The sequence below is a fragment of the Candidatus Kryptoniota bacterium genome (assembly GCA_036567965.1).
GTDB lineage: Bacteria > Bacteroidota > Ignavibacteria > Kryptoniales > JAKASW01 > JAKASW01.
The window spans coordinates 115,343-171,605 of record DATCTN010000025.1; the positions used below are offsets into that span (position 1 = coordinate 115,343).

The window sequence follows — 56,263 nt, forward strand, 5'->3', positions numbered from 1 at the left end:
TGTCCTTTAAGCCGGACTGGGTCCAGCTTGTTCCGTTGTTGGTCGAGAGAAATGCTCCGCCGCCGGTGGCGGCAAAGAGGTCGCTGCCGCTCACGGCAAAACCATTGACATATGGGCTTGTTATGCCAGTATTTGCAGTGGTCCAACTTGCGCCGTCGTCGGTGGAGAGAAAGACACCTGCGTCATTTGACGCTGCAAGGAGGCTGGTCCCATTCAGAACAAGAGCGGCAACTTCGGGATACAGGCCAATCTGTGTGAGCTGTGTCCAGCTGCTGCCATTGTTGGTAGAGAGGAAGACACCGCCACCGATAGTCCCTGCAAAGAGATTCGTGCCGGAAACAGCAATAGCTTGAACATCAGTGTTCGTCAAGCCTGCTGTGGCTGGAGTCCAACTTGCACCGTTGTTGGTGGAAAGATAGACACCGCCGCCCCAGGTACCGGCAAAGAGATTCGTGCCCGATACGATAAGGGCTTTGACATCAGCATTCGTCAATCCTGCGGTGACATTTGTCCACGTTGTGCCGCTGTTCGTGGAAAGAAAGGCGCCGCCGTAAGTCCCGGCAAGGAGATTCGTGCCCGATACCAAAAGAGTATACACCTCTTTATTCGCTAATCCTGTCGTATCGGCAGTCCAGCTTGTGCCGTTATTGGTGGAAATATAGACGCCGCCCCAAGTCCCGGCAAAGAGATTCGTGCCCGATACCGCAAGAGCGTGGACATTTTTGTTCGTCAATCCCGTTGTGTCTGGAGTCCACGTAGCGCCATTGTTGGTAGAGAGAAAGACCCCGGCGCCCCAGGTCCCGGCAAAGAGATTCGTGCCCGACAACGCAATTGCATCGACAATCTTATAAGACATCCCTGCAGTGTCTAAGGTCCAGCTTGTGCCGTTGTCGGTAGAAAGATAGACGCCGCCATCGGTCCCAGCAAAAAGGTTCGTGCCCGATACGGCAAGAGTATAGATATTTTTATACCTCAAACCCGCAGTGTCTGCAATCCAGGTTATGCCGTTGTCGGTAGAAAGATAGACGCCGCTGCCCCAAGTCCCCACAAAGAGATTTGTGCCGGAGACTGCAAAGGCTCCAATGTCGCCTCCATATGGACCGTTCGTTCGAACCCATTGAGCATGCAATTGATTCACACCCATGATTAGGCAGAATCCCGCCAACAGAAATCTTAAAAGGTTTCTCATTGTTTCTCCTTTCGTGAAGTGATTAAAGGCAATTGAAACTACCTATTACAAATTTGCATTACCTTCTCAACTACCTGAGGAGCAACTTGTCGATCGAATGCCGATTAATTCCTGAATGTTCTTTGGCAGCTACTGTGTGTAGGAATGCGAATACTTACAGTCGTATATAATTCCCTGACGGCAGAAGGTAACCCCCGTTTAGCCAATAGTCAAGCTGGGGTTACTCCTTGGGTGAATTTGCAGCTTCGTCGTATGCTGGACATCGACGTCAGGAAGACCACATAACTGTCTTGTTCGTCCGACTCGATCTGTTTGGGGCACAGCATGTCTGCATACTCCTTGAACCTTCCGCCTGACATTCAAGACTGACAGCGGTAAGTTCATAAGTTTCTGTCACGGCAACGGGGCTGAAAAATGACGCTGAATCCCGCGATGTTTATCCGTAGGAAGGTGAAAACAACTTAACGCCAGATTATCCCGCTCGCTATTGTCGCAAGCAGGTGCTAAAGAAAATTCGTGGGGATCAGAGCGAACCGCCTCCGAACCCACCACCGGGGAACCAGACCGCCTTTTCATTCGCTATCACGGTGCTGTATGAGTGCAGCATCCCGTAGTTGAGGCAATGCACTGCAAACCAATCGAGGTTCTCGATGCGGGAAAGTTCTTCCTTTATCTCATCAAGCATCAGGACGCTGTCCTTGCGTTCGGAATGAATCTTTCGTATTACAAAATTCTGATCTTCATCGGTCAGGAAGGAATAAAGCGGAACAAGCGAATGACGATCGACCATATCTATCAGGTCTTCGGGATAAATATCCTGACTCGACTCAGTTTCTACTACGACCGTGCTGAGCTGTCCGAACAAACCCCTATGCTCATCATTGCTGAAAGACTTGGGATAGGTCGTGATGACAGGAACACTGATCTTAAAGAGGACCTTTACCGACTCGATGCTTGTGATCTTGGCGGAATAAGTACAAATATAGCGCGTCATACACTTTTCTTTTGATACCGGTGTTATTTTTTCGACGAAGAAAGGATACTCGAAATCTATTCTCACCATAGTGGCATTAAGCTCCCTTATGTAGTCCCCTATATTTTGTTTCAACGCCTTCGTACCTATCGTTCCACGATGGCGGTGCAGGATCTGGATTACCCTATCTATCCAGCCGGCCTCGAACTCCTGCATAATCCTTGCGCTCACAGAAAGATTGGCGACTGTCGGCTGACCATCAGGAAACGATTTGGACAGCACTTTAATTGGAAGTGGAAGATCTCTTATGCCGACATCAGCGAGAAATCTCTTTTCTTCAGACATGTTCTTCACCTTTTCGATTAATGGTGTGAATCGTTTTTTCGGCCAGCACTTGCCAGCGGTCGTATTCGAAGCACAACACTCTGACTCTCGATTCCGGACTCGACAACACGGTCGGCCGTTCCTCCATTCCGTTGCCTCCACTGCACATCACGCCTAAGAACTCAAGCCTGTTACATAGTTCTCTGATGAACTTCATATACATCCCTATCTGCACACTGCTGAATATTATGGCATCGAGACCGCCGAGAACGGAGACGAAAGCGCCGACAGACTTCAAAACCTGGTAAGTGTACAGCTCGCGGGCAAAATCGTACGACTTTCCTTGATGTCCTCCAACCACATCTTCCATCCGCACACTTTTTCCGACAAGGGCTCTGAACCCGCTCTCCTCTGAGAGAAGATGGTTTGTTTCATGCAGGGAGAATCCCGATGACAATAGATAGAAGACTACCGTCGGGTCCATGTCTCCACAGCCGCCCTCTGATATTATTCCTTCGATTGGTGTAAACCCGATAGAAGTTTCGATTGCATTTCCATCGAGGATCGCCGCGACGTTCGTGGTTCCTCCGAGGATCACGCTTACTATCCTTTTCAGATCTGCGTCTGATTTCTTGTTTAATTGAGCCAACGACCATTCATGTTCCAAACCATAACCGCCGTATCGTCTAAGCTCCCTCTCCCTCAGCTCTGCCGGGACGGCATAGGTTGATGATTCAGCCGGCATTTTGCTGAACAAACCCGTTTCGCAGAGAACGACGTGGGGAACCGAAGGAAGGCTTTGTGAGGTATGCTTTGCGGCCTTAAATGTCAACTCGTTGTACTCAGGCAATATTCCAATAGATGCTTCCAGATCTGCAAGAACCCGGCTTGCCACAATCTCTCCTGAGTTTGTCATCCTTTTCCAGCCATTATAAAGCACGTAGCCTACGGCCTCGATCTCATACTTGTCTTTCAGGTCACTCAAGACAGAAGACATGGACGTGTCATCCGGGTCGCAGGAGCCTTGGTCCAAGACGCCTGCATTACAGTATGCCCACCGCAGCTTCGGAGGAGCTGGATCAAACAGCAATACGGTTTTCATTTTTCAACAGCTTCTCCCCCTCCTCGTAGATAACCGCTTCCTCATCGTTGGGAACAACCCAGACCCCCACTGAAGAGCTTCCAGAGTTGATCGAGGTAATCTCGTCGCCGGATGCCCCGACATTCAGGTATTCATCAATGTCGATCCCACACCACTCCATTTCTCTGCAAACCATCTGCCGCACGTACCAGTTATGCAGCCCGATGTCATCTGTAAAGACAAGGAGATCGATTCCGCCGAGCTCCGCGATAAAGCTACCGATGAATTTTTTTATCCTGTGCACATACATTTTTATTGCAAGATCTGTTTCTTCGTTTCCGTTCTGATTGTAACGATTGATAATATCCCTTATGTCGCTGGAGAAGCCGGATATCCCAAGCAGACCGCTCTCCTTGTTAAACAGGTCCATGAGGAGTTCCGGCCTATAACCATACGTGATCATGAGATAGGTAGCCATCATCGGATCGATGTCTCCGCATCGTGTGCTCATCACCAGGCCGGGCAACGGAGAAAATCCCATTGACGTATCCAGAGAATGTCCTCTCCGAATGGCCGCGACACTCGATCCTCCGGTTCCCAAATGGCAAGCAACTATTCTCGAATTTTCCAGAGAGCTTTCCAGGTAATCTTGCAAGCTTTTTAACACATAAGAATAGGAGAGTCCGTGAAAACCGTACTTCTTGAATCCAAACCTTCTGACAATGGTCTTCGGCAATGGATAAGTACTGGCGTAGGATGGAATGGTCTTATGGAATGCGGTGTCGAACACCACATAATGCTTCACCTGGGGCAAAATCCTGCGCGATACGAGGATCACATCAAGCGCGACTTTGTTGTGAAGTGGCGCCAGCGCCACGCACTGTTCAAGAAGTCGAAGTGTCCTCTCGTCAACAAGTGTTGTCTCTGAAAATGATCTTCCGCCATGGACGAAGCGGTGGCCGATGTAATCGACATCAACATCGTGATCCTTCAAGAAATCCAACACGAGGCTTGCGGCGGCAGCGTGCGAGTCTAACGGAACAACCTTCTTTATCTCTTCACCACCGAAATCGAATGTCAGATAAGATGGTTCTGTACCCTTGACATGCACCCTGTGTGCCTTGCCTGCCAGGAGTACTTCCCGTTTTCCTGGAGATCTTACTTTGAAAAGCTTGTAAGTAAGGGAGGAGCTACCGCAATTGAAAACTAGTATATTCAAATCCCAAATGCACCTTTTCAATATCGAGCCTGGATAGAAGAAAATCAATGCGGCATGAGGCATACTTCGTCATCCGGCCGTTGCTTCTGCTACTCATATCTTGCATCCAACTGTCGCGGGGCCTTTCCGTTTTTCGTGCTCCGATGTGAATTTACCGATACAACTTTTTTGCCAAGATAAAGTTGCGTCGAACATGGGGGTAAAATCATGAGCTTCTTGGCGCAGTGATGAGACTCGGCCGAAGTGATAAGCATGCTTCTGATTTCGAATTTGTACCATGATAGGCTTCTTCAAGCGAGAGCGTTGTCTCTGCCTCAAAATCTTCTCCTTTGATTGCGTAAGTCTTCCTTCTTCGTCTCTGGCCGCGCTCTTGCCCAAAAAGGAATTCAAAGAGATCGGCTGTGCCTTCATCCGCAAACATCGCATCGAAATCTTCACGGCTCATCCGATGTGTTTTGGCGCCTTGATCACTCGCATATCTCGACCAGTCGAATCCTCCTGGTTGTGCTCCAGCTTCCTGATAGTGCTTCCAATCTTCGCCGAATTGATCGTACTTCTTCCGCTTTTCCGGATCGCTAAGGACTTCATTTGCTTCGTTCACTTCTTTGAACTTCTCCTCGGCGACTTTATCTCCCTTGGTTCTGTCCGGATGGTACTTAAGAGCAAGCTTTCGGTATACGCTCTTGATTTCCTCTGGTGTTGCATTTTTTGTGACACCTAACACTTTGTAATAGTCTTTGTAATTCATCTGCCTCTAACCTATGATCTATTTTTCATCAATACAGTTAAAGAGAACAGACAGGACTGACCTACCCTCCAATCATATATATCAATGTAAAGCAAGTGACCAGGGGTAATTCAAGAAGCGATCCCTATACAATCTGGATCATTCTTTGAGGCAAGAGAATGATAGCCGGCCTCTGATCAGCTTTGCTCCCCGATCGGAACGATGACCCGAGCTGCCAAGGAAGCCAATGCGTCTATTAACTAACCATAAGGTCCGGGAATGGTCTCGATCACTGTCGAGACCTGGAAGATTCAGTCATGTTGTTGAACAATAAGTAGAATACTCGTGGTTCTTTATCAGAATGGTTCACAACCTTCCGTTGCAATCACGAAAGATGGTTAATGTCTCCTATCTCGCCTGGTGCGATTGTTACTCCAGGTTGAGGATCTCCGTCTCGAGAATTCTTATGGGTCTGCATTCCACGCGCGGAGTGTGTTAGACTTGCCCTTCAGTCAAAGGGGAACACGTTGATTTTTGTATTTCCAGGAAGGGTATTTGAAGATTGGCCTCGTGCCGTAAAACAACACTCGCTTTCCTTGAGCTATAGATACCCCGCTTCCATCTGCAATTACCAGCCTTCCTTGAGCTTGAAACACGCCATTGATGCGAATGCTGTCTCCCGATTTGAATACGAGTTGAAACACGGGCATTGTGTCAGCGCTTACAATCTCAAGTGCGGTACCGCTGTAATTCCCATCCCAAAGATTGGGCAAATTATAAACCACATTTCGCCTGATACGGATTGGTGGCAAGTCAGATCCCGAAAAAATATCCGCATCGAGGTACAGTTTTCCCCTGTCCACGTAGATTGCAAACGGAAATTCTGAGCGGGATGTTGAGAGCGAATCATGTGTTGCCTGCTCCAATTGCTTCTTCGTGTAAGTAAACGAGACCCCTTCTCCGCCGCCGAAAATCACGGTAAGTTCGTCCGAATTGAACGGGTATCCCGAAGAGAAATGAGAGAGTTGCGTCATGTTCTGTTTAGGGAGAAGTGGTCCGAATACTTGAGGCCGAGTCAAATAGACCAAAATTATCATGACGCCGATGACCGGAACGATAAAATACTTGTATTGGTAAATAATTCTATTGAGAATTTCAAAATGCGTCCCGACGGCAATCGATAAGATTGCGAAAAAGAATAATACGACGCCGAATGTTCCCTGAATCAACTCACCCGCAAGAAGAAGTACGATCCCGCTTGCTCCGACCAAAACACCGGGCAGATTGCGTGGCTTTCTATGGGCAACATAGACATCACTGTGGTACTTTTTGGATCTAAGGATTTTTCTAAAATCGTGAGGATGATACTCGAGAGGTTGGCGGTTTCTGTATTGGACCGGTTTCATCGACTAAAAGTAATCATTGAGCTTACAGTTCCCTATCAAATCAAGGATGATACACTCCGGAGAAACGATAGTCATTCTTCATTCGTACCAGGAGAGGACGCTGAATGTTCCTGTGACTGGATAATAAGGAGGTCCGACACTCGAAAATCTCGGATCGAATCTATAATCCGGATCGTACCCGTACGTACCTGTTGGGTCAGAGGTCACGCCGAGATAACTGTTCGAAATGGATCCGTAAACATGGACTGAACCTAAATTCGTGTAGGATGTTCTCGCATCGTAGTAGCACTGGAAAGTTCCGTTCTGGGCATAAATTGCCGCTTCAATTAGCGGATTTACAGGAGGATACGAAGGGCTGATGCCCAGGTATGCGTTGTTGCTTTCCACAAGAACGTTGTTCTGTGCCACGATGCCAATTAAGTCTGAACTGCCGGGATTCGTCCTTGGATCAGAACTGCACGACACATTTCCGCTTATATATATGTTGCCAAAGCCGGTGAAGGAGCTTCCTCCGGCGGCGACAGTCATCTGGCCGTTCACGGTGCCCTGAACATGGAGGTTACCATTATTGACGAAGATGACTCCATTTGGAGCGAATGAGGATAATGAAATTGTCGTGTCGACCGGATGCATGTTTGTATGAAAAGTCACCGTCGCGTTCGAGTTGAGTGTCATGTACACATCGAACGGTGCCGGGCTGCTTGGGTTGTTGATCACTTTTCCTCCGGCAGTGGCAGCAGCCTGAACATTCGAAACTCCCGAAGCAGGCATCGAAATACTCACACCGGATAGATACGGACCGTAGATGATAGGTGTTCCTCCGCCGGTAATATCGTTCTTGCTCGTGACTTTTCCGTAAAAGACCGGCGTCCCTTCAACATTGAACGTCCCTTCGCTATGGAAGCTTCCCCAGATTGTGTCGCCCGAGTCCCATGAAAGATTGTTCATTGTCCCCGTGTACAAACCAAATGTCGAGAAATAGTTCGGTCCGAACTCTACTTTGACAGTATCTGTGACGCTGCCGTTAGTGCCAGCCGGGGGATATGTACCCGTGGCAGTCAAAAGCAGGTGATACGACCCCACGGAATCGACACGGACGTTGTACGTTCCTCCCGACACGCTGCCGGAAAGTTGAAAGCTCTTACTGCTAGGTTGATTCAAGAACACACGGCTCCCGCCAAGGTTGGCTGCCGAGATCGCTATCGAATGCGCGGTAGTCTCATCATAATATTGGAGGAAATTGTCGACGGAATTCGACGAGACCCGACTCCAATACTTGCCAGTCAACGCAAACAGAATGGTGTACCCGAGAATTACCAGTAATGTTCCTCTTCCGACCATAGTATATTCTTATCGCTCCAGATTTCTTGAGACCATTCTTGTTTGTCTCCATGTTGCAAAATTGCTGCTGTAATCGGCGTTGAACGCAGCGATCGGTTCCACACGGATGTTTAAAACTATGAACTGCACCTGGTTCGGTGCGCCGAATGGAGTCGTGATCTGATTCCCGAATGCCCCATAATACTGTATCTGGAATTCAGTCATTCCGAGATTTGAAGGCATAGGGGGACCGCTGTTAATCTGTCTATACAGCAATCTCGCTCTGGGATTTGGACATCCGGGAATGGCCGTATTAACCAGCCAGTATTTTACAGTATCGACGTTGCCCAAATTCGAGACGTCAGATAGAAACCAGATCGTACTCGTGTCTCCTTTCTGAATAAAGGTGCTGACCGCAGAGCTGGGAAGTTTCACAGCATTCTTGCAGTACCCGATTTTTCGGAAGTCGTACTGAAGGTATTCGACCAGCTCCACCAAATTCTGCTGCACGGTCAGCCCTGCCTGTGAGTCAAAGGTGGTCTGTATGGACTTCTGGTTTAATTGAAGTGCAGTGAGAAGCAACATTCCGCTGACCAGAAATGAACCCGCGAGATCGATGAGTGTCGTTGTTCCCATCAGGCAATTTCAGAAAGGCCAATAACTGAATACGGACTGCATCTTGACTGTATCAGGGCTCGAAGAGTTCCAGACCCAGATATCCAGTCTCTTGTTCCATGTCTGGGTGTTGGCATTACCCATTAGATTATTTTGGTTGACATAGCAGACTCTCGTGTAGACGTAGTAAACGCCGGTCGCGAGAGAATCAATCTCAAGTCGTCCTTGGTTGTTGAGACCGTTAAAATCATCAAAGTCATCCAGGTCTGTTGAGTCGCCATCTTCTTGTCCCAATGAGTTTGCAGGAGTAAGTTGACTCAATGCAGTGACCGAGCTCGTATCAGTGACTTCGTCAAAGGGTAATCCCTGGGCTTCTTCCATGATTGAAGACGCAAGAGAAATCTCCTCGATTCCTATGTTCGAATGAAGAAGTATCGCGCTTGTGTTGTTGATGTTTCTATTGACGGTAAGAATCACGCCTCCGAGTATTGCGATAGCACCGATTGTGACCAACATCTGACCGGTCCCCATGAGGCTCCCTTAATTAAAGTCTCTCAAATGTACAGCCACCAATAATCCACGACGCTGAAAATATTGCCGTCAACATCATCAAACCATATTCATCTTGCATGGTAAGATCAGTTAACGCTCACTACCAATCAAGAGCAATGACACAATAGCTTTTCGAAGGGTATATAAAAAAACCCTCTCTCTTTCGATTCGCCTTAATGGATTCACCCAAACACCTTGCGTTCCCCTGGTGAGCTAACACAAACAGATCTTATGAGGTTGGCGATGCCGCGTCCACGGGACACCAACTTCCCGAGATCATTGCTTAAAAAACTGGTTCCTATTGATATGGCGTTTGCCAGTCGCGGTCAAAGTTACGACACGGTGGGAGAAAACCGCATTAGCACTTGTATAGGGGTTAAGAATGGCAATTGAAAAATTCCCCGTTGAAGCTATCGTGGTGTACCCGCTCGCGGTAAATTGCACTATCCTTACTTCGCACGAATATGCATTAATACCGACAGGTATGGTCCATTCATACGTGCCCGCTCCGATGGAGGTGGAAGCTATGTAGTTCCAAGAGTACCCAGCGTCTGTTGAATACTGCAAAGTCACAGTGCTCGTGGAGTCTTTTTTGACTTTCCACGATATCTCTTGGTTGGCTCCTGCTGTCAGGAATGAATTGTTATTCGGTGAAGTCATCTGTGCTTGAGCCACTTGATCGTGTGAAGCTGCAAGAGCAAACACCGCCAAGAAAGCTGCGATCGCCACAAACCTTCTATTCATGACTCTTCCTCACAAGAATTTCTTCTTGGACGCCCTTCGTTTTTTGGATTATGATTGGACGCTGTTCAGGTCTGTGGTAACTGCTGAAGTCTCTCAGGCTCTCCGCAAATTCGTATCAGCCTCAATTGCACTCTCACCTTCAAACCGAAATAAGATAACTGCCTTCGATGGTAAAAAAAAGTGCGCCGTATCACGCTTTCCACTTTTTTCAGATTCAATGTCTAACCACTAAGTCGAATATCGTCCCTCGAACCTGATACTGAAATTCACTCGCTGAGACCACCCTGTACTAGACAATTTCATCAATTTTCCCAAAAAAGTGAGCGAGAATTTGCCGGCCGTAAGTCAAAGGCGCTGGCCTTGAAGGAGTCTAAGTGCAATGCCTGTGTGAGGTTATGGGAATTGGAATCGAAGTCGGATGGGAATCTTGGAACTCAATCCAACAAACGATTTAAATACGTTTGAGAGGTGGGAAGGTATCAAGAAGAATTAGTCGAATTCGTTCGAGAAAAGCCTGGCTTTGGGGACCATATTGCTCCTCGTGACTTGCCCCGGATTCATGTACCAATGTGAACTTAGTATTCCGGTTGGGCATTGGCAGCTCGAAGATCGATCTCGCGCGTCCTCGCCTTCAACAGAGTGAATGGAAGAGCCAGAGAGCCATGACAAGTCCTCAAGATGTTAACCCGGAAGTTCGCACATCGGGTAGGCTTTGCTCCCGGTCGGAACGATGACTCGAACTTATTGAGTTTCAAGATCACGGTAGCTATCCGCAAAATGGCACGAGGAATGGTTTTCCTGAGCATAGGTCACAACCAATCCGGACTTCAGGCTGCCTCAAATCCCTCCCTATGAAAACCCGGTCCCGGCAGTTAAGAATTAAAAGTCCTGCCGGATAATGTCGGGACTTCTACTGAGACAGTTAAGTTGTCATCCCCTATTTCATCAACACAAGCTTCTTTATCGACTCAAATCTCTTTCCATCATTGCCGACGGCATCGATTCTGTAGAAGTAAACTCCGCTCGCATACGAGCCGAGGTTTATGTTCTGGTTGTATCTTCCGGCATTCAACGTTCCAAAATTATCTCCGAGAACTCTCTGTCCGAGGACATTGTAAATATCCAGAGTCACCGTTGATTGTTGCTTCAGGTCGAACCGTATCGTCGTACTCGGATTGAATGGATTAGGGTAGTTTTGATAGAGAGCGTACGTCTTCGGTACATCGACAGTCACCGTGAGAGTCGTCAGATCTTTTGTCATGCCGCTTGTGGAGACGCTTTGGATCTTGTATTGATAAGTGGAACCTGAAACTACGCGATTGTCCGTGAAGTTGTAAGTCCTCCCTGTGCTGCTCGTCCCGAGTCCCTTTAAGCTGTTGTTGCTCGCATAACTTGCGATAAGCTTGAATGCCGATGTCCCTGGGTCCTCACGCATGATGTTGAACCCGGCATTATCCACTTCGGATTGTGTCTTCCATTTCAGTGTAATGGAGCCGACATCAGCAGTAGCCAGAAAGTCCGTCGCCTGAACCGGAAGGGAATGGTCAGGCGGCGGCAACAGATAAGGATAGCCGTTATTAGTTACGCCATTTATTCCCCACGTGCTGACGAAGTCCCATCCGGAATTTGTGAAAGTTGATTCTGTTTTCATCTCGTCCGTGCTGTCGCCCGTGCCGGCGGGGCTGCTTAAATGACCGGATGTCTGTATATCCCAGAAACAACTGTTTACCGAAGAAGCGGAATTGAAGCCCAACAGTCCTCCGACATTTGTGCTGCCACTGACACTGCCGGTGCTGTAGCAGTTGGTGACCGAAGAATTGTAATTGTAGCCAACCAATCCGCCTACATACCAACTCCCGCTGACGCTTCCGGTGCTGTAGCAGTCGCTAATCGGACAATTGGAGTAATTGTAGCCGATTAATCCCCCCGCCTCATACTGGCTTCCGCTGACGCTTCCAGTGCTGTAGCAATTGCTTACGGCACAACTTGAATAATTGTAGCCCACCAATCCTCCGGCATCCTCGAGGCTGACGGTGACGCTTCCACTGCTGTGGCAGTTGCTTATCGTTGATCTGTTAATGTTGTAACCGACTAATCCGCCCACTCCGATATTTCCGACGACATTTCCTACAGCGTAGGAATTGGTGATAGAAGAACCAAATTGACTAATCCCAACAAGTCCTCCCACATCGCTGTTCGAAGCATCATTGACGCTATCCGTACTGTAGCTATTGCTGACTATGGATGAATCATCAAAGCCCACGAGTCCTCCGACGTACCCGCCGGATGCTCCGATAACATTTCCCGACGTGGAGCAGCTGTCAATCGATGATTGAACACTGTACCCGACGAGCCCGCCTACCTCGCTTCCTCCTGCCACATGTTCATTGATGAGCGCGAGATTCTTCACCCTGCCATTAACGAGATCCCCGAACATTCCTACTTCACTCGCACCGCCGCTGGAGATAAACAAGCCGGTTATGGTGTGTCCCTTTCCGTTGTACGTCCCGGTGAAATACGTTCCGCCATTGCCTATCGGTGAAAAGCCTGCTCCCGAGTTCCAGTATATTGTAGACGACGCGTCAATGTTCGCCGTCTGCACAAAGCACGTATCCCATGCACTGGAATTCTGCGTGATCCAGTACAAGTTCTGAAGTGAGTCGATTTGAAACGGGTCGTTAGACGTTCCGCTGCCGGAAGGCTGGACGGCGATAAAGGAAGTGGTCGTGAAGTTCAATTCGTTTCCTTGAGCGGGGCCGTATGAATTCGATGCGATCACACGGTAATAGTAGGTCTGGCTTGACGCAAGGGGGGAAATACTTGCGGACACTGACGCACCTCCCCATCCGTTCACAGGACTTTGTGAAGCTGTAACCGTATCCGGATAATTCCCGGAGACGGTTCCGTAAATGAATTTGACGGTCGTCGTACCTTTATGCGAGCTCACCGCTCCATTCAACGTGGCGGATCCCCAGCTAACGCTTGTGCTCGTATCCGTCGTGGCTGCCGGCGCAGCCGGCACATACTGAGACTGCCAGAGCAATCCCGGATATCCATTATTGATGTTCGAGTCGGCTGCCCACACATTTGTAAAATCCCAGCCGCCGTTCGTGAAGGTTGATTGTGTTTTCATAGCTGAAGTGTTCTCGCCCGTGCCGTTGCCATTGCTCGGCTGGCCGGAAGTCTGTGTGTCCCAGAATGAGTTTGATATAGCTCCATCAAGGCTGAGCCCCGCGAGTCCGCCGACGTCCGAACTGCCGACAACGCTTCCTCTGCTGTAGCACTTAATAATCCCGGCTAGATAATTGTCCCCGACCAGTCCGCCCACATAGCTCCCGGTAGCGACGACAGAATCTGAACTGTAGCTATTACTTGCCGATGAAGCGCCGTCATCGCTAACATTATAGCCCACCAGCCCGCCGACATAGTTTCTTCCTACCACGCTGCCGGTGCTGTAGCACTCACTGATTGTCCCATCGAATCCGTTTTGCCCGGTGATTCCTCCGGCATAGTCCGCGCCGCTATCAATGCATGTGCAGTAGCAATTGCTTATCGAACCGAAGTTCGAGTTCGACCCGACGAACCCGCCTGAGTAGTTGCCGGTGCAAACGACATTTCCAGAGCTGTGGCTATTTGTAATCTTCGCGCTTTGAAGATTCTGTCCTACCAATCCTCCTGCCTGACTGCTTCCGTCTACGGACCCAGTGCTGTAACTGCTGTCGATGAACGAGGTCACATTGGAGTTTACCCCAAGGTTCTCTCCCACGAGTCCGCCGATATCGTTCGCGCCGCTCACATTTCCCGTGCTATAACACTTTTCTATTTGACCATAATACTCATTTGCGCCGACAAGCCCGCCGGCATAATCACTGTTCCCCCTGACATTCCCGGTGGCATAACAATTCCTTATGGAAGAGCTGGTGCCGTAGTCACCACCGAACCCGCTGCCGCTGCTGTAATTATCACCAACGAGTCCACCGACATCATTGCCGCTGGCGTTCACAGAAGCAGTGCTGTGGGAATTACTTAGCACGCCGCCTCCGGTTCCTCCGACGAGTCCGCCGACATTACCGCCGTTTCCGTGAATGATTCCGGTAGTGTAGCAATCATCAATCGTCGATAGGCTAGTATAACCTATAAGTCCGCCGATATGATCAGCGCCGGTTATATTGACATTGATAAGTCCGAGATTCTTTATCTCTGCGTTGGATATGCTTCCAAACAGCCCCAAAATTCCGGTACTGCCCTGGGAAATGAACAGACCTGTTGTCGTGTGTCCTCCTCCATCGTAATGCCCGGTAAAGGAATAACCACTTCCAGGATAAGCGATTGGAGTAAACCCAGCTCCTGAATTCCAGCTAGTATCAGAAGATGCATCTATGTCCGCGGTCTGCAGGAAATACGAACCCCAGGAACTCGAGTTTTGGACTATCCAAACGAGATTGGCAAGCGAATCTATCTGGTAAGGATCGCTCGACGACGTGCCGCTACCGGATGGGTGCACTGCTGTCTGTGCTCGTGCCGTCGGCAAAAATGTATTTGCGGCACAAATCAGGACAAACAACGAAGCAGCTGCAAATGTGTTAGTACACCTTTCCATCCATCCTCCCTCATTTATTGTTCGCTAATCATGTAAGTGCATTCATACTAAATGCAATGCGGACACGATTGTCATTCGCTGTAACGGTTTCCGTTGAGATGATCATGACATTCCGTCCTTCTGATTCCTGGTTGACTACAAGTTTGGTTACAGAACGAAGCAGCAACCTCTCCCTCGTCAAGACATACAACCATATTCAACAGGAGATAAAGTGAGGATTGAACGCACGCCCAACTGTGAACAGTAAGACTAATCTATATTAAAATCGCGGCGGTTTCTCAAAGTATTCCTATTACGTACATTAACATTATATGGTGAGGCGGGTTCCCGAATGACGCTATCAGCACAAATCCAATACTACCTTCGGGTGCGAACTTGATCGTAGAGAAGGGTCCATATCATCAAAAAGCAATAAGAAACCAGTGGTCTGCAGGGGAATGTGCCGTCAACTGATCTTCTCTTAGAGCTACTCTTCAAAGAATAGAGGGAAGATCATTTGTGATCTGAAGCCACAATCGGGGTGATCGGAGCTGAGTACGAAGATAAAATCGGGTCGATTTTTGGGGGCAAGTCGGTATGCAAAGTGGCTCTGGATCTTTTTGATTTGGGATTTCTTGAGCTATCTAGCCACCAACAGGAGCTATTCACGAGCCCGTTGTTTCTTTAGAATGTCCCCCATAACTTCTGTAGAGGCGCGAAACATTAGGGCACATGGGAATAGTGGCACGCGGAGAAATTCTTAAATGAGCCATAAACAAACGTCTGCTTGCACAAGGCATTCTGTCCACTCGAATGTTATGCGGATACATGCCAGGATAATTCGCGATAATTATAGTTGGACAGCCAATACCAGACGACATCAATGCAGCGTGGGAACTGTCTCATAGGAGGAAAACATGAAAAAGATACTTGCTATTCTCTTGTTATCAAGTGTTTGTGTGCAAGCTCAGTGGAGACCGCTTTCTACAGGTTACAATTTAAGTCTATATTCAGTTCAGTTTTTTGACACATTGAGTGGAATAATTACAGGAGATGATGGGTTATTGCTACGAACAACGGATGGTGGACAGAACTGGAATGCGAATCTTGATTACTATAACTACTATCCCGCCTTATTCTCAATTAGTCTATATAATAATTCTTCAGGCTGGATTTCCGGAAGATATGGGACTCTACTGCAAACAACAGATAAAGGACAAACCTGGACTCCAAAAGATGGCTTTTCTTCATCCGTGGGTGGTTATTGGCTATCACATGTTGCTTTCTTAAACGATACGGTGGGTTGGATGTGTGGTGGAACGGATGCTTTGTTCAGAACAAAATTTGGGGATGGCTATTGGACGAAGGAATACGTTAGCCGTGCACCCTATGCGCTTGGCCATTTGTACACGAAAGACTTTGCTTCAGGTTACCTTACAGGAGACGCTGGCATCGCGGTGAAGACCACAGATCATGGCTATAGCTGGACAACTTTGAACACGGGCGTAAGCGCTACGCTAGAGAATGTAACCTTCGTAAATGATCTGACGGGTTGGATCGTAGGAGACTCCACTACGATTTTGAAAACAACCGATGGCGGCACTTCCTGGTCCAGGTATGATACGGAATTACAATATCATTTCAATTGGGTCACGTTTGTTGATGATTCCGTCGGTTGGATTGTCGGAAGTAATGGCGCGATCATGAAAACAACAAATGCAGGCGCAACATGGGATAAAGTTCCAAGTGGGACTTTGGTCAATTTAAGATCAATTTTCTTCAAGGATAAAAATCATGGCTATATTGTAGGCGACAGCGGAAAGGTTTTGTTGTATGACACAACGTTTACGACATCCGTTGGCTCAGAACGACATGCCGTCCAACCAATCTCTTTTGAGGTCTCTCAGAATTACCCAAATCCATTTAATCCGACAACAACAATAAGTTTTTCGATACCACGAGACGAATTCGTTGAATTGAAAGTATTTGACGTTTTGGGCAAAGAGGTGGGAACATTGACAAATCAAAAATACAATGCCGGGGCACATTCAATCCAATTTAACGCATCAAATCTGGCGAGTGGGACATATCTTTATCGTCTTACAGCAGGAGAAAATGTTGCTACTCGTAAGATCGTATTGATAAAATGATATCGGGTGTCTAACCTCAATAATCAATAAGTCAACACGGCAATCGTATTTTGACAATGTGAATTTGCAAAAGGATAGCTCTTCGGGATAAAGATATTCCGTACGGCTGCCTCTAAGGCTCCGACCGCTGTCATCTGTTTCATACCACACCCGAAACATTCCAGCATAGGTGTGTATACGACTGCCCTCCCCCGATTGATGTCCCAGTGTGAAGTCAGTAGTCCCCTCAAGGATAGACAGTGCAAAGGTAAAGGAGTGGTTATGACAAGCGTCAGGAGCCACGTTAGCCAACAGTCTCGACTAATGTGCTTGGCTCCCCGATGGGAACGATGAGCCGACCAGAGTGCTTAACCATGATCGGTCCCGTCCACAATACATTCGGGCAGGAGGAATATTGTATGCAGACGAAACGTTTGTCTTTCCGTGCTTCCCAAGATCACGCACCTAGAATCGGTACGAATGTTCCATCTTATTTCGCGTATCGAGAGAACATGAGAGACATCGATTCAATCAAAACTTCACAGTAACATCTTGCTTATCAGCGTCCGCTGCCTTGAACAATTCTGCGGGCATGTAATTGAGCATTCTCGCGATGAACAGGTACGGCAACTGTGCTATACGAATATTGAACGTATTCACGGAATCATTATAGAATTCCCGTCTGTCGGCAATTTGACTTTCTATCTCAGTAATCCTGCCCTGAAATTGGATGAACATCTGATCGGCTTTCAACTCGGGATAATTTTCAGATACAGCAAAAAGTGATTTCAGCGTTGATGTCATCATATTGTCGGCTTGCGCTTTTTCCGGTATTGTTTTCGCCTGAGCGTACGCCGCCCGTGCCTGAGTGACTTGTATTTGTACATCCTTTTCAAAGTTCATATATCCCTTTACGGACTCCAATAACTTTGTCAGTTCATCGTGGCGTTGTTTCAGGAGGACATCGATATTGCTCCAGGCTTTCCCGATGTTATTCTTCAGCAGAACAAGACCATTATAGATCGACACAAGATAGCCGGCGAACACGATGACGACGAGAAGAAGAATTACAATGATTAAGATTCCCATATGGATATCCTCATAATAGGTTTATTAGATAAAGTATTCCCAAAAATCCCGTAACGAAAATCACTATGCCATACGAAAGCCCGGCGAGCATTTCCCATTTCTCTTGATAGATCGCATACTTTTCTCGGCTGTCCGAGATAACGAATCGTGCGGTTTCCGTCCCTCCCTGGATCAGAAGTTGTTCTGTTGGTCCGTCCTTTCTGATCCCCGCCGATCCGAGAATGAACACCGGATCATTCGGCGCCAAGAACTGTTCGACATAACGTCTGTCGCCGGGTCTGGGAGAAAAATTCTCTGACACGGCATCGTCGGCATCTTTCGAAGAGCCATCCTGATTCAACATTCCGAGCTCTCTATCTGAAATCTCAACTTCAGCACCTTCCGGGTCAACCATAATCTGTCCGGTTTCGTCTTTAACCCAAAAAGGAATCTTGAATGTTGGTCCAGGTACCGTCTTCCATCCGCCCGAGTTGTCAGAGTCTGAATCGTCATCCGCGGAATATATTTCCAATTCACTCCGGCAGTACACGCACGGCGACTTAGAATACGGAGTCGTGAGAACATTTTGCGAAAGAATCGTACCGCTTATTTCCACCGGTCCAATAGCCACCGATCGAATCTTTGAGCGCGGAATGTTGCGCATAAACTCCAGCTCATTCATCTTTGCAAAACCAAATTGAAAAAGGATAGAACCAATGACAACAAGAAAATACGGTGCAATTGAAAATGTAATGGAGGTGATGAACCACAAAACGAAATGATTTGAGGCAAGCATCAATAGAAGGATAATGAGCAAGAGAACGAGACCGAAGACAAAACTGCCACCCGAATTCACAACGTCGGAAAACTTGTCTTCTAAGCCGCTGTATGCAAAGAATCGTTTGTAGAGGTACCACGATAGCAATAGGCAGATAACGAACACTGAGATGTACAGTATAGATGAATCCATTTGGCGGAGTCCTATATGTACCTATTATTTCTTACTAATTCGATGATTGGAATATATATAAAAGTGATATGCCCCCTGCTGTGCACAAATGATAAGTTAGTATTCCGGCGGGGCATTGGCAACTCGAAGATCGATCTCGCGGGCCCTCGGCCTTCAATTGAATTAAGGGAATCGTCAGCGAGCCATGACAAGACCTGAAGATGTTTACTTGTAGGATCGCACTTCACTTTGATCTTGCTCCGCGATCGGAACGATGACTCGATCTTGTTGACGTTCAAAATCGAGGTTGTAATACAAAAATTGGCAGGAGGAAGGATTTTTCTAAACACGGCGCCGCCCTAAGCCTGATGAGGGCTTCCGTATTTCTTGCCCTTATTTGTCCGTAGTGCTCTGAATGGCAACAACCACCCATTTGCCACGGGATTGCTACAATCGATCAGGCTCTGGACATCCGGTGGTGATGATTATGGCGGTGGACCAGGTACCTATCGGGTATACTCAGAGATAACATGCCACCGATCAAGAGAGCCAACGTGATCATCTCGCGTCTCCATTTCCCACGGGTGTAATTTCGGCTCCAATACCCTGACACGGCCACTACACCGAATAAAAGCCATACGGAAGAGAGTGTCAACCAAAGTACATGGTAATTGCTCATTCACAACCCCCTCTTGATTTGATTTTACCCGTAAAGCATACGTTAACTTAGACTCAAAATAATGTAACTGCTGACCGCTCTATTGTCAAGATTTCGGACCTTTTCCTTACTAAGACCAGGTATACGGATTTGATTTCAGTCTGGTCTGATGGATTGTTGTTGCAGTGGTCGCCTGCACTGAAATACTTAATGCGGGGTTAACTGATGTCATGCGGAGCATTACACCAAAGGGAGGGGATCAAGAAAAGTGTTATACTCCATCACAGATGCAAGTTCAAACCCGTTCGCTTTGCAAAACATGATTTCTTTAGATGACTTTGGAGAGATGAGCCAACCCAGCAATCAGCTTGGACAAAGTTTATGATTGACAGATGAATTCTGACAAACTTGCCCCCATGTTTTGTACTAATGTGAAGTTAGTAATCCGGTCGGGTACTGGCAGTTCGAAGTTCGCGCGCGCGGCTTTGGCTTTCAACTGAGCGACGGGAAATAGTCTTCCCGACAAGAGCAAGGAAGTGACTACTCACACCAACATGACAAGAATTGAAGATTTTAACCGGGAAGTTCGCACATCGGGTGGGCTTTGCTCCCCGATCGGAACGATGACTCGAACTGTTTTACTCTCAAGAAAAAAGTCAAGTTGACGAGGGTGGCGCGACGAATGTTTTGCTTGGTCGAGATTGCTAACTTAACATCGGAACACTTATCGGGGGCAGGTCAGGTTGATATCCGCGTCAGTTCATGCACCAGCCGAGTTGGTTTCACCTGTGCTCCTATCTCCCAGCCCGACAAAAAGTGATTGGACAACCAGAACGATTGCAGCAGCCGTTGAGTGAGATCGGCAAAATGATTCGTTGAGATGGTGTTCGATGAGATCACCTTCGCAACGCAGCCTTTGAAAGAAGAAAATCGGGGATACTGGCATCAAGCGTTACACCATCGATTAGAAACTCTGTCCCCTCTCCCTCTTTCATCACATCTTTATATAAAACCGACTTCGCCAACCAATGGTCCTGAACTTTCATTACCTCCCGTACATCAACGGTCTTTAGCAGTTTTCCACTTTTGGCGTACAGGTTTTCCCTGAGAACAATAAATCGTGCTTTGTCGACCCATATCCGACGATGGTCGTAAGCGATATCTTCCTTTATCGCCTTCAGGTCGAGGACCCAACATAGCCTACCTGTCACCGTATCTTCTGAAGAAATCGTTGCCGAGTACATGTTCGGGAGATGCGGATCATCCATCATGTCTTCGTACGACAGGTCGGAACCCATCAAGGACTGTCGGAGCAAATGTCCGGAAATCATGATCGTGCGGTCGGTCGAAGGGGAATATTCCCACAGCATATCTTTGAGCTTCAACATTTTCGTCCCCTGCTCACGGGCCGGGGCAACGAATTCCGTAAACGATTCGTCCGTGCCCCGCTGCCAAGATTTTGACTCCACGGTCCGCATTTCCCGGAGCCCGTGGATGACCATGCGTGATTCCACTATCTTGGTTTCTGAAAACATGTTCTTATCGACTCTGTTGAGTATCTCGTCTCCTGAAAGAGCCTGTAAATAGTTGACAGGCAGCAGGAGGGAGAGAATTAGCCACATCATGGTGATCATGTTTCAAGCTCCTTGAACAATTGCGATGTTTGTCGTCTGTAGATCCCGATGCCGGACATCGCGGTGCCCAGAAATGTAGCAAGCAGGCCGGGGAAGAAGCCGATCACAAAGGTAAGACCCGTGATTTGCGCCCGCACGACGTTCGGCAGCATCATCGTGCTGTCTTTCATGATCGCACCGATGTTGAAACCGTGTACCTGCAAATAGAATGCGATCGCAAGCCCGAAAAGCGTACCCACAATCGATCCGATGCAACCGATTGCCAAGGATTCCGTGAGCATAGAAAGATACACATGCGTCTTGTCCTCACCCATGGCGAGGCGGAGGCCGATTTCGCCATACCGGCGCAAGCTTCCCGTTAAGCCCGCATTCCACAAAACGATCGACATGGCAACCAAGAATACGCCGACGATGACTGCAGAAAATATATCGACATAGTCGATGTAGTCTGAAAGTCCGCTGAGCGTTCGCAGCGTTCCCATGACCGGCGCGAAAGAAACAGCGTTCGATGGCGTACTGTCCGAACTGACCATGTGGCGAGCATTGAACTGCGCTGTCACCGCATTTGCCCGGTCCTCGTGATACAAATCGTCCGCAAAGAATCCCAGTATTTCTCCTGCCCCTCCTTGCATATCCAGCGCTTGCTGTATGTCGGAGATGTCGGCAATTACCATTCCCTTATCCATCGCGGCAATACCAAACCGAACCGTCCCGACAACGACGAAGTTTGTCACACTCATACTTCCATACATCGTCGAGCTGATCAAGGTCGCCGTGTCTCCCGGCTGGACACCCAACTTTTCCGCCAATTCTTCGCCGGCAAGTATTTCTCCGTGACTTCTCGGGACCCGCCCACGGACAATGGCGTCTTTCATATTGAGGATTTTCCATTCAGCGCTCCCCGCCGACAGCAAATCTACCGCCAAGCCGCTGACTGGGCCCTGGGCTTTGGTTTCGTGGTGTTCATCGGGGATATCGAGCAATCCACCGAATTTGATCCGCGGAACCCAGACAAGATCGGGGTAATCGTGTCTTAGCTCGGTGATGAGCGTATCGATTCCGAGGAGCGCCAACTCGTTGGATGCTTGGTCTGCCTCCTTTGCGTACGCCCTGGTCATTACATCGACGTACCCGGTGTTGAAGTGGGCGGTCGACTGAATCATACTCGAAATTGCACCGTTGATCCACGCCTGCAGGAAGACGACCAGCATCACCCCGGCAAGAACGGTCAGGAACGGAAAGAGCGATCTTGACCTGTCCCGCAAGAGTCCTTTGAGGAGAAACTTAATCATGACATTTTCCCCCTCAGTGCATCGGTGGGTTTCAGGTGCGCTATCTTTCTTGTCGGAAGGAAACTGACGATGGTTGTCACAGTGCAGACCAGGATTGTCGTACCAATCACCAGCGCCGGAGAATAGGCGGGGAATAGCTTTTCCCCGATAGCAAAACCCAAGCTGTCCGCAGCATTTGGGAGTTCGAAACCCCTATTGGCCGCAATCGCGAGAAGAGGTATCCCGTACACCGCAGCGACGACAGCTGCCAGAATGCTGTGAAATGCTCCTTCGAATGTAAACAATTCAATGACGTTCGTCCTTGTCATCCCAAGGGCCATGAGCGTTCCCATCTCCTTCCGGCGCCGCCAGATTGAAAGAACCTGCGTGTCAAATATTGCCAGCATAGCCAGAAACAGAAGGAGAAGATACATGATACTTGCGCCAATGCTTTTCATTTTTACGAGCGAATGTATGCTTTTCAAAAGGAATGAGAGATCCTTGAAGTTCCAGTCGGCGACATTGTCCACCGGTACGACATTCTTTTTTAAGACGACAATCGTTGCTTGGTTCTCTGTGCGAGTGAAATTCCGGAGCTGTTCCAATGGGATCCATATCTGTTCGTTGTCGATGTCCTGCACAGTCGTTTTGAACACCTTCTTGATCGTTACATCGCGCGCATCGAACGTGCCGTGGATGTCCCGCCACTGCACCGTCACCACATCCCCTTCGTGTATTCCGGCGCTCTTCGCCATCCTAGTCCCAATCACACCAGGAATTTCCTGAGATGTGTCCTTTAATAGCTCAGAAGGAATTGACAGGATCTTCTGATCCGGATCGATTCCCTTCAGGAGAATAGAGCGGAATCGGCCCTGAGGATAGATGGTCCCTCTTCGAATAAGGATAGGTGTTGCCTTTGCCTCTGATATGAGCGACTGAAGCTGAGGTGGCAGCACTTCGTGAGCGTCGTCCAACGAGAGCGGGTCATACGGATCGTACGACTTCTGCCAATACTGTCCACCTGCGTAGAGGTCGTCGATAGTTGCACGTTCCACCTGGTCGTTCAGTCCGTCATAGAATCCCTGCACGAAGATGATGGCAACAAATGAGAACGAGAGAGCGATAACATTAAGCCATGTCCGTAGACCAGCACTAAGGATATTTCGAATTGCCAGTTTCAACGTAAGCATAGTCTACCTCACGATTGCGATTCTTCTGCGAGACGTTCGTCCTTTGCGACCTTTCCGTCTACCAGAGTCACCTTCCGCCTGAGATACCCGATGACTTTTTCATCGTGTGTCGCGAAGACGAACGTTGTTTTGAGGTTCTGATTCAGCTGCAACATCGTTTTCATAATATGGTGGGAATTTGCCGCATCAAGGTTCGCGGTTGGTTCATCGGCCAACACGAGCTCGGGTTTCTTCACCATCGCCCTCGCAATCGCAACTCTCTGACTCTGTCCACCTGAAAGTTGCGACGGTCTGGAATCCGCCCTATCTCCAAGGCCGACCCATTCCAGCGCCTCTTCGACAAGTTGCTTTCGTCGGGATGCGTCAACCCTCTGTAACAGGAGTGGAAACTCGACATTTTCATAGACGGTGTAGACAGGAAGGAGGTTGAACGTCTGGAAGATGAATCCGATGTGTTCGTTTCTGAGACGAGCCGCTTCTTTGTGCGACAAGGATTCCACGTTGCGCCCCAGGACGACAGCGCTCCCGTGAGATGGAGCATCAAGAGCACCCAAAATATTGAGTAGTGTGGTCTTGCCTGAACCGCTCGGACCCACGAGACCCACGAACTCTCCCCGAATTATAGAAAGGGTGATGTGGTCGAGCGCAGTAAGATTCGTCTGACTGAGCGCATAGATTTTGTCAAGATTTTCGGTCGTTATCAGTGTCGCATTCTGCATACGCTGCTCCATCTTATGTCCGCAAAGAAATATGAAAATCCATCTAATGATTGAACACGGCCATCACTTGAAACCCCGTTCCCGCAAACGCGTTTGTGCCCCCTTGATTCCGATAGATCTGAATAGTCTCCGGATTCCAGAATCCGAGGAGATACAAACTCCAGTTGTCGTACTTGCGCTGCCAGGTTGCGATCCGGTACCATTGCTTATTGTTCCAGTCCCGATAAACAATGGCCGACAGCTGGTCGAGTATTCCCAGTGGATAGCTCATCGATAATCCCGAGAAACCCTGACCATTTGCGGAGGCAAGAGCGGCTGGTGGATTTTCCATTCTGAAATATTCCATCGCGACGTACAATCCGTTCCCGACTGCAATTGTGTAATCTGCTCCAAGCGTCCATTGCCGCTGAAAGTGCAGATCAGGGATGTCGGTCTCTTCGCGGATCAGCACCGCCTCAAACCACACACCGATGCCGATATCCCATTTCCCGTCCAATCCCAACCGGTCTTCGGGAACGTTCGTATTCATCGGCTGCAGTGCAAAAGGCAAGAGCAAACCAAGGTCCGCGCGTCTGTGATGATACGTAATGCCGACCTCCCCATCCCAGAGCGTTGACTGGGCTCTTCCGCCGTATTCAACCGTTTCCTTCTCGGTGGGAGAAATTTCCCATCCTTTCGTGTAGTTGTTCCCGTACAGCCCCCATAGCCAGAAGTTGGCATTGTCCTGGAACGTGTACCGGGCGAGGATGCCGTAGACACCGTCTGAAAGCTGAAGCGGATCGCGAGGGTCAACCCTGTCGAACCACATCAACGGTCGGAACAACAGGGCCGAACCGAAATTGATTTTCTGCAGACCGATGCGCGCCTCAAATCGTTCTGTGGACAATCTGAACCACGCACGGTACAACTTGAGTGTTATATCGTACAACGGACTTTGATTCTGCTCATATTGTGCGGTAGCAAAAGTGTTGAGCGACAGCTCCATATTCGCATCGACCTCACCCCCTAAACGATACTCGGCCAGCAAATCGGGGATGTACCGGAGTCCAAGGACAGATACGGCCCGCTCCTGTGAATTAGTAGTAAGCCATGCAGATGCCTCGCCGTGCAATTGTTCGGTCTGGGCAAATGCTGCATGTGTCATCGCTATGACCACGATCGAGATTTTGACGTGTCTAGTGTGGATGAGCATCCTATGTCGGCCTGTGGTATCGCGTCATTAATCCGAAGACGTCCTTTAGGTCAGACTCAGTGACCTGATGTTCCCCATTGCCAGGCCATCAGGTTAAGCAAATGGTCGTTTATTGCATCGACGAGGAAGAAGTCGGGCGCGATCGTGTAGTTCGCGCCTGCTGACAAACAGTAAAGCAAGAAGGAAGCCAGCGACCATTTAAACTGGTTTGTGCTCATTTATGTGCCGATGCAAAGTTACCAATCCTATCCGCCAACAACAACTCCACGATCTTTGGTGCACATTCATTATTCACCCAAATGTGGAGATATCGCTCGCCATATGAGACGAACAAACACGGTGATTAGAAAGAGATGTGAAGAGCTGAACAATTGAATTCGAAACGTAGGTAGTTGGTGGGCACTTGCTCCCCGATCGGAACGATGACACGAACTTTTTGAGGCTCAATATAAAAGTTGTTGTCCTAAAGATGGCCCGAGGAAGACTATCGTTGAACATGGATCAAGACAAACGGAATCCAGAGCTTCCAAAGACTTCATCTTCACGATATGCGGTTCCTGAAGCCTAATGCTGAGGTTTAAAATAAAAAGTCCCGCCACGATTATTTATGACGGGACTCAAATGAACGATGATGCAGATTACTTCTACTTCATTAACAGCATTTCTTTGACAAGAGTGAAATTCCCCGACTGAATCCGGTAGAAATACATTCCGGTCGAAAAGCGAGTTCCGTCAAAAATCACCTGATACGAGCCAGCACTCTTCTGTTCGTTCACAAGTGTTTGCACTTCCTTTCCAAGAATATCGTAAACCTTCAAAAGTACAAAGCCATCCGACGGCAAGTCATAAGCGATTGTGGTCGACGGATTAAATGGGTTCGGATAATTCTGATAGAGTGAATAGTTCTTAGGAATTTGGACCGTCACATTAATCGTGTTTATGTCCGTCGTGATTCCGTTTGTACTCACGCTCTGGAGTTTGTATGAATACAGCCCGATTCCTTTGAGTTTCAAATCGGTAAAAGAGTATGTCCTGCCGCTTTGACTTGTGCCGAGTCCTCTCAAAGCTTTATCCGTGGAGTAGTTCGCGATGAGCACAAAGGAGTTGTCAACAGGCGTTTTTCTTAAGACGTTGAAGCCAGCATTATTTACTTCCGCCTGAGTTACCCAAGTGAGCTTTACGAGACCATGACCTGATTGAGCAGCAACTGACACAACATTTATGGGAAGCGGAATTTCATCTCCAGGCCCGGCTGTCGACACGCACCGCAATGTGAATGAATGCTCGCTTGAATCTGAAATGACAAACTCAGCGTCACCACTCATCCGAGTCCTTTTTGTACTGTCACTGCTGTTTACTATGAGATAATAGTCAACTCCGGTTTGGGCAACGTGCCAGTGCACGGTTATGGGATAACAGACTGTCTGTACTCCAACACCAAAATCAGTTGAATCAAATAATTGAGGAAGAGTCTCCAGAAATCTGTCCGATCCAAAACGCGCATCAAATGCTCCGTCCGGAGGCTTCGGCGGAAGTTCATATCGAAGGAGAGCCAGAGAATCGACATTTGCTCTGCCGAAGTATAGTGTCTGCGCAAAGGAATCTGCATCAACAATTTTCAAATAGTTAAGTGTGTCCAAGAAGGAGATGTTCACGCCCATAGTGACGTGGGATTTGAATGCTTCGACGTACTTTTTGTGACTGCTGATCATGGGGGCAGGCTCTGACGATAAGTAGATTCGAGCAGGGTCAGTATGAAGGATCAATCTGCCAGCATTGGATGCTTTCACCCAATATCCCATCCCTGGTGCCAAGGAGTCAGCGAAGCGGTAACCGCCATTGAAGCCAAAGTAAAAAGAACACACGTTTCCGCCTGGAGATTCAATAATACTGTCCACGGGTACTGATGCACTTATCGAACCTATAAGATTCCACCCGGCGACTACGGAAAAAGTGTCAGCAACGATGGGAAGACCTGTGATATTTATGATGGATGATGTGTCGAATTTCAGCCAGTAACCACACTGATTATGTAAGGTATCCACAGGTACATAGATGTTGTTGAAGCCGAACGCATTCGACGTTGCGTTGGGGAATAGACTTCCAACTGCATAGTTGTCAGGAACAACAGGAATGGAGATCATGTTCCATGACGAATTAAGGGATCGCGTCGCGGTTATTTTTCTGGAGTGAATTATATAACTGCCATCATTCTCACCTGTTAAGACATCCTTGCCGGATGAGTCGCTTAAAACAACATTTAACAAATGAATCTGGAATGTCCCGGCAGTATCTCCCAGCAAAACGGGCAACTCCATGATAGATCCGCTGTCTGACGAGAACGGAGCAAGTGAAGGTGAATATGCGATGATTCTCAGAAGCCCGGAAGTTAGTCTTGATGCACTTATGACGTGATCCTTCTTTCTTGACGTCAGCCGGATTGAATCCAAAAGGGGTGTGATCGAGTCAGGAAGTTGGAGATCGAATTGATAACCCACTATGGATTTCATATTCTCAAGGTCGAAAGCAATCAGCCCACTTTCCTTTTTGAAGCCAGCTCCATCAACGACACTCAGTATGTTCGGAAGGTAAACGTTCGCCGATAGGGACACGTACGCGGGATCATGCTGCGAGTCATTGGTCCTTATTGTAATCTGACCACCATGATTGCCTTCCTGTGTGGAATGAAATGACACCACTAAGTAGATCGAGCCCCCAACGGGCACTGAAACCGGTGCGGCGAATGGGGTGCGGAAGGATGCATTGTCGACTGAGATTGAGTTCACTGTGAGAGTATCGCTGCCACTATTTGAAATAATCAATGTCACCTTTGCCGTATCCTTTGCAGAAACACTGCCGTAGCCAATCGAATCTGTGTTAAGTGATAGTATCGGGGAGATCACCTGAAGGTTACCAGCGTAGGAGGCGGATATGATATTTGCAGCGGTTGAATCGCTAATGACTGCATCCGACGGTGACAAGGCGTAGGTACCACCCTGACCTTGTACCATGAAGTCCATTGTCAAGACGACACCGCCAGTGTCTTTGAAAGCGGAGTTTGAGGGTGAGTATGCAAGAACCGTAAGGATATTTCCCAACGTATCCGCCGCGACGATTTGGTCAGTTGCCCTGCTTGAGAGATGCGCTGACCCGCTTACAAATTTTGCAACTGACGGTAGAGCTATTTTGAATTCAAAACTAGTGAATCTCTCCATGTTGTTTATAGAAACCGGAACATGAAAGACATATCCGGAGCGTCCGTTAGCAGAGCCAATCCTTAGCTCATTCACTGCAAAAGCGATTCCATTCAACGTGACACTCTGAGTCGAGGCGGCTGGATCATCGCTTGAGATTGTCAATGTGCCGGCATATGCTCCTTTCTTTAGGGAGCCGAAGTTCACGTTGATTGTGATACTGTCATTTGCAGGCAAGGAGACGGCAGAGGAATCATTCATCCAGAAAACGCTCTGGTTAATCGACAATTTGGAAATATGGAGGTCTACATTGCCGGTGTTTTCCAGAGTGACTGTCTCGACCTTGTATTGATGCAGTGGTACGGCACCGAAGTTCAGATTCATGGGCGAGACGTTAAGCCGGGGAGCGCTCAGGGTGAAAAGTCCACCGTATGAGGCAGTCAGAATATTGTGCGAGGCCGAATCAGCAACGATTGCGTTTTGAATACCAATCGGATAGGTTCCTGCCGTCGTTCCATCCGCAAAATTCAATGTAAGTACGGCACCGGATGAACCTTTGAATGCAGTCAAGCTAACCGAATAAACAATTATTCTAAGCACTCCGGGTGAGACTACACTTGCCGAGAACGACTGATCCGCGGCTCTCGAAGTGAGTTGGATTGAACCGTTGACGAAGGTCAAAACACTTGGATAATTAAGATCCAACTGAAAACCAACAAAAGGCTTGTCGTTTGAGATGGAAAGTGAAAAACCGACGGTCTGATTTGGACCTGTTCTTACGCTGTCGAGATACATAATTGTCGATGCGCGCAGGCTCGACACGGCCAGCAATGTAAGAGCTCCAGCAACTGCAAGGCTCTTCACTTTAGAACCCACTGCCGAGTGATGCAGGCGAAGGAAGAACAATCGTAGTGAAATCATATAGACCTCACTTCAGGAGCATCATTTTAGTCGTGCCGATTATCCTGAACGCATTGTTGTCCCGGACTCTGAACTGACAGAAGTATATTCCGGAAGCAACTCGAGCTCCGTTGCTATTCCTACTGTCCCAGATGACCTCATGGTAACCTTTGCTCTGGCTTCCCTGCTCAATCATTCTTACCTGCCGACCAAGAATGTCATACACGACTATCTGAACTGCACTTACGTCTTTGGGCAGTCCGTACCGGATTGTCGTCGTCGGATTGAATGGATTCGGGTAGTTCTGAAGCAGGCTGTACGTCACTGGAACGACAGGTACACCATTGTTACACACGTTCACGGAGACTGACTTGCCATCCGATGAAGAAAGAACCGCGGAGACCAGGGAAAATCCCTTCGTGCTGCTTTGAAGAAGTGCTATTTTGCCTTCGGGTATGAAATCTCCTCTCATGCTGTAAGCAAGGACAATTGCCGTGTCTCCCTTTATTTCGGCAGTCGAGACCTCAAGGCCGCTCAACCCTTCAAGGTGGCTCAGCGCCTTCGGATCTTTACATCCGGCAAACCTCAATTGAATACCCGACACCCTGACAGGCGAATTAAGCCAGACTTTACCATTGACGAGGTTTAGCGTCGCTTCCTGCTGTGACGACTTCGAGACATCTGAATAAGCAATTGTCTTTGGCATACCTGTGCCAGGATAAAGGATCAAGTTAATTGTGCGGACCACATCCAGGATATTAATTAGACTATCGTCATTCACATCCGCTGCTGCAAAGATGAAGGGCTGTGGATTCTGACCGAGGATGTAAGAAACGACCGAAATGACATCGAGAACATCTACATTAAAGTCGCCATTTGCATCACCAGGTTCAGATGTCAAAGCTTTTGTTCCGACGAACTTGGAATATTCACTTTCAGTGAAATCGGTGCGTACCACCTTGTAAGCGTAGTAATAATTCTTACCTGGAACGACATTGAAATCTGTGTACGTTGTATCCGTCACTAATTTTGTGCTTATCAAAGTAGTGTCAGAGTAGGTCGTGTCTGTCAAGTTGTTGAAGCGATACATGTTATATCCTAAGATGTCCGGCAAGTCAGGCTTAACCCAGTCAAGTTGAACCTTCCCGAGACCCGGCGTCGCGGCGAAGTCAACAGATTCGGTTCCCGCCGCATCGATAAGAAAACTGAACCTCATGTCTTCAACGGGTATTTCAAAGCCTTCGGGGTCCGTGGCGCTTGACACACGAATCATATTAATTCCGTCTCCAGTGTACAGCTTCACGGTTTTGTACGCCGTCCATACCCTGGCAGTGTCTGACCAATGTGCCGAATCAGTTACAGCTTGCTGATTAAATGGATCACGCACACCAAAGGAAAGTTGCGGGGTGTGGGTTGTGTCCATCGAACGATTGAAATAGACATCGAAACGATGAGGACCAGCACCGATTGGACTCATTAGATTCTTCTGATCTTGCGGATCGATACCGTCAACGAGAACTTTCCAGACGATCCCGTGAGCAGAGTCGGATGGAGCCGTCAGATAAGGTTTAAAGTTTACCATGGGCAGATTCGCATTTTCCCAGAAATCAAAGATCTTCCCTTCAATCCTGGATGAATCAACAGTCCCCCAATATTGATTAGGGATCTTAACAATATCTCCTGTTCCCACGGCATAAACTGCAAAGGAATTCTGTCCAAAGCCAAGGAAGTTGTTGCCCACTGACGCCGCATCGGTCGTAGGAAAAAGGACTGAAGTCGGCCAAAGAGCAGGAGCGTAATTGAACAAGCGATTAAAATTATTGTAGTTCCCCGGAAACCAAGATTGCCCACTGGCATAGCTCGCAGCAATTGTGTTGCAATTATCGATGGTGCATTTGTACAACACAGGTGCATGATAAATATTAAAAATGCCGAACATACAGTTCACAAACACGCATTCTGAGAAACTGAAATTAGTGCCCAAAAACATGCTGTTACTCTTGGTCTCGTAGAATCCGTCGAATTTGCAGTGATCGAAAGTGTAGACCGATGAACCGAACATATCATCGCCGAAGCCGTCATTCGTTGAAATGAACTGTGTATATGAGAATGTAAAGCTGCCAACACCGCTGAATCCGGACGGCCCATTGAAAACGATATTGCTGTCTGCCGTGCCAAGGGCATAGATGTGCCCTTTATTGACGAGCAGGTTATTGAGAACGATTCTCGTCCCAGGATTTATTGTCAATGTTCCGTTGGAGCCGACTCTGAAGCTCTGGTTCACGAGCCAAATCCTGTTGGGCGTCAACGTCAATGTCGAATCCATCACGCCTGCAAGGAGTTGTCCATTGCTCGCTGTCAATACGATCTGTTGTTTCGTGGTATCCACTGCTCCGCGATACCAAAGCGTCGCCCGGAACACTATAGTCCTGCCCTCGGCAACACTCGGCGAGATCTGGATTACGAAAGGATTTGCCTCGTTCGTTCTCGTTGCATAAGGACTGATGCTGCCGAGGTATGCAACCGAATTCAGTATATGTGCAACGGACGTGTCCTCAAATTCACCGAGTTGCAATCCTACAAAAACGCTGTCAGATTGTCCCCAGGTATTTCTAACCGTGAACCACTCCTGAATCGTCTCACCTGCGTCAACCAGTCCGTTGCCGTTATCACCCGCAAGAGTGTCAACGATCGTATTGGAAACGAACCATAACTCCGGATTAGGATGAACATTAAGCGCGGCAAAGATGTTCATGTTATCTGCAGATGTGTTTATCAAGTTGCCCAACATCAGTTCTTGAGACTGCCCGGGATGGAGTTGTCGATAAAGGGCGACAGCCCCTGAGACAACCGGAGTTGCCATGGATGTGCCGCTGTAGACCCTGTAATTGCCCTCAGGTATTGTACTGATTATTCCATCACCAGGAGCTCGCAATTCATAATTCCACAAATTTTGGTACTGGCTATAGACTGGGCCGTCAGGGTCAAAATTGCTGAATGACGCGAGTCCTCCGCCCTGAGATGTGGCCTGAACGCCAAGCACATAGGACAGTGCTGCTGGAAAGAACGGGCCAGGACGTATTGAATTGATGTCGGCAGCATCATTGCCCGCCGCGGCAACAAGCACACACTGTGCATAGGCATATTGCAGGGCAGCTTCCATCGTCAGTGATTCGGCGTAGCTTCCAAAACTCATATTTATTACTGTCGCGCCTTTCAGCACCGCATAGTAAATCCCTTGAGTGATTGTAGCTGCGTCGCCTTGACCGTTGCTCTGGAATACTTTTATTGGCATGATCCTCGCGTGCCAATCAACTCCTGCGATTCCAATTCCGTTGTTCCCGACTGCGCAAGCGATACCAGCTACATGTGTGCCATGACTGTTATCGTCGCTTGGATCGCCGTCGTTGTTTATGAAATCCCAACCATGAAGATCGTCGACATAGCCATCATTGTCGTCGTCGACACCGGTGATTCCATTCGCTTCGGCGGTGTTTGTCCAAATGTTGTCGGCAAGATCCGGATGATGCCAGTCAACACCAGTGTCGAGAAACGCAATTATCTGACTTGAGTCGCCAGTGGTTGTGTCCCACACGGCGTCTGCATGAACGGCAGGTATTGCCCATTGCTGTGAGTAAAGCGGGTCGAGTGGAGTGACAACTCTTGGTGACTTCGGATTGCTGCCACTAGTACCGTGGTCATTCAAATACTCATGAATCTCCTGCGGGGTGATTATGCCGGATTCTGGTTTATCATTCACGATAGAATAAACATAATCGGGTTCGGCATAGACAACGTTCGGATCACCCTTCAAAGTTTGGATCGCATCAAATTGCTTCAGCGGATCTTTAATGGTGAGTTCGTAAATGTTGTGCAAGCTTGGCCGTTCGAAGGTGTAACCATTGAATGCCTTTAGCGTCTGGCTTTGCTCAAGCGGTTTTGCACCCTTAAAAACTTGTACCACCGATGTCACTTCGTATTGCTTGAAGATCGCATCGACAGTCGGCACTCCGGTCTTCTTTAAACCGCCCGCCTCGCCCGGCACAACGCTGGCCGCATCCTTGAATTTGACAAGTATTACTCCCGGCAGAAAATGCGCCTTCGTCGCGTTCGCGCTCACCTTGACTGGATTGCCAGGCCCACTGTCACGAAAAAGTGTGGTCTGCCCGTTAGCTAATTGAAACGCAAAAAGTAAAAGAAGACTAGTGATACTTTTATTCATATTGCTACTCCCTTGACATTCTTAGCGGCTGACAGCCTTTGACTTGATAAGAAATCGCCCTTAACTAAGCCTTCCCTGACATCTTTATAGTTTTCACCTTCAGTCCATTTTCACCGTGTCTCTGAAAATGACCTGCTGTTATATGAGGACGCTCTGAGAGAAACAAGCGAAGGACGGGCAACAACTAGTCCTCCGTCTTCACAGGCATGTGGATGTTCGATCTATTTTATACGTCGCCTAGCTTCCTGCAAAACGAGTGGATTTCTTATCGCGTTATCCCACGCAAAGGAATCTAGTAAAATTTAGCCCGCAACCCTTCCATAACCAAATTGATGAGCACGGTGATTGCATTATATCACAGTTGATGAATTCTGCAAAGGTCATTGAAACCGGCAAAGCTTTAGATGTCATTGAGTGTTATCGTTCGTATTTTCCTGAGCGGTAAAGGTTGATGGATCAACATCCAATTCCGAGTTGAGTACTAAGATAACATTGGATCGGTTTTGGGGGCACTTAGGATTGTGACGATCCGAGAGAACCGGATCTCAGCCGCCGAGACAACTAGCACGAACATCCGTTTCTCATTGGAGTATTTCCTAAAGTTGAAACTATTCAAGGCGTAGTTGAAGTTCAGCCTTATACCCAATAAGGTTCCCGCCAGAATGAGTCGGGTCCTTGTTGCGCCAATGACGTCCGTTGTCAACTTTGCTATTGCTAAATTGGATTGCTAACTTTGCATCGCTGTTTAAGACGCAGGCAGGTCAGGAATATCTAGATAATAGAGCAGGGCCCAGTTGTCGTTAGGCGCCAAACGTTGGCTTCTTATGAGGGCCCACGACGATTACAGATGAGTGTTGTATCTCAACCAGCTATAATGTGACGATCGCAACCAAATATGGAGAAGAAAATGAAAAAGAAACTAGTTCTCTTAGCCACATCAATGTCTCTTGTTTTGAGCGCTTGCAGTACCTATATGGCGACCATAAAACCGGTGCTGAAGTCGGACGATGTTGTAATAAGTCCCGAGTTGAGGGCCTTTCTCAAGAAAACACCCAATCCAGTCGTGGTTCTACGAGTTCCGTACACGACGGAGAAGGTAACTGAAGCAGAGCAAAAGACGTTGACAAGATACAACAACGCTTACAATGAAATTGAAAAGGACTTAATGAAAGCTGGCTTCACTGTTCGAGATCGGGGCCTTCTGAACAATTTGTTACAGTCCGGTCAAACAGATTATTCGGAAATTGGCAAAAGGATTCAGACAGATTTGATCTTGGAGATAGAGGGCATCGATTTTGAGATAGATAACAAAATAGATCAGGTAACTGATAAAGAGACAGGCAATACACTTCAGTTGGTCAACTCATGTTATCTAAATCCGCAGTTTGCAAAGCTAGATTGCAAGATAATTATCGTTGAAAAAGGACAGACTGGAGCGGTCTTGGCACTTTACCGTTCATCTCTACCGGATGGGTGTGCTATTGAAGTCTCGAACGACTTAAGCACCGTAAGGGATCCCGGAACCGAATTGTGGCACAGTAGTGAGACGTGGAAGCACGATCTGAATGAGGATTCGATGAGGGAATGCATTGATTTCTTCGCCGACAAGGTTGCAAGAGTACTGAGGGGAGAAGAAATGTAACCTCTCAAATCTGGATTTTAATTCGACTGTCAAAAGGGACCGTCAACGAGGACGAGTGCTCAGCCATAAGGAGGAGGACTGAGTCAGCATCTTCTTCTGGCGTTGCCCTGACATTCGACGAGGGTAACGTAACTGGACTTCGATGAACCCTTCTCCTTATGAAGGCTAAGACTAAGCAGTTGCCGCTAACAGCTTCAAGTAGATCTTGTGACAAAGGAGGTTTTATGAAATCGAGATATTTCTTCTTGCTGTGTGTTTTTTCCGTGCCTCTTTATTCACAAACGAGGACATTTGACCGGGAATATACATATACCGCGGGCGCATCAGACGACAAAATTATCTCCCGTTCAATAGCGCTTGATCAGGTGAAAAGAATCTTGCTCCAAGATGTCGATACGTATTTGCGGGGCACCTTTGATACGACCACAGAAGAAAATAGAAGCGTACTCGCAGGAGTTACACCAGAACAGCTAAGGGGCATTACCGCTTGTGTTAGCGCGACAAATGTTCTTGATGAAAAATGGAACGGCGGGACATACTACATCAAAGCTTCGGTCACAATAAATGCAAAGGACGTGTCCCGTAAAATCGGACTCGTTGCAAGTGACCAGGTCAGGCTGACAGAGCTTGAGAATGCCAGCCAAAAGGGGGATTCCGCCGAGGCTGCATTGAGCAGAATACGGAAACAGCTTACGCGCGTAACAGATGAAACTGAACGCAATAGACTGCAAGCTAAATATGTTTCTGCCTCAAAGTCCCTCTCGGCCAGCGATTGGTTCCAAGAGGGTTACAATGCTGTTGAGATGAACGATATCAAGACTGGAATCCTATTCTATGAAAAAGCGATTGCACTCGATTCGGAATTTACGGACGCTTACAATAATGTGGGGATGGCTTATTGTACTAATGGAGACACTGACAGAGCGATTTCACTCTTCGAAAAAGCCATTGAAGTGGATCCAAAGTGTTCTCTTGGTTACTACAACTTAGGGCGCACCTATTTGTCCAAAAGAGAACCCGACAAAGCTGTGACGCTCTTTGAAAAATCAGCCGAGTTCAATCCACAGTTTTCATATGCCGACTTCGGCTTAGGATCCTACTACATTTTTGAAAAAGATACCGACAAAGCCGTGTCGTCCTATGAGAAAGGAATTGAGCACAACCCAAACTATTCATACGGTTACTTGGTCTTGGGAATTATCTACTACGACAGGGGGGACTTCGGGAAAGCTAAATCACTCTACGAAAAAGCGATCGATCTCAATCCAGCTTATCCGGCCGCTTATTATGATTTAGCGTTAATCTACGATAAAAAAGGAGACATCGACACTGCCATGTCTCTCTACGGAAAAGTGATCGAGTTTGATCCGAAGAATTCAAACGGCTACTTTGCTCAAGGACTTATCTATCGTACAAAGGGATACCTCGACAAGGCTATATCACTCTACGAGAAAGCCGTTGAACTCAATCCGAAAAATATGCAGGCTTATCTCGCACTGGCATTTGCCTACGGCGACAGAGGCGACTCAAATAAAAAGATTGAATGTCTCAAGACGTGTGCACGACTGGGAAATGTTTCCGCTCAAAAATGGCTTAAGGAAATGGGTTATAACTGGTAAAGCCAAGTTCACGCGGGCAAAAAGAAGGTCCCGCCTGAGTTGATGACGGGACTTCTAGGAAGGCAGGTTAGTTGGTATTGCCTACTTCATCAACACAAGTTTCTTCATCGACGCGGATCTCTGCCCATCGGCGCCGAGCTTGTCGTCTGATTACCCGCAAGGGCTCCTATGGAAGTTGTCAATGAATCGCTTTGAACATTCTGCTCGGTAATGACCGTTACATTCTTACTGTTATAGTTCGGCATGTATACCTTGTTAGTAACGGGATTAACTGCTACGGCATCAGGATCTGTGCGGGAAGATACCAGCGTGGTCTGATTGGTCGCGTCGTCAATGACTGTTACATTTCCACCGCTTCGATTCAGTGCATATCTCTTGTCGGCGAAAACATCTTCAAATTGCGAAGTGGTGCGTGAATTATGTCTTGCGCTATCCCTTTACCGCTTGGAATTAATTATTTCAAGCCGCGCCAACTCAGGTACCACAAGTCCGGCAATATCATTTCGCACAGCCTCAACCGTTCCCAATTCAGGAGTATTACCCTCAGCACTCCAAATGATTCTTCCTTCGTTCCTGGTCACCCACACATCAATGGAGCGTCGTTTAGTTACCAGAGACTCGACATATCCCGGATGTTGGACATATTGTTTATAATACGTGTAATACCCTGTTCGAAAATTATATCGTCGTTCATGTTGTGTTGTGACAGAACTCTCGACATAATCGGAGCTCGTATCAGGAAGAAGGAGACGGGTCACCAGGACGCCGTCGAAACCATTTTCCTGAACAGCTTTAATAACCTGACTTGTATCCGGCAGCATATCCGGAAACAGACGGTAAGAGGACGTTGCCTGGACGCCATATTGGGATAGCTCGCTGGAAAAGGCGTCCTCCCAAATCTGCCGTCTGGAGAGATCTTTTCTTACGGCGATGACCAACACCTTATTCAGCGGAGCCTCATGAAATGAAGGATCACTCCATTCTTCTACGAGTATGGATGATGAGCACCCACCCATCAGAACCAGCAAACTACCGAGCACAGCCGACACGATGGATCTCTTATATAATTTCATGGAATGTCTCCTCTAATAAATAGGACTTTTGCAGTCATTCCCTCGTGCATTAATTCGCGAGAATGACCTTAAGAGCTTTTTCCTTCGCTGCGTTTCCAAACGTATCGTATGCCTTCATGATCTGATCGAGCGCGAAACGGTGAGTGATTAATTTCTGGGGCTGGAGTTTTCCGGACTGAACCGTTTTAAGTAACATCGGGGTGGTCACCGTATCAACGAGGCGCGTCGTGAGTGTGATGTTGCTCGCCCATAGTTTTTCGAGGTGCAGGCTAACACTCTTGCCGTGCACGCCGATGTTGGCGATGTGTCCACCCGGGGCGATAATGGATTGGCAGATATCAAACGTACCTGGAGTTCCGACGGCTTCAATCGCCACATCGACACCCTTTCCGTTTGTGAGTTTCATTATCTCATCAACGGCATTGCCGTGAACAAACTTCGTTGCGCCGAACGTTTTCGCTACGTCAAGTCGATTTGTATCAGTATCAACCATAATGATCTCGGCGGGAGAATAAAACTGTGCTGTTAAAAGAGTCGCAAGCCCAATGGGACCCGAGCCGACGATGGCAACAGTATCTCCGGGTTTGACCTGGCCGTTTAGAACCCCGCATTCAAATCCGGTCGGCAGGATGTCACTTAACATCACAAACGGCTCTTCATCTGTACCGTCCGGTATATGGTACAGGCTTGTGTCGGTATAAGGTATCCTGACATACTCCGCCTGCGTTCCGTCGATAAGATGCCCGAGTATCCAGCCGCCGTTCTCGCAATGCGAGTACATGCCCCTCCTGCACGCATCACACTTCCCGCACGAGGTAATGCAGGAGATCAGTACCCTGTCGCCGACTTTAAAATTGGAAACGGCCGATCCTGCCTCTGCAATGATGCCCACTCCTTCATGGCCCAATGTAAGTCCATCGGGAACTTCGGGAACATCTCCTTTCATGATGTGGAGATCCGTTCCGCAAATGGTGGTTTTCGTCATCTTAACGATTGCATCCGTTGCAGCTTTTATGTTGGGCTTTGGTTTTTCTTCCCAGGCACGCTTCCCCGCTCCATGATATATTAAAGCTTTCATTATTATCTCCGTGTTTTTCTAAGGTTGCAGCTCAAATCTTCCAACATTCTTATTCCCTCACCCGTCCGGAAACATGTTTGTGGGAACATATCGGAACATTTCCGATTGAGTACTTGCATAACCTCATTTCGTCTCCCCTAATGCGAATATCTCCCTGCGTTCCAGGAGCATATAGTTACCGTCTTCATGATAGATTCTATAGTTCTTGAGTTTCGACGACCATTGGGAAAGCCAGTGTTTAATTAACTCTTGTGATTCCAGTGTGCGGTCTATACCGACCACCACATACCGATCGGAATCCCAAAGCGGCTCAAGGAAACCCCCGCTATCCGGATTGCATATGATATGAAATCTCTTCAGCGGCAATCCGCTGGATATCATGATTCTTTGTGCCTGACCATAACCGGTTAGGAGTGCGATTGAGCTTTTGTCGTCTATTGAATTAAGCCGTTCGCCGAGCGCGGTCGCAAACGGGGTTGTGTCAACAAGACTCTTTGCAGCGTCTTTAAAAGTCGCAACTCCAACCGAAGGAATTGTGATCTGGGCAAAAGGCATCATGAGAAGGGCGGCGATAATGGCGACGCGTACGGGCATCGACCGGACCCTGCTGAATAATTCGGAAAGGCCCATTGCAGCCGCCAGCGACAGAAACATGCCCGACGTCAGCACGAACCTCCAGTTCCACCACCACTGATCCATGTGCACTCGACCAGCCATCAACGCAAAGAAGATGAAGAGAGGCGGGAGACTGAAGAACATAAGGAGCATAACCTGCTTCCATTCGACGGCCTTGTGCCGGAAACGGATGAACACGCCCGCGGCGACCAGAAGCAAAGCCGGGCCAAAGATGGTCAAAATCGCCCGGCCAAATGTGACGAGGTTAGCAAGCGGACGTTGCTCCAGCGAGTAATTAGAGACGGCGGGGGCAATAGAAGATGTCCAGTGCAGGAATGTCAACGAGTCGCCGTATTCGGCCGCGTTCCAGACCAGCCAGAACGCAATCCCGGCAAAGGATATTGCGGCAATACCGGCTATCCTTTTCAAGGATAGTCTCTTTGATTCTGTCAGGAAACCGATCCCTTTTGATGCGCTTACAAGTGAGACAAATGGAGCGAGTATCCACGCTTCATAGCGACACAGAGTTGCCAGCATCACGGCAACGGCGGACAGCAGGAGCCACTTCATAGCGTCTGTCTCGAGCCATCGCAGAAGGGCATACCCGCCGAGTGCGACAAAGAAGAAGAGACTGAGCTCGCTCATAGGTGTGAGTGCCATATAAACGACATTCGGGTTGAGGGCGAACAAGCAGGCACCGAGAAACGCGATCGGAAGCGACCGCGTGATTCTCCGGATAATCCCAAAGAGGAGAAGCCCCGTGCCCACCAGACACGGAATGCCGACCATCGCTCCGGCAATGCCCGAATAGAAGAGACCGTTGATCGATACGAAAGGAACAAGCAACAGCTGCGGAAGGGGGAGCCAGACTGTGCCAATATTGCCTATGCCCGTATGCTGTGAGTCTATGAACTCACGGGATTTGACGACCCGCGATGTCGCGTCACCGAAGTAGAGAAACGCGTGACTGTCGATCCGATAAAGCACAATTCCAGCCGCGCAGGCGACGAAGACAAGAAGAAGGGCGAGTGAGTACCACTTCCCGGCATACTCAGCCAGGATTCTCGTCCAGGGTTTAGGTCCTATCCTATATGAGACTAGAGTTTGACGGAGCCTCTTGACTGATTTGTATTCGAGAAGGCTCAACTCTATCCCTTATTATCATGGTTCGGCATTGGCTTTGTTTGCTGATTCTTACCATTGTCGTTCTTCTGAGGTGGCTTCACGTTTTGCTGTTGCTGCTTCTTCGCATCATTGACAGGTGGATTCGCTTTTCGCGGCGAGACAGGTTGCTGCTTGCCACGGTTGGTGCTAGGTGGATTTACAGTCTGCCGTTGTGGTCCCCTAACTTTGTTGACAGACGGATTGGTGTTACCTGGCATGGGAGGCTGCTGCTTGCCACGCTGGTTGGGCTGTGGATTCACAGTTTGCGGTTGTTGTCCCTTTCCGCTGTTTACGGTTGGATTGGCGTTCCGTGGCCGGACCGGTTGCTGCTGGCCGCGTATGTTATTGGGTGGACCGACATTACGCGGCATGGTCTGCACAGTTCTTTCCGACGGGGATTTCACATCCTTGATGCCGACCACATGAGACGGTGCGGGTTTCTGTCCGTTACCACTTCGCACTTCCGGCCTATACATCTGCAGTTGGCCGTGGCTCAAAGCCTGTCCCGGCTTATTATTATCTTGAATGGAAACCAGTTTGATAGGTTTGCCGGTAGCTTTTTGCACGTCACTCCCGTTAGGTCCTGCAACGTAGACGGCATGCCGGCCATTGTCGGTGTAAGTTCTATTAATAACCGAGGAACTCTGAATGATCGTTACGTTGCTTGCCCTATCGACACGATACTGGTCAACGTGCCGCCTTCTAATATCCCTGTCCCTGACAAATGTCCAGCGATCGTCCGGCATGTTATATGAGCCACCAAATGACACTTCAATGCTTACACCTGGGCGCATCGGTGCCCAGCCATAATAGCCGTTGCCTTGTCTCCACGTGACCCATGAAGGCCCCCACACATTATCGGGGACCCAAAACCAACCGTAAACATTATCATAATCCCAGCGGCCGTAATGGAAAGGTGCCCAGCCCCAGTCATAATCCGACACCCAAGTCCAGCCATCATCCGATAAGACCCACTGGCCTCCGGTAAAATACGGAACAAAGTCGGGTCCTGCATTAGGAATCCAAACATAGCCGTAAGTGGGGTTGTCGACCCACTGCCCATAAGGACTCAGTTGATCGTAAAAGACCTGGAAGTCAACAGCACCCTGCTGTGCTGATGACTGTTTCGGCAACATTGCAGAGATGACAATCGGTGCAATTAGTACCGCGAATAACTTAAGATGTGATCTCATGGTCTATCTTTCTTTTTCTAAGTGTAATTCATTTCAAGTAACTCCTCAGCATCCAGGCCATTTTCTCGTGTTGTTCCATAAGCCCGGTCATAAAGTCAGCCGTACCGAGGTCTCTGCAATCGTCTGAAACCGCAGGGATGTCCTTTCGAAGCGAGCGGATAATGGATTCATTATCTTCAAGGAGGGTTCCTATAATATGATTCTGATTGCTGAAGTCTTCATTGTGCTCGCTCAATCGGGCGACCGCCAGGAAATCTTTGAGCGTTCCAAGCGCGAAGTGTCCGAGTGCGCGGACTCTTTCAGCCACATCATCAATCATGACATCGATGGCGGCATACTGCATTTCAAAGAATTTATGGAGCTCACTGAAGTTGTTTCCCAGCACGTTCCAGTGCGCGTTGCGTGTTTTCGTGTAGAGGATATACTCGTCGGCTAACAAGGTGTTTAGTATCGTGGCAACTTTCTTCAAGTTTTTTTCGGAGATTTCAATGTTCGGTTTCACTTTCTTTTCCTTTTCTAGAGCGATTAAATGCAACCTGGGTCCTTCCATTCCTGGCGATTCTCCCATTCGGAGCAGTCGCCAGCTCAACCCTTAATACGAATCGTATGTTGCCCGCTGATCGACTTAAATAGGAAAGCCGTCATGGCAATCGCCTATAGCCACTCTCTCAGGGCTCCGGCCATTTCCAGATGTTGTCCCGCCAGACCGGCAGCAAAAACGGCAGTATCGGTATCGTCCTGCTCATTCGAGAGATGAGGACTTTCATAGCTCAACGCGCGGATCATGGATTCGTGGTCCTCAAGCAAGGCTTCGATGATTTGATTCTGCCCGGCAAGTCTCTCGTTGCGTCGTTTGAGTCGTGTGGATTTCATGGAATGTGCAAACGTAACCGGAGCGACTTGTCCAAGCGCACGGGCTCTCCGAATGATTTCAACAACAGCACCATCCAGATACTTACATTGACTCCCGAATAACTTACGCAGCACAGTGATGTCTTTCCCATCTACGTTCCGCCGCGCGTCCCTCGTTCTTATGCAGAGCACGTACTCGTCGATCAGCAACAACTCGATGAGTGATCCGACTCCAGTTGATTTCCTTTCGATGACTTCTATTTTCGGTTCCATTTTCTTTTCTTTGTTTTCAAGAGATCACGATCACCTCCCGCTTCGCCAGGCGGCATTGAAGTGTAGCTCAGTCTGACGACCGGGCAGCTTCCCCCGTGTGAAGAATGCTTAAATACATTTTCGTCGAGCAGCCTAAGCCCCGGAATCCGTGGCGCCTGTTTGATTGCGCCGTACAGGCCGGTATAGACTCCGGCGCCTCGAAGCTGAGTTTTCCTTTCTTAGCATGAACAATCTGAAACGCATGTAACACCATCTCCGTAAATCGTAAAGCCTGTGAACATTCATCCAGGAGATCCCGGTGGGTGCCTTATACTTGGCCGAAATCCCGGCAAGTAATTCATTAAGTGATTTCGCCCAATCGTCCACGACACTTTTCCACAATAGTTTCCATTCTCCTTTAAGTCGTTCCCATTCCATCTTTTGTCTTCCTTTCTGCCGCTCAACCGCTTTCCGAGCAGCTGTGCCAAAGCGTAAGAGACGCTCATTTTCAAATATCCGATCCGAATTTCCGAATCCGGCCCCAAATGCTATGTTAGAAGTATATATATGATTGAGCTGGCGGAGAATGCCTCTAAGGGATGAAAATGGAGCTACATCCCGTCTGGAACGACCAAACTGTTGACTTATTGCATGGAGATTTGAATGTTGACTGTCGAAAATGCAGAAGCATTAGAAACAGTAACCTGAAACTTTAAATTAAATCGTTCTACTTGAACTGGTAAAAAACCGACACAATGGCAGTGACATGCAACCGAATAGGCCGCCTCACACCGGCATAGATGTGAGTGACAGTACTCAAACCTTCTTTGTTCCGCGCAGCAGACCCACCAGTCCCAGGACGGCCGCGACCGCGCCGCCCACTAACAGCCATACCGACTTATTGGTGGCCGCGCCAGTGAAGAATCGAGAAATGTCAGAGCTGGATGAGTTATATGCATTGATGCCAAGTATCAGAAGAAGTATGCCGCCGGCAAGAACTGCGATCGAGATTGCTCTTATCATAGATAATTCCTCTTATTGATTTTTCGTGTACAGCTCGACGCTTGAGAAATTGAATGAGCTGTGGCGATTCGATAAAGCCTGTCGCAAAACGGAGTCCGAGAACGAGACAATGTCTACACTTTTTAGAAACCCCATAGCAGCCAACTTCTTTTTGCCTTATCCATTAGTATTTTAAACCCGGCTGTACCTTCTTTTAGATTAATAAATGTGGAATCGAAATTCTGCCCGAAGCTGCCCCTTGTGTCATCTATAAGATTCTTTAATCCTTCTGAGCCCCGTCTCAGATTAACCGAACCTTCTCTTAAATTAATTAGCGTGGAATCGAAATTTTGCGCGAAGCTACTTTTTGCACCACCTATAAGGATATTTAGGCCTGATAGACCTTGCTTCAGGTTAACTGAACCTTCCTTTAAATTAATCAGAGCAGAATCGACATTCTCCGCCAGTGAGTGATCCATCAGAAGCCTTCCTATGGTTCCTTTCCCTGACTGTATGTTGCCTGTAATCTTGGACAAATCACCTGTGATACTGGATGTATTTTCGACTGTGTTTTTCAACGATGCCAGAATTTCATCCAAATTGATCGGCTGGACTGTTTTGACAGTATCGTTGGCTTCGATTTCCGCTTTCCCTCCTGTCCCGGGAGTTATGATCACAATTTTATTCCCCATAAGGCCGTCCGTACCAATTTTCGCGACCGCATCCTTTTTTATGAACTTTCGGTTGCTTTCGTCAATCAGCATATCCACTCTAACCGACGTATCGCTCACCATACTGATATTTTCTACAGTCCCCACATTTATTCCCGAGAGGCGCACGTTGTTTCCTTCCTGAAGTCCGCCGACATCCTGGAACACTCCGCTTAATTGAAAGGTGCTCCTGAATAGTTGCTGCCTCTGTCCGATAAAATATATTCCCAGGATGAAAGCCGTTATTCCAAGGGAAATAAATATTCCCAGCTTGATTTTATTACCGGTATCTTTTTTCATCTTATCAGCTCATACAATTTTTCCGATTTATTATTCAAAGAAAGATCTTATCCATGTATCTTCCGAATTCGCGAGGTCGGCATACGATCCTTCAGCAGCGCATGTCCCATCCTTAAGCACTATGATTCTATTTGCCGTGCGCCTGGCGCAGTCAATGTCGTGCGTGATAATGACGGAAGAGGTATCATATATTTTTTGCACTTCCAATATGAGGCTGCTTATTTCTTTTGATGTTATGGGATCCAGCCCCGTTGTTGGTTCATCATAGAGCATGATCTCGGGTTTCAAAATCAAAGTTCGGGCTAATCCAAGTCTTTTGCGCATTCCCCCGGAGAGTTCTGAAGGCGTCATATCGATCGATTCAGCAAGCCCTACATTTCGCATTGCTTCTTTCACCAGCGAGTTAATTGTCTCTTTCGGTGTTGAGCGTATTTGTCTTCTAAGCGGGAATTCAAGATTTTCCCTCACCGTCATGGAATCATAGAGGGCACCACTTTGAAAAAGGAAGCCTATCTTCTTGCGCATTTCAATGAGCTCCTTACTCCTGAGTTCAGAAATATCCTCACCGAGTATCACAAGCTTACCCTCATCAGGATCGATCAACCCGACGATGCATTTTATAAGTACTGATTTGCCCGTTCCGGATTGTCCGAGTATAACGAGACTTTCTCCTTTATGAACCACCAGATTGATATCGCGCAACACATGATTGTTCCCGAAAGATTTCTTGATATGTTCCATCTCAACGACGGCAAGACCGCCTTGCTTGTTTTCGTTTCCGGTATTCATAACGCGCGTATCAGCTGTCATTCTACACGTTGCCCGATCTAGGATTGAAACAAACTTGTAATCTGTACCGCGACCATATCGATGATAAAGATCATCAACGACGCGAATACTACCGCTGAGTTCGCCGCTTTCCCGACGCCTTCAGTTCCTTCAGTGGAATTATATCCCTTATAACTTCCGATCAGTCCAACTGCGAATCCGAAGAAGAACGTTTTGACGAACGCCGGGAACAAATCTTGAAATTGGAGACTCTGAAATACCTGCGAAAAGAACAGGTAAGTGCTTACGTGTCCCTGTATGTTCACGCCGACAAATGACCCGAACAAACCAAAGGCATCGGCCAAAACCACCAGGAGCGGAAGCATCAGTGTTGCGGAAAGTATCCTTGTAACGACAAGGTAATTAAAGGGATTTGTGCCCGAGACCTGCATCGCATCGATCTGTTCGGTTACATTCATTGACGCCAGCTCCGCACCGATTCCCGATCCGACCTTTCCGGCGAAGATTAATGCGGTGATCGCGGGTCCTATTTCGCGTACAATTGAAACTGCCACCATCGCAGGGAGCCACGATTCCGCTCCAAACTTTGCCAACGTGGGTCTTGACTGGATGGTAAGCACGAGCCCCATTATGAAGGCTGTGATGCCGACTAAGGAAACGGACTTGTAACCGATCAGAAATGACTGCTTGACCAGTTCATTGAACTCATACGGCGGTTTAAATACTTCTTTGAAAAAGCGCAAAGTAAATGTGGCAAGCGAAGATACTTCCAGGAAGAACCTGTTAAATATTGAATCGGGAACAGTCTCTGAAAATGTCTCCGGTACAATTTCTGCCTCGTGGTGTCGATTTTGGGATTGCTCCGAAATTTCGTCTTCCATTTCAGTTACCTCTTTCAAGATCTGAGAGCATCGATTCGGCAATTCCTCTTTTCCAATAAGCCGTTTTTATCGAGAACTTTAATTGTGCTATTGATCGTGGATCCATTGATTAACAGAACGATCCTCTATACTCCTGAATGGACGGCACATTTTAATTCAATTATGATATGAAGAAATTCAGGATTGTACAGTAAGGCAAAGGAATGAAAAAGGAACTACATCGCTCGGGTGGGATGACGGCAAGCGGTTATTCGCTTATTGATGAAAAGGATGAATCAACCTGGAAGAAGCCGAAGTAATTTACGGCGGGACAACTGTCCCCTGAAAGTAATTTCATTTTCTATGAAATGAAAAAAATCTACTCAATGCACTCGGCATTGCAGAGAGTGTCACAACTACTAAATGCTTTACCCCGCCGCGGTTCTCAGTTTTTCAACGAGCCGCCATCTTCCGGGCCCGCGACTATTTTATTCGTTGAGGAGCCCGCGTTCGTTTTTTTCGTTTTTCTTCTCCTGTTTGGCCGCCCTTTTCTCTTTCTTGGTTTTTGCCGGTTGTTTTTTTGAACTCTTTTTCCTGTCTTGAGCTTTACTCATGATATTCTCCTCTGTTGCATTTTCTTTAAACTTTGATTCTTAAACGCCGCGGCGGATTTTTACCTGCCCATCAGCGTGCTGCGTTCTATAAGGTCTAACCCAACCAACACCCGCTCTGTATTGGAAAGATCACCGATGATGTTCCTTACCGGCAGGGGCAGTTTACGTACCAAAGTCGGGATGGCGAGGATCTGGTTATCTCGTGCAAGCCGTGGATTCTTCAAAAGGTCAATTACTTCAATACGGTATTTGCCCTTTAATTGTTCTTCGCAAATCAGTTTGAGGTTGTTGAATGCGGTGACAGCTTTGGGAGTCTGTCCGGCAATATACAAACGCAAGATCCATTTGTCGCTTCTTGCTTTCGCCGGCCGTCCTTTTCGGCGGTCTGTTTTCGATTTTTCATGTTTGATCTTCACACTGGGTCCCCTTAAATATTCGTCCTCTTCCTCGTGCCGGTTGCTTTGAGATGGACATCGGCTTTCCGACTCTTAGCCATATTTGTCCTGTCCAGAGCGAAGCGTTCATCCCTCACTTTATCACTCCCGATAATTTTGAGCGCTTCTGATTCTTCCGCTTCAAATTCGGAGCGCAGCATCACAATCTGAGCTTCCATTGCTTTGCGCTTACGCTCTAATTCAAATTGTCTGCGTCCGATTTCCTGCTGACGCCGTACTTGTTCCGCATCGTCTTTCGTCTCCTGTGATAATCGAGCCGAACCCGTCAATACGCCTTCCGCACCGATATAGACATCGAGCAGATCGATACCCTGGTCTGTCAGCTTGAACTCGCGTATCTGGTTGGAGTGTTCCATACCGCGCGATTTAAGTACATACAGTCCTCTGTTACGTTCACCTCCAATTTCGATATCGCGCAGAAGCAGCCATGTATCTATGAGGGATGAGATGTAAATATCAGTAATCTCCATACTTTCGGCGCCGGAAGTGAGACTTGTGAAGAATGCGGTGATCCCCTTCATCTTCAGGAAATCTACGAGGCGCAGCAACATTGTCTTGACTTCAGTCTGGTTCTCTCCCAACGCGAACGCATTGATAGGGTCGAGGATAACAATGCTAGGTTTAAACTCATTGATCAATTTGATACTCGTGGTGAGGTGAGTTTCCAAACCATAGTGTGTAGGACGGGTTGCCCGAAACTCAAGCAATCCCTTTTTTTCCCACGGCTCCAGACTTATTCCAATCGAACGCATATTGCGCATAAGCTGACTGGGGGATTCTTCGAAAGTAAAAAAGAGAGAGCGTTCTCCCCTCTTGCATGCGGCTTCGACAAACTTCGCGGCAATGCTCGTCTTGCCCGTACCGGCGGTGCCTGAGACAAGCACCGTACTGCCGCGAAAGTAGCCTTTGCCGGAGAGCATTGTGTCGAGACGCGGAATACCCGTGGAAATTCTTTCGTGGGATGAAGAGTAATTCAGTCCCAGTGAAGTGACGGGGAGGACGGAAAAACCATCTTCATCAATAAGGAAAGGATACTCGTTCGTACCGTGGGTTGAACCGCGATATTTGACAACACGCAGCCGTCGTATGGATGACTCATCGCTCACGCGATGGTCGAGCAGAATGACGCAGTCGGAGACGTACTCCTCCATACCTTGACGCGTCAACGTACCCGCGCCCCGCTCCGCAGTAACTACTGTCGTTATACCCTTCATTTTCAGCCAGTGAAATAACCGGCGCAGTTCAGAACGGAGTATAAGGGGATTTGGCAAACCTGAGAAGAGTGATTCCAGTGTATCCAGCACAATACGCTTGGCGCCGATACTCTCAATTGCTTCATGGATCCTGATGAACAAGCCTTCCAAATTGTATTCACCGCTTTGTTCGATTTCACTCCGTTCAACATGGATATGCTCAAGCCAGATCTTCTTTCGCTCAACGAGGCTGTCCAAATCGAACCCCAACGAAGCAACGTTTGCTGTGAGTTCTTCCTCTGTTTCCTCAAACGATATAAAGACGCCCGGTTCATTGTACTGCATCGCCCCGCGGACGAGAAACTCCATGGCAAAGAGGGTTTTTCCACACCCCGGTCCGCCGCATACAAGCGTCGGCCTCCCTTTCGGTAATCCCCCGCCAGTGATTTCGTCCAATCCTTGAATGCTTGTGGGGGATTTGGGAAGGACCCTACGATGAGATTGCGCTTCTTTTTTCTTCATGGCACTTTATCTCTATATATGTTCTCGACACTATTACGAGTAATAGATCTTGTTAAGAGTAATTCCAACTGACACCAAACGTTAAACTGCTAACCGGACAGTGCAAATTCCTGGAAATGATTCCGCTGTCCGGTCTCCATGATTCGTTAGATTATAGAATCATCTGCAAAACAAGACAATAGCTCAAAGGGATGAAAAAAGGAACTACATCTTCAAAGAAGCAATCCGATATTCGACACCTGGAGGGTTGATGGTTAACCACCGAATTTGCAGGAATATTCGAAATATTGTGCTAAAAAGTGAAATCGAGCCATTCTAATTGAATTGAAACCATATCAATGCAACAGCGGCAGCGCTCATCAGTATCAGCGTAATTGATCCGAGAACATTTGACCATCTCTTGTTTGTGAATTTTCCCATTACCTTTTTATTGTTAGAAATGTGCATGATTACGGAAATCATTACGGGCGCTGTCAAGCCATATAGTACGGCGGTGTAAATAAGAGCTTGTATCGGGCTTACGCCAAGGAATTCCAGAGACAATCCAACAATGAGTGAGACGATCAGTGTGATGTAAAATCCTTTAGCTTCGTGGAATTTCTTATCCAGACCTTCCCTCCAATTGAAAGTCTCGGCTAAAATGTAGGAAAGTGAGCCGGCTAAGACAGGTATTGCTAAAAATCCTGTGCCGATTACGCCGACGGCAAAAAGTAGATAAGTAAGTTTACCTGTCAATGGTTCCAATGCTTTTGCGGCTTGTCCTACCGTATCGATTTGTCTGATACCCGCCTTGTATAATACTGCGCCCGTCGTAAGGATTATGAAAAACATAACGAGGTTTGAGAAGAACATTCCGAAATCGATATCCATTTCCATGTCGTTTAAGATTCGTTTGTTGATTATGATTTTCTTACGGTCATGTGAAATGTCTTCCGCTTCCATAGTGGCTTGCCAAAAAAACAGGTAAGGAGAAATAGTGGTGCCGAGAATGGCAACAAGTATCTCAAAAAAAGATTTGTCGAAATGAATAGTCGGAATAAAGGTACTTTTCATGACTTCCACCCAATTTGCATGTACCAGGAAGGGAACTACGGCATACAATAGTAACGATAGGCAAAGCCATTTCAATACCGCGGCGAACTTCCGATAAGGGAACTTGATAATGAAGGACACAAGTAAAGCCGTAAACACTACGCTGAAAGCAAAAGATGGAATTTGAGGAATAAGCAAATTGGCAACGGCACCCATTCCCTGTATGTCTGCGCCAATATTGAGAGTAATAGCCGGGAAACTAAACAGCGCCATCAGATATAAAATACTCTTCGGATATTTCTTTTTTATAGTTCCTGTCAATCCCTCCTGCGTTACCATACCTATTCGTGCGCACATCTCCTGTACGGCAGCCATCAGAGGGAAAGTGATAACCGCAGTCCAAAGAGTTGCTAAACCAAAACCGGCACCTGCCTGGGAATAGGTAGCAATCCCCGAAGGATCATCGTCGCTCGCGCCTGTAATAAGTCCGGGTCCGAGTACACGCCAGTATTTCTTAATTCTTGTTGAAAGCATTGCAGATGCGTTCACACCTCTACGCTGTCATCGCACCAAAACTTTTGCTCAGCGCTGGAAGTACTCCCGGATTTTTGCTGCAATCTGGTTGTCGGTCATCTTATCAACCGTTTCAATATCAACTAATTGTGTCTTAATCTTTTCATTCTCTAGACGTTTCTTAATCTCCATCTTAGCTTCCCCAGGACCGAATACTAAAATGGATTTCGCGTTACGAACAGAGGCGATAACCTCATCGTAATACTTGTTTAAATGATTCGTAAAACGTCTGTCGCGAATGTCCTCTTCTGTGTTTTCTTGTGCTATACCGGAAAACCGTACATGCTTCTCCATGTTTGAGTTTATTCGTTTTGTTTCCTCTCCTTTTTCATCGAGGATTACAATAACAGCTTTCCTGTGGTCAATCCATAAACCGGCGTTCGTTTTCATTAGGTTGTTCCTTTTGATTGAATGTAGAAAGACGAGATCTCTTTCCTATTAAGATTCGTGTAACATCAGTTATTAATTCGTTTCCTATGCCTCCAAAATCACGAATCGTTTGATAGTGGGCTACTTTCAAAGTGACGTAACGTTGACAAATTCTCTCACTGTCATTCCCGTCCGACCGCAGGATCGGCGGCCGGATCGTGGGGACGTGCTCTTAGCGGGAATCTATCTCCATTCTCCACCATGGATTCCCGATGCCGCCTTGCGGCATGCCGCATACTCGTATAGAATAATTGAGCGGCATAGGAGCGTTCGGGAATGACATATGTGTTTTTTTTGAACGCCGAAGAATACTCAACGATGGGACATTTCAGCAGCGTCAAAATCGCGCACTACGAATCGTTTGTTGCAGGTCGTGTTACTTTCATCCATCGCCAGCAGACGCTTGTCGCCGGCGATCAGCGCCCCGGCGGTGTCTACCAGCTCTTGCGTATTCATCTCTCATACCTCTGCAAGGTTGTCAATTTTTGCTCAACCTGGGCCGCGGCGGGTGAGTCCTGCTGCTCTTTTTGTCGCGCAGTCGCCCGAGAGTGTTCTCAATCAGTTTGGCCAGCTTATCAGAAGCGCCGCCGATGGCCTGGTCAAGAGTCGGTGCCTCGTGAGTGACCACGATGGGTTGGCGGCCTTCAAGGCGCGCTTCCATCATGCAGCGCTTGTCGCTGGGACTGTTCCTATGGCTGGTCTGATCGCTCAAGTGGACATCCACTCGGATGATGTGATCACTGAATCGACTCAGTGCACTCTCCACTCTTCCGCTGACATCAGCAATGAACGCCTCATGACCTATTATGTTATGGTCGGTATTGATTAGTATCCGCATCATGTCCTCCGTTGTGATTGTGATTTGCTCAATCCGGCAAGCACATTCCCGATGTCCATAGATCGGCAGTGCGTCAAGATTGAGGTATGCGTATTGTTTCTTTTTTCATCATTCATTCCTTGCTCCACTTCCAGTTCCGGATTTCCGGCAAGTCCTCTCCGTGCTTGTCAATGTACTGTTTATGTTCGATGAGCTTGTCCTGCATCATCTGTTTCAGGTAGGCTCCCTTGGAACCTAAATGCGACAGACCCGCCGGCAGGCATCCATCTTGTGGAGCGGTATCAGGGAAAGAATTCTCGTCTTCATGGTTCAATTCCTCTTGGTCAGGAAGCCTCTATTGTCTTCACAGGCGATGAAGGCCGTTCGGCCTGAGCGGCGCACAGGCAGGCACCGAAGATGAAGATGCACCCAGAAATGTAAATCCACAGCAGCAGCGCCATGATCCCGCCGAATGCCCCGTACACCGCGTTTAAGGTAGCGAAGTTCTTAAGGTATATCACGAACAGACTTTCGGCCGCCTGCAAGAGAACCGTCGCGAACAGGGCGGCGGCCCACACTTGGGCAAACCGCGCGGGCCGGCGCGAAGTCACCCTGTAAAACAGGCTTAAGCCAAGGAACACCACCAACAACGGGATCAAAAAGCTTCCCAGGCCATACACCCGGGAATGGAGATCAGCCACAGGAAGGAGCCAACCCTTCGCCGTTCTCAGCAGCACCGGCACCACCATCCCCAGGAAGACCGCACCCGTCGTGATGCCGAGCAGCACCAGGCTTTTCAGCGGCAGCCGCCACCAATTGTCTATCACCGTGCCCCAGGCACGGTTGGTTGCAGAGATGAGGGTGATAAAACATTGAAGGGCGGCCCAGACGAGGATGATAGACGCAACCGCACCCGCCTGCTCGCGCGCGTTGACCACACCGGCAATGGTGTCAAAAATGTGACTCTGCATTTCACCGCTAATCGGGACGTAGCTTTCCATGTGGGCAATGATCTCTTTCCCGGCCGTGGCCCGGTCAACGAAGAACGAGGCAATCGTGACGAGGAGTACCATCAGAGGAAACAGCGAGAAGAACGCATTGAAGGCGAACGATCCCGCCCACTGTACCCCGTCAATCCTCAAAAACTTTTTGACGGCGAGACATAATATCGCCCAGACGCGGCGAGTCTCTTGCTCAAGTTTGCTTGGCATATTCATCAGGCTCAGTCTTGCTTTTCCGCACTTCCTATGTCTCACGCTTGGGCGGGCCACTCATGTAAGCAAGTCCATTCCCGTGTTTGCTTCAACGGGAATGCTCCATGGCAGCCGGTTCATCTTCCCAGTATCCCTGGCGGTTATAATGTCGATGCAGCTGTGTCTCATAATCTCGAGTCAGCAGAAACTCCGCTGTGTATCCCGGGGACTCCTTGATGGTCTCGCGTGGGACATTAACAAAGACTTTCGACTCGCTCCAATCAACACGCTCGATCCATTTGGGTGAAATCAGCAACTTGTTTCCCGGCCACCAGTTCTGCGTATCAATGATCAAATAACGGATCGCCCACGTCTCATCATCGATTATAAAATCTTCGACGTGGCCAATCTCACCGTCTGAGGCCTGAATATGATAGCTGCTCACCTCGTGAGTGCTCCGTAAATGGGGATTCCACTTTTTGTCACCTTGAATTGATTCTTTCCATTTGTCACGGTCACGCATAATGTAGGATTCATTTCCCCACATGTACGGACCGCCCCAATACATGGGCCATCCATAAAACCCGAAGTAAGATTCCTCGAATTGTCGCGAGACAGGCTTGTCACTTTCCAGGGATGGACTGTTCTCAATCTGCAATTTGGTCAGATCGATGGAGATGTATTGCCCTTCTTTATTCACGGCGGCCAGCGCATACGGGGAGATCAACACCTGCCGGCCCGTAAGCCAGTTTCCAGTGTCGGCGACCAAATATCGAATCGCCCAGTGTCGGTCATCGAAGTAGAATTCCTTGACCTTCCCTATTTCCCCGTCGAGGCTGTGCAAACTATAACCCTTTAGTATTTTGACTTTGTTCAGCATAATAGTAGTCCCTTCACTCTTTTAGTTTCGTTTTTGTTCGCTGTCGGCTAACTGTAAGCATGATTATGGTACACCGCGATATCAAGAAGCAGCGTCGTAGTTTCCTGTGGTCGATTCATTTATGTAGTTCTCAAGTTTGCGTTGTTATGCGGGTAACGTTCCCAATTCCTTAAGCGTGCGTAGGAAAGTGATGACATCTTCCCGGCTTAACATGCCCATAACTTGTTGACCCCGGATGACGGGCAACTGGTTGACTCCCTCGCGGTCCATCATCTGGAGTGCAGTCCATATATAGGCATCAGGGTCAATGCGTTTTAACTGTTCCAAGGGAAGCATGACCTGAGCGGAGGTCGCAGTTGCCCACTCAGGCCGCGGCACTTCCTTGATCCGATGCAAAGTCATCAACCCAACGATCTTATCTCCTCGGTTAACGAGAAAACAGCGTTGCCCGTTGCCGAGGATGTGTTCGTCTACCAACTGCTGTAGTGTCAGTTCTGCACGAACGACTGCGCAATGAGTGCTCATAGCTTGCGAAACCGTCTGGCCTGCCAGGAGTCCCTGAGACATCACTTGGTGCACCTGGCCGGAAGCCGCGTTGTCAAGGAACCAGCCAATGAGCACGATCCATAACCCTTCGCCAAAGTTGCCGGTGAGCACCTGCCAGATGCCGAAGAAGACAAACCCAAAAGCAAAGAACCGGCCGACGTTTGCCGCAATGAGGGTCGCGCGGCGCATGTCTTTCGTTATCGCCCACACGATAGCCCGGAACACGCGTCCGCCATCGAGTGGGTAGCCGGGAATCAAGTTGAACAAGACCAGCGCCAGGTTGACATAAGCGAGATACCTTGCCAATCCAAAGAGGGGCTCCACACCGGATACAATCGGCTTCACTACAAAGAAAAGGAGCGCCAGGGCCAGGCTCACGATCGGGCCCGCGATAGCAATAAAAAACTCGGCGAAGGCGCCGGGCGGTTCCGTCCCAATCTGAGCCACGCCCCCGAAGAGGAAAAGCGTAATGCTTCGCACTGGCATTCTGTACCGCAGCGCTACCACTGAGTGCCCCAGTTCATGGAGCAGCACGCTCACAAAGAGCATGATGGTCGACGCCGCGCCCACTAACCAGTACAGCATCCGCGGCCAGTCCTTGAACTCGGCGGGATAGTAACTAGCCGCAAGCATCCAGGTGAGCAGCGCGAAGACCACAAACCAGGAGTAATCCAAACCTATCGCGATTCCCAGAATCCTGCCTAACGGGATGTTGTGCCGAGTTATGAATATCCCTTCCTTTCGGCCAAACTGCCGTTGTGCGGTTTCGGGTTCGAGTTGGTCATTCGTTTTCGTAGGTATCACTGCTTCTCCCCTTCCGTGTGAAACGCGTCTTTATTGAAGTCACTCTCGTTTTCTGATCTTGCTTTCTTTCTCCTTGTTTGCGTTCTCCTGTCCGATTCCCATAGTCAAGGCTGTTATCCCGGCCAAACCGCCAAGCTGCATGGTCTCCACGACCGTGCTGGGCACAATGACGATCGTAGCGTTCTCCTTCAGTCCCTCATA

The 56,263-nt window shown here is 48.2% G+C and carries 43 protein-coding genes and 2 pseudogenes (1 of these 45 only partly in view); 3 read left to right on the top strand and 42 right to left on the bottom strand.

What is annotated here, in order from left to right:
* The 11 genes from VIS48_10545 to VIS48_10595 all read right to left on the bottom strand — a co-directional run.
* Positions 1–1,189, bottom strand: partial view of a T9SS type A sorting domain-containing protein gene (locus VIS48_10545; GenBank protein HEY9166588.1) — the 5' portion only. 875 nt of this gene lie to the left of the window's left edge; the window shows 1,189 of its 2,064 coding nt (coding positions 1–1,189); its start codon is at positions 1,187–1,189; its stop codon lies beyond the left edge, outside the window.
* A gap of 523 nt (positions 1,190–1,712) precedes the next feature.
* Positions 1,713–2,507, bottom strand: coding sequence for a GTP cyclohydrolase, FolE2/MptA family (locus tag VIS48_10550; protein ID HEY9166589.1), 795 nt, complete (start codon positions 2,505–2,507; stop codon positions 1,713–1,715).
* The gene (locus tag VIS48_10555; GenBank protein ID HEY9166590.1) at positions 2,500–3,483 is read right to left on the bottom strand and encodes a hypothetical protein; all 984 of its coding nucleotides are present in this window, start codon (positions 3,481–3,483) and stop codon (positions 2,500–2,502) included. The genes VIS48_10550 and VIS48_10555 overlap by 8 nt, the downstream gene beginning before the upstream one ends.
* 82 nt (positions 3,484–3,565) lie before the next feature.
* The gene (locus tag VIS48_10560; protein ID HEY9166591.1) at positions 3,566–4,807 is read right to left on the bottom strand and encodes an acetate/propionate family kinase; all 1,242 of its coding nucleotides are present in this window, start codon (positions 4,805–4,807) and stop codon (positions 3,566–3,568) included.
* 184 nt (positions 4,808–4,991) lie between these two features.
* Entirely contained in the window at positions 4,992–5,534 is a 543-nt protein-coding gene (locus tag VIS48_10565; GenBank protein HEY9166592.1) for a DnaJ domain-containing protein, read from the bottom strand.
* Positions 5,535–6,025: 491 nt separating this feature from the next.
* Positions 6,026–6,919, bottom strand: a complete 894-nt coding sequence (locus VIS48_10570) for a hypothetical protein (protein HEY9166593.1) — start codon at positions 6,917–6,919, stop codon at positions 6,026–6,028.
* Positions 6,920–6,997: 78 nt separating this feature from the next.
* Positions 6,998–8,260, bottom strand: a complete 1,263-nt coding sequence (locus VIS48_10575; GenBank protein HEY9166594.1) for a hypothetical protein — start codon at positions 8,258–8,260, stop codon at positions 6,998–7,000.
* Positions 8,261–8,269: 9 nt separating this feature from the next.
* The gene (locus VIS48_10580) at positions 8,270–8,875 is read right to left on the bottom strand and encodes a hypothetical protein (GenBank protein HEY9166595.1); all 606 of its coding nucleotides are present in this window, start codon (positions 8,873–8,875) and stop codon (positions 8,270–8,272) included.
* 9 nt (positions 8,876–8,884) lie between these two features.
* Positions 8,885–9,370, bottom strand: coding sequence for a hypothetical protein (locus VIS48_10585; GenBank protein HEY9166596.1), 486 nt, complete (start codon positions 9,368–9,370; stop codon positions 8,885–8,887).
* Between the two features lie 312 nt (positions 9,371–9,682).
* Positions 9,683–10,150, bottom strand: a complete 468-nt coding sequence (locus VIS48_10590) for a hypothetical protein (GenBank protein ID HEY9166597.1) — start codon at positions 10,148–10,150, stop codon at positions 9,683–9,685.
* A 937-nt stretch (positions 10,151–11,087) separates the two neighbouring features.
* Positions 11,088–14,750 (bottom strand): GLUG motif-containing protein, encoded by a 3,663-nt coding sequence (locus VIS48_10595; GenBank protein ID HEY9166598.1) that lies wholly within the window; start codon positions 14,748–14,750, stop codon positions 11,088–11,090.
* Between the two features lie 896 nt (positions 14,751–15,646).
* On the opposite strand from VIS48_10595, the gene VIS48_10600 reads away from it, so the two are divergent.
* The gene (locus tag VIS48_10600) at positions 15,647–16,879 is read left to right on the top strand and encodes a YCF48-related protein (GenBank protein ID HEY9166599.1); all 1,233 of its coding nucleotides are present in this window, start codon (positions 15,647–15,649) and stop codon (positions 16,877–16,879) included.
* Between the two features lie 510 nt (positions 16,880–17,389).
* On the opposite strand, the gene VIS48_10605 is transcribed toward VIS48_10600, so the two are convergent.
* From VIS48_10605 to VIS48_10650, 10 genes are all read right to left on the bottom strand, one after another.
* Positions 17,390–17,947, bottom strand: coding sequence for a LemA family protein (locus VIS48_10605; protein ID HEY9166600.1), 558 nt, complete (start codon positions 17,945–17,947; stop codon positions 17,390–17,392).
* A gap of 10 nt (positions 17,948–17,957) precedes the next feature.
* A complete protein-coding gene (locus tag VIS48_10610; protein ID HEY9166601.1) occupies positions 17,958–18,896 on the bottom strand; it encodes a GIDE domain-containing protein in 939 nt (312 codons plus the stop codon).
* 1,533 nt (positions 18,897–20,429) lie between these two features.
* A complete protein-coding gene (locus VIS48_10615; protein HEY9166602.1) occupies positions 20,430–21,167 on the bottom strand; it encodes an outer membrane lipoprotein-sorting protein in 738 nt (245 codons plus the stop codon).
* Positions 21,164–22,459, bottom strand: a complete 1,296-nt coding sequence (locus tag VIS48_10620; GenBank protein HEY9166603.1) for an FtsX-like permease family protein — start codon at positions 22,457–22,459, stop codon at positions 21,164–21,166. The genes VIS48_10615 and VIS48_10620 overlap by 4 nt, the downstream gene beginning before the upstream one ends.
* The gene (locus VIS48_10625; protein HEY9166604.1) at positions 22,456–23,628 is read right to left on the bottom strand and encodes an FtsX-like permease family protein; all 1,173 of its coding nucleotides are present in this window, start codon (positions 23,626–23,628) and stop codon (positions 22,456–22,458) included. Before VIS48_10625 ends, VIS48_10620 begins: the two co-directional genes overlap by 4 nt.
* An 8-nt stretch (positions 23,629–23,636) precedes the next feature.
* The gene (locus tag VIS48_10630; protein HEY9166605.1) at positions 23,637–24,347 is read right to left on the bottom strand and encodes an ABC transporter ATP-binding protein; all 711 of its coding nucleotides are present in this window, start codon (positions 24,345–24,347) and stop codon (positions 23,637–23,639) included.
* 43 nt (positions 24,348–24,390) lie between these two features.
* Entirely contained in the window at positions 24,391–25,539 is a 1,149-nt protein-coding gene (locus VIS48_10635; GenBank protein ID HEY9166606.1) for a hypothetical protein, read from the bottom strand.
* A 56-nt stretch (positions 25,540–25,595) separates the two neighbouring features.
* Positions 25,596–25,757, bottom strand: coding sequence for a hypothetical protein (locus VIS48_10640; GenBank protein ID HEY9166607.1), 162 nt, complete (start codon positions 25,755–25,757; stop codon positions 25,596–25,598).
* Between the two features lie 426 nt (positions 25,758–26,183).
* Positions 26,184–29,654 carry a choice-of-anchor D domain-containing protein gene (locus VIS48_10645; GenBank protein ID HEY9166608.1) on the bottom strand — a complete coding sequence of 1,157 codons (3,471 nt, stop codon included), beginning with the start codon at positions 29,652–29,654 and terminating at the stop codon, positions 26,184–26,186.
* Positions 29,655–29,661: 7 nt separating this feature from the next.
* Positions 29,662–33,855 (bottom strand): S8 family serine peptidase, encoded by a 4,194-nt coding sequence (locus VIS48_10650; GenBank protein ID HEY9166609.1) that lies wholly within the window; start codon positions 33,853–33,855, stop codon positions 29,662–29,664.
* A 907-nt stretch (positions 33,856–34,762) separates the two neighbouring features.
* Here VIS48_10650 and VIS48_10655 point away from each other — a divergent pair.
* Together VIS48_10655 and VIS48_10660 are read left to right on the top strand one after the other, a co-directional pair.
* The gene (locus VIS48_10655) at positions 34,763–35,497 is read left to right on the top strand and encodes a hypothetical protein (GenBank protein HEY9166610.1); all 735 of its coding nucleotides are present in this window, start codon (positions 34,763–34,765) and stop codon (positions 35,495–35,497) included.
* A gap of 224 nt (positions 35,498–35,721) precedes the next feature.
* Positions 35,722–37,116, top strand: a complete 1,395-nt coding sequence (locus tag VIS48_10660) for a tetratricopeptide repeat protein (GenBank protein ID HEY9166611.1) — start codon at positions 35,722–35,724, stop codon at positions 37,114–37,116.
* Between the two features lie 437 nt (positions 37,117–37,553).
* On the opposite strand, the gene VIS48_10665 is transcribed toward VIS48_10660, so the two are convergent.
* The 21 genes and pseudogenes from VIS48_10665 to VIS48_10765 form a co-directional block, all read right to left on the bottom strand.
* Positions 37,554–38,189 carry a hypothetical protein gene (locus VIS48_10665; GenBank protein HEY9166612.1) on the bottom strand — a complete coding sequence of 212 codons (636 nt, stop codon included), beginning with the start codon at positions 38,187–38,189 and terminating at the stop codon, positions 37,554–37,556.
* A gap of 49 nt (positions 38,190–38,238) precedes the next feature.
* Entirely contained in the window at positions 38,239–39,267 is a 1,029-nt protein-coding gene (locus VIS48_10670; protein HEY9166613.1) for a zinc-dependent alcohol dehydrogenase family protein, read from the bottom strand.
* A gap of 123 nt (positions 39,268–39,390) precedes the next feature.
* Entirely contained in the window at positions 39,391–41,028 is a 1,638-nt protein-coding gene (locus VIS48_10675; protein HEY9166614.1) for a glycosyltransferase family 39 protein, read from the bottom strand.
* 2 nt (positions 41,029–41,030) lie between these two features.
* Positions 41,031–42,239 (bottom strand): DUF6600 domain-containing protein, encoded by a 1,209-nt coding sequence (locus tag VIS48_10680; protein ID HEY9166615.1) that lies wholly within the window; start codon positions 42,237–42,239, stop codon positions 41,031–41,033.
* Positions 42,240–42,267: 28 nt separating this feature from the next.
* A complete protein-coding gene (locus tag VIS48_10685; protein HEY9166616.1) occupies positions 42,268–42,741 on the bottom strand; it encodes a DNA starvation/stationary phase protection protein in 474 nt (157 codons plus the stop codon).
* Positions 42,742–42,893: 152 nt separating this feature from the next.
* A complete protein-coding gene (locus VIS48_10690) occupies positions 42,894–43,364 on the bottom strand; it encodes a hypothetical protein (GenBank protein HEY9166617.1) in 471 nt (156 codons plus the stop codon).
* Positions 43,365–44,159: 795 nt separating this feature from the next.
* Positions 44,160–44,366 (bottom strand): DUF3185 family protein, encoded by a 207-nt coding sequence (locus VIS48_10695; protein HEY9166618.1) that lies wholly within the window; start codon positions 44,364–44,366, stop codon positions 44,160–44,162.
* Positions 44,367–44,488: 122 nt separating this feature from the next.
* Positions 44,489–45,355 (bottom strand): MlaD family protein, encoded by an 867-nt coding sequence (locus VIS48_10700; GenBank protein HEY9166619.1) that lies wholly within the window; start codon positions 45,353–45,355, stop codon positions 44,489–44,491.
* A gap of 30 nt (positions 45,356–45,385) precedes the next feature.
* A complete protein-coding gene (locus VIS48_10705; protein ID HEY9166620.1) occupies positions 45,386–46,144 on the bottom strand; it encodes an ATP-binding cassette domain-containing protein in 759 nt (252 codons plus the stop codon).
* Positions 46,145–46,182: 38 nt separating this feature from the next.
* Complete coding sequence (locus VIS48_10710; protein HEY9166621.1) at positions 46,183–47,025, bottom strand: ABC transporter permease; 843 nt, start codon at positions 47,023–47,025, stop codon at positions 46,183–46,185.
* 467 nt (positions 47,026–47,492) lie between these two features.
* The gene (locus tag VIS48_10715) at positions 47,493–47,618 is read right to left on the bottom strand and encodes a hypothetical protein (GenBank protein ID HEY9166622.1); all 126 of its coding nucleotides are present in this window, start codon (positions 47,616–47,618) and stop codon (positions 47,493–47,495) included.
* Between the two features lie 59 nt (positions 47,619–47,677).
* Positions 47,678–47,959 (bottom strand): circadian clock KaiB family protein, encoded by a 282-nt coding sequence (locus tag VIS48_10720; GenBank protein ID HEY9166623.1) that lies wholly within the window; start codon positions 47,957–47,959, stop codon positions 47,678–47,680.
* Positions 47,960–48,045: 86 nt separating this feature from the next.
* On the bottom strand, positions 48,046–49,788 hold the full coding sequence (kaiC, locus tag VIS48_10725) for a circadian clock protein KaiC (protein ID HEY9166624.1): 1,743 nt from the start codon (positions 49,786–49,788) through the stop codon (positions 48,046–48,048).
* Between the two features lie 315 nt (positions 49,789–50,103).
* Positions 50,104–51,354 (bottom strand): divalent metal cation transporter, encoded by a 1,251-nt coding sequence (locus VIS48_10730; protein ID HEY9166625.1) that lies wholly within the window; start codon positions 51,352–51,354, stop codon positions 50,104–50,106.
* A 48-nt stretch (positions 51,355–51,402) separates the two neighbouring features.
* Positions 51,403–51,783, bottom strand: coding sequence for a hypothetical protein (locus VIS48_10735; protein HEY9166626.1), 381 nt, complete (start codon positions 51,781–51,783; stop codon positions 51,403–51,405).
* A 393-nt stretch (positions 51,784–52,176) separates the two neighbouring features.
* Positions 52,177–52,278: pseudogene (locus VIS48_10740) on the bottom strand (fructose-bisphosphate aldolase class I).
* Between the two features lie 22 nt (positions 52,279–52,300).
* On the bottom strand, positions 52,301–52,660 hold the full coding sequence (locus tag VIS48_10745; GenBank protein HEY9166627.1) for an HPF/RaiA family ribosome-associated protein: 360 nt from the start codon (positions 52,658–52,660) through the stop codon (positions 52,301–52,303).
* A gap of 112 nt (positions 52,661–52,772) precedes the next feature.
* A pseudogene (locus VIS48_10750) lies at positions 52,773–52,898 on the bottom strand (hypothetical protein).
* An 85-nt stretch (positions 52,899–52,983) separates the two neighbouring features.
* The gene (locus tag VIS48_10755) at positions 52,984–53,850 is read right to left on the bottom strand and encodes a YihY/virulence factor BrkB family protein (GenBank protein HEY9166628.1); all 867 of its coding nucleotides are present in this window, start codon (positions 53,848–53,850) and stop codon (positions 52,984–52,986) included.
* A gap of 91 nt (positions 53,851–53,941) precedes the next feature.
* Positions 53,942–54,712: a PRC-barrel domain-containing protein gene (locus VIS48_10760; protein HEY9166629.1), complete on the bottom strand. Its 771-nt coding sequence runs from the start codon at positions 54,710–54,712 to the stop codon at positions 53,942–53,944.
* A gap of 144 nt (positions 54,713–54,856) precedes the next feature.
* On the bottom strand, positions 54,857–56,062 hold the full coding sequence (locus VIS48_10765) for a site-2 protease family protein (GenBank protein ID HEY9166630.1): 1,206 nt from the start codon (positions 56,060–56,062) through the stop codon (positions 54,857–54,859).
* Between the last annotated feature and the right edge of the window lie 201 nt (positions 56,063–56,263).

Excerpts from the sequence above, each read along its gene's own strand:
- VIS48_10550 (HEY9166589.1), bottom strand. The coding sequence starts at position 2,507 with ATGTCTGAAGAAAAGAGATTTCTCGCTGATGTCGGCATAAGAGATCTT.
- VIS48_10555 (HEY9166590.1), bottom strand. The coding sequence starts at position 3,483 with ATGTCTTCTGTCTTGAGTGACCTGAAAGACAAGTATGAGATCGAGGCC.
- VIS48_10565 (HEY9166592.1), bottom strand. The coding sequence starts at position 5,534 with ATGAATTACAAAGACTATTACAAAGTGTTAGGTGTCACAAAAAATGCA.
- VIS48_10570 (HEY9166593.1), bottom strand. The coding sequence starts at position 6,919 with ATGAAACCGGTCCAATACAGAAACCGCCAACCTCTCGAGTATCATCCT.
- VIS48_10575 (HEY9166594.1), bottom strand. The coding sequence starts at position 8,260 with ATGGTCGGAAGAGGAACATTACTGGTAATTCTCGGGTACACCATTCTG.
- VIS48_10580 (HEY9166595.1), bottom strand. The coding sequence starts at position 8,875 with ATGGGAACAACGACACTCATCGATCTCGCGGGTTCATTTCTGGTCAGC.
- VIS48_10585 (HEY9166596.1), bottom strand. The coding sequence starts at position 9,370 with ATGTTGGTCACAATCGGTGCTATCGCAATACTCGGAGGCGTGATTCTT.
- VIS48_10590 (HEY9166597.1), bottom strand. The coding sequence starts at position 10,150 with ATGAATAGAAGGTTTGTGGCGATCGCAGCTTTCTTGGCGGTGTTTGCT.
- VIS48_10595 (HEY9166598.1), bottom strand. The coding sequence starts at position 14,750 with ATGGAAAGGTGTACTAACACATTTGCAGCTGCTTCGTTGTTTGTCCTG.
- VIS48_10600 (HEY9166599.1), top strand. The coding sequence starts at position 15,647 with ATGAAAAAGATACTTGCTATTCTCTTGTTATCAAGTGTTTGTGTGCAA.
- VIS48_10605 (HEY9166600.1), bottom strand. The coding sequence starts at position 17,947 with ATGGGAATCTTAATCATTGTAATTCTTCTTCTCGTCGTCATCGTGTTC.
- VIS48_10610 (HEY9166601.1), bottom strand. The coding sequence starts at position 18,896 with ATGGATTCATCTATACTGTACATCTCAGTGTTCGTTATCTGCCTATTG.
- VIS48_10615 (HEY9166602.1), bottom strand. The coding sequence starts at position 21,167 with ATGATCACCATGATGTGGCTAATTCTCTCCCTCCTGCTGCCTGTCAAC.
- VIS48_10620 (HEY9166603.1), bottom strand. The coding sequence starts at position 22,459 with ATGATTAAGTTTCTCCTCAAAGGACTCTTGCGGGACAGGTCAAGATCG.
- VIS48_10625 (HEY9166604.1), bottom strand. The coding sequence starts at position 23,628 with ATGCTTACGTTGAAACTGGCAATTCGAAATATCCTTAGTGCTGGTCTA.
- VIS48_10630 (HEY9166605.1), bottom strand. The coding sequence starts at position 24,347 with ATGCAGAATGCGACACTGATAACGACCGAAAATCTTGACAAAATCTAT.
- VIS48_10635 (HEY9166606.1), bottom strand. The coding sequence starts at position 25,539 with ATGCTCATCCACACTAGACACGTCAAAATCTCGATCGTGGTCATAGCG.
- VIS48_10640 (HEY9166607.1), bottom strand. The coding sequence starts at position 25,757 with ATGAGCACAAACCAGTTTAAATGGTCGCTGGCTTCCTTCTTGCTTTAC.
- VIS48_10645 (HEY9166608.1), bottom strand. The coding sequence starts at position 29,654 with ATGATTTCACTACGATTGTTCTTCCTTCGCCTGCATCACTCGGCAGTG.
- VIS48_10650 (HEY9166609.1), bottom strand. The coding sequence starts at position 33,855 with ATGAATAAAAGTATCACTAGTCTTCTTTTACTTTTTGCGTTTCAATTA.
- VIS48_10655 (HEY9166610.1), top strand. The coding sequence starts at position 34,763 with ATGAAAAAGAAACTAGTTCTCTTAGCCACATCAATGTCTCTTGTTTTG.
- VIS48_10660 (HEY9166611.1), top strand. The coding sequence starts at position 35,722 with ATGAAATCGAGATATTTCTTCTTGCTGTGTGTTTTTTCCGTGCCTCTT.
- VIS48_10665 (HEY9166612.1), bottom strand. The coding sequence starts at position 38,189 with ATGAAATTATATAAGAGATCCATCGTGTCGGCTGTGCTCGGTAGTTTG.
- VIS48_10670 (HEY9166613.1), bottom strand. The coding sequence starts at position 39,267 with ATGAAAGCTTTAATATATCATGGAGCGGGGAAGCGTGCCTGGGAAGAA.
- VIS48_10680 (HEY9166615.1), bottom strand. The coding sequence starts at position 42,239 with ATGAGATCACATCTTAAGTTATTCGCGGTACTAATTGCACCGATTGTC.
- VIS48_10690 (HEY9166617.1), bottom strand. The coding sequence starts at position 43,364 with ATGGAACCGAAAATAGAAGTCATCGAAAGGAAATCAACTGGAGTCGGA.
- VIS48_10695 (HEY9166618.1), bottom strand. The coding sequence starts at position 44,366 with ATGATAAGAGCAATCTCGATCGCAGTTCTTGCCGGCGGCATACTTCTT.
- VIS48_10700 (HEY9166619.1), bottom strand. The coding sequence starts at position 45,355 with ATGAAAAAAGATACCGGTAATAAAATCAAGCTGGGAATATTTATTTCC.
- VIS48_10705 (HEY9166620.1), bottom strand. The coding sequence starts at position 46,144 with ATGAATACCGGAAACGAAAACAAGCAAGGCGGTCTTGCCGTCGTTGAG.
- VIS48_10710 (HEY9166621.1), bottom strand. The coding sequence starts at position 47,025 with ATGGAAGACGAAATTTCGGAGCAATCCCAAAATCGACACCACGAGGCA.
- VIS48_10715 (HEY9166622.1), bottom strand. The coding sequence starts at position 47,618 with ATGAGTAAAGCTCAAGACAGGAAAAAGAGTTCAAAAAAACAACCGGCA.
- kaiC (HEY9166624.1), bottom strand. The coding sequence starts at position 49,788 with ATGAAGAAAAAAGAAGCGCAATCTCATCGTAGGGTCCTTCCCAAATCC.
- VIS48_10730 (HEY9166625.1), bottom strand. The coding sequence starts at position 51,354 with ATGCTTTCAACAAGAATTAAGAAATACTGGCGTGTACTCGGACCCGGA.
- VIS48_10735 (HEY9166626.1), bottom strand. The coding sequence starts at position 51,783 with ATGAAAACGAACGCCGGTTTATGGATTGACCACAGGAAAGCTGTTATT.
- VIS48_10745 (HEY9166627.1), bottom strand. The coding sequence starts at position 52,660 with ATGCGGATACTAATCAATACCGACCATAACATAATAGGTCATGAGGCG.
- VIS48_10755 (HEY9166628.1), bottom strand. The coding sequence starts at position 53,850 with ATGCCAAGCAAACTTGAGCAAGAGACTCGCCGCGTCTGGGCGATATTA.
- VIS48_10760 (HEY9166629.1), bottom strand. The coding sequence starts at position 54,712 with ATGCTGAACAAAGTCAAAATACTAAAGGGTTATAGTTTGCACAGCCTC.